Genomic DNA, 57,671 nt, shown 5'->3' with positions numbered 1-57,671 from the left:
GACGACCAGGTGAAGCAGTTCACGCTGCGCTGAGGCCGCTCACACCCGGCTGGGCCGGCGGTCGCGGCCGCGGTCGCGGTGGCGCTGCAGCTCCAGCGTCACCGCGTACCCGTACACCGTCAGCGCCGTGAAGACCCACAGCCACAGGCAGACCGCGACGGCTCCCCCGACCTGGGTGAAACCGCCGAAGGGGGCGCCGAGGTCGACGGGGATCGCCAGGAACAGCACGAAGCCCTGGAGGAACCCCGACACGAACGCCCCGGTGGAGTAGGCGCCCCACAACGCCGCCCACCACCCGGTCCGCACCGGCCCGAGCACCTTGTAGACGTAGACGAGGACGGGCGAGACGACGAGCCAGTCGACGTTGAGGGCCACGTAGACGGCGAGGGCGGAACTGCCGAACGTGCCGGAACCGAACAGGCGCACCAGGAACGGCGCGACCTCCAGGACGGCGAGGAAACCCACCGGCGCGAGCAGCAGCAGCGGCAGCGCCCGCGCCCGCACGACCCAGGCCCCGACCCGTCCGCGCACGGCCGGGGGCGCGGGTTCGGGGTGCCGGACGCTGATGCGCGCGAAACCCCGGCGCAACCCCTCCCCGTACACGGTGGCGGGGACCAGCGCGACGACGACCGCGAGCCACCCGACGTCGACCGCGGTCGCGGCCAGCTCGCGCACGACGTCACCGGCCCCCTGCGCGCTCGGCAGCGCGCTGCCGACGGCGTCGGCCAGCCGCAGCACCTGCTCGGGACCGATCACCGCGGCCAGCAGCCGCACGACGACGACGAGCGAGGGCACCAGCGCGATCGCGGCGTAGAACGTCACCCCCGCCGAGACGAGGAACAGGTCGTGGCCCTGCAGGCGGGTGTGGACGTCGGCGAACAGGCGGCGCAGGAACCTCATGCGCCGGCCGGCAGCAGCCGCACCGCAGCCGGTGACCGCGCCCCCCGGTAGGTCCGCCGGTAGGCGGTGGGCGTCGTCCCCACGAGCCGCAGGAAGTGCTGGCGCAGCGTGGCGGCCGAGCCGAAACCGCAGCGGCGGGCCACGTCGTCGACGCTCTGGTCGCCCTCCTCCAGCAGCAACCGGGCCGCCGCGACGCGGCGCTCCAGCAGCCAGCGGTGCGGGGTGACGCCCGTCTCGGCGCGGAACCGGCGGGCGAACGTGCGCGGGGACATCGCCGCCGCCCGTGCCCACGCCGCGACGTCGATCTCGGTGTGCAGGTGCCCCGCGGCCCAGTCCAGCGCCGCGGACAGCGACTCGTCCGCGCAGGGACGCACGGGCGCCTCGACGTACTGGGCCTGCCCGCCGTCGCGGTGCGGGGGCACGACCATGCGCCGTGCGATGGCCGTGGCGACGGCGCTCCCGTGGTGCTCGCGGACCAGGTGCAGGGACAGGTCGATGCCCGCGGACGTGCCCGCGCTGGAGGCGACCGGCCCGTCCTCGACGTAGAGCACGTCGGGGACGACCTCGACGAGGGGGAAGCGGCGCGCCAGCTCGGCGGCGTAGAGGTAGTGCGTCGTGGCGCGGCGGCCGTCGAGCAGACCGGCGTGGGCCAGGGTGAAGGACCCGCTGCAGAAGCTGGCGACCGTCGCGCCCCGCTCGACGGCCGCGTGCAGCCGCTCGACGAGTTCGGGCGCGGGCGGGCCGAAACCCCGCTTGGTGGGGGTGACGACGACGAGGTCGGCCTCGTCCAGCCGGTCGAGCCGGTGGTCGGCGGTCAGGCTGAAACCCTGCCGCGAGGCGACCGGGCCCGCCTCCTGCGTGCACACCGCGAACCGGAAGGGGGGCACGCCGTCCTCGGTGCGGTCGATGCCGAACACCTCGCAGGCGACGGAGAACTCGAACGCCGAGAACCCCTCGTCGACGACCACCGCCACGTCGTGCAGGTCACCGCGGGTCGCCATGCCGAGCAGTGTGCCAGCGCCCGGCGACCTTGGCAGGATCTGGCCGAACATCGGCAGAGCTGCCACTCGTCCGGCCGGTGCCGCCGGACGAGGCTGGGCGCGTGCCCAGTGACCTCACCGCCCTCGTGGTGCTGATCGTGCTCGTGGTGCTGGCCCTGGCCGCACCCCGCTTCGGTGCCGACACCCGGACCTCGCGCGAGTGGTCGCAGGACGGCCCCGTCCCCCGGCCCCACCCGTGACCGGTCCCGTCGTCGCGCCCGGGGCGCACCGCGACGCCCTCGTCGCGCAGCAGGCGGCGTTCCTCGCCCTGACCCGGACGGCCCCGCCGGACGCGGGCGTCCCCGGGTGCCCGGGCTGGACGGTCCGCGACGTCGTCGCCCACCTCACCGGCGTGCACCGGTGGGCGGCCGCGCTCAGCCGCACCGCACCGGGTGCCCCGGTCCCCCCGGACGAGGACCCCTCCCCGGCCGACGACCCGGCCGCGGCCTACGCGGCCGCTGCCCGCGCGCTGCTCGCCGCGCTCGACGAGGACCCCGACCGGCCGTGCACCACCCTCGCCGGGGCCGGGCGCGCCGGTGACTGGTACCGGCGGCAGGCCCACGAGACGCTCGTGCACACGTGGGACCTGGCCGACGCCGCGGGTGCGCCGCGCACCGGCCCGGCCGACCGCGTCGCCGACGCCGTCGAGGAGGTGCTCGACACGCTGCTGCCCCGCCAGGTCCGGCTGGGCCGGACCGCGGCGGTCGAGGTCGGCGTGGAACTCCTGGGGTCGCGCCGGTGGCGGCTGGGCACGGGCCCCGTCGTCGCGACCGTGGCCGGCCCCGACACCGAGCTCCTGCGGCTGCTGTGGGGCCGCACGACGAGCACGGGCACCGCCCTGGTCGTCGCGGGCGACCGCGGGCGCGCGGCGCAGGTCCTGGCGGCCGCGCTCACGCCGTGAGCGGTGCCCGGCCCCTCACCTCACCTCACCTCGCCCCGTCTCAGGCGAGGATCCCCAGCCGCCGCAGCTCGACCGCGAGGTCGTGCGGGCTCGACGCGGCGCCCTGGGCGTCCTCCAGGGTCACGACGCCGTCGCGGACCAGCGCGACGAGGTGCTGGTCGAACGTCTGCATCGCGTAGTACTGGCCCTCCTTGACGAGGTCGGTGATGAGGTGGGTCTTGTCCGGGTCCGAGATGGCGTCGGCGACGCGCCCGGTGTTGACGCAGATCTCCATGACGACGCAGCGGCCGGCGCCGTCCGCGCGCGGGACGAGCCGCTGGCACACGATGCCGCGCAGCGACCCGGCGAGGGCGAGCCGGACCTGCTTCTGCTCGTGCGGGGGGAAGAAGTCGATGATGCGCGAGATCGTCTCGGCCGCGTCGATGGTGTGCAGGGTGGACATGACGAAGTGGCCGGTCTCGGCCGCCGACAGGGCCGCCTTGACCGTCTCCTGGTCGCGCATCTCCCCGACGAGGATGACGTCGGGGTCCTGACGCATCGCCGCGCGCAGCGCTGTGGTGAAGTCGGCGGTGTCCAGCCGCACCTCGCGCTGGCTGATCATGGACCGGTTGTCGGTGTGCAGGACCTCGATGGGGTCCTCGATGGTCACGATGTGGCTCTCGCGGACCGTGTTGATGTGGTCGATCATCCCGGCCAGGGTCGTCGTCTTGCCCGATCCCGTCGGCCCCGTGACGAGCAGCAGCCCGCGGTGCTCCAGGGCGAGCTGCTCGATGACGGGCGGGACGCCGAGACCGGACAGCGGGACGGCCTGGGCGGCGACGCGGCGCAGCACCAGGCCGACGGACCCGCGCTGGCGGAAGGCGTTGACGCGGAAGCGACCGGCGCCGTGCGGGAGGCTGTGGGCGAAGTCGGCCTCGTTCGTGCGGGCGAACTCCTCGACGAGGTCGGGGCGCAGGATCTGCTCGAGCATCCGCTCGGTGACGTCGGCGGTGAGCGGGGGCGCCTGCAGGGAACGCAGCCGCCCGTCGATCCGGATGCGGGGCGGGGAGCCCGCCTTGCAGTGCAGGTCCGACCCGCGCAGGTCCACCAGCGCGCGCAGGTACGGCGTGATGAGCGGTTCGACGGGCGCGGCGGCGTGCGCGGCGCCCCGTGGCTCCTCGGTCCCCTGCGTGATCGTCACCGTTGCGGCATCGGGACGCACCGGCCCGACCTTGAGCACTCCTCACCCCGTGGGACCATGGACGGCGGAGCAGGACTGCACCACTTCCGGAAGAGCGCACGACGAGGAGGACCGCCATGAGCAAGCGAGGCCGCAAGCGCCGCTCGCGCAAGGGCAACGCCGCGAACCACGGCAAGCGCCCCAACGCCTGAGCGCGCGCACCAGACGACGAGGGCCCCGGATCCAGGCGGATCCGGGGCCCTCGTGCGTGCGGTTCAGCGCGGGGTCGTGCTCGTGACCGCGCTCACCTCGGTGATCGAGACGATGATGCGCGCCCGCAGGGTCTGCGGGGCCTCCTCGCAGGGGCACCCGTCCCGGATGACCTGCTTGAGCTTCTCGTCCTCGGCCAGCTGCGCCAGGCAGCTCGCGCACTCCTCGAGGTGGGCGCGCAGCTTCTCGCAGTCCAGGTCCGGCATCTCGCCGTCGAGGTACTCGAACGCGCGGTCGAGGACCTCGTGGCAGTGCGACAACCGGACGGCGTCCGCGCCGGGGTTCGACGGCGTGCTCCCCGCGGTGCTCACGACGTCCCCCCCTGCGTGGCCACGGCCCCCGAGACGCCCCGGTCGACGGCGTAGTCGCGCAGCAGCTCGCGCAGCTGACGACGGCCCCGGTGCAGCCGGGACATCACCGTCCCGATCGGCGTGCCCATGATGTCGGCGATCTCCTTGTACGCGAACCCCTCCACGTCGGCGAGGTAGACCGCGAGGCGGAAGTCCTCCGGCACCTGCTGCAGGGCCCGCTTCACGTCCGAGTCCGGCAGGTGGTCCAGCGCCTCGGTCTCGGCCGAGCGCAGACCCCGGGAGGAGTGCGACTCCGCCCGCGCCAGCTGCCAGTCCTCGATCTCGTCCGAGTGCGACTGCTGCGGTTCGCGCTGCTTCTTGCGGTACGTGTTGATGTACGTGTTCGTCAGGATCCGGTACAGCCACGCCTTGAGGTTCGTCCCCGGGGTGAACTGGTGGAACGCGCCGTACGCCTTGGCGAAGGCGTCCTGGACGAGGTCCTCGGCGTCGGCCGGGTTGCGGGTCATGCGCAGGGCCGCGGAGTACAGCTGGTCCAGGAACGGCAGGGCGTCGCGCTCGAAGCGCGCAGCGCGCTCGTCGGCCGTCTCCTGCGCCAGGAGCTGGGCCGGGTCCTCGGGGGCGACCTGTGCGGTCTGTTCGGTCATCGTGCTCGAGCCTAGGCCCTGCGCGCGGGCCCCGCCCCCGCGCGGGCCCCGTCGGGCGGGGCCCCGGCCGGGCCCCCGGCCGGGCGGGCCGAGCGAACCCTTCGAGGGGGTGCGCGGCTCGACCCGGCGCGCGGACTCGCGGGCTGGTTCGAGGGCTGGGGCGAACGGCATGTCCTGCGCAACGCCGCGACCGGTACCCCCATTCCGGGCGCGGCGACCGTCCCGGCCCCGGTCAGACCCCGGTCACGTCACGGCCTCGTCGCCGTCAGGCCCCCAGGAGCTCGCCCGTGCGCAGGTCCACGACCCCCTCGAGCTCCTCGAGCGGGACGGGGTCGAGGAGGTCCTCACCGGTGTTGCGCACGTTCCCCACCGCGCGCGAGACCGGGTGCGCCTGCAGCGTCCCGCCGAGGAAGAGGTCGCGCGGGACGGCCCCCAGCAGCGACCGCACGTCGTCGCCGTCGTCGAGGGAGGGGTCCAGCCAGGCGTCGCGCAGGTCGCGCGGGACGACGAGGGGCATCCGCTCGTGCAGGCGGTCCAGGCCCGCCTCGGCGGCCGTGGTGACGACGGCGAAGGAGACGAGCCAGCGCGAGGGGTCGTCGTCGGCCTTGGCCGGGTCCTTCCAGAACTCGTAGACCCCGGCCAGCGACAGCACCGAGGAGTCGGCCGCCGCGACCGCGAAGGGCTGCTTGCGGGGCTTGCCGCCCTCGGTCGCCGTCCCGCTCGTCTGCCACTCGTACCAGGCGTCGACCGGCACGAGGCAGCGCCGCGCGAGCGCGGCCCTGGCGAACGCCGGCTTGTCCAGCAGCGTCTCGGCGCGCGCGTTGACCATCCGCGCCGCGCCCGAGGCGTCCTTGGACCAGCTGGGTACCAGCCCCCAGCGCAGCGCCCGCAGCGAGCGCACCGGCGGGGCCTCGGGGTCGTCCTTGCGGAACCGCTCCAGGACGACCGGCGGGGTCGTCGTGGGGGCGACGTTCGTGGACCTCGTCACGCCCGCGCCGGACCCCTCGAGCGCGTCCTCGTCGACCTCGAACTCCTCGAGGAGGTCGTGGACGTCTCTCCGGAGGGCGTAGCGACCGCACATGGGAGCACTGTGGCACCCACCTCCGACACCGGTCCGGGCACGCGCCCGCGTTCGCGGTGATCACGGCTTTGCGGTAGGCAACTCCCATGACTGTGGTGCGACGACTGGCCCGCCCGATGCTCGCGGCGATCTTCATCAAGAACGGCATCGACCAGCTCCGGCACGCCGGTGACCTCGCCCCCTCGGCCGAACCGCTCGTGCACCGCGCGGCCGGCCCGTTGCGGCTGCCCGACGACCCGGTCCTGCTCGTCCGCCTCAACGGCGCCGCGATGGCCGGGGCGGGCGTGCTGTTCGCCCTCGGCAAGGCGCCGCGGATGGCGGCCACCGTGCTCGCGGTGACGGCGGCGCCCACCCCCTACGTCAACCACCCGTTCTGGTCCGAGAAGGACCCCGGCGTGCGCAAGGAGGTGCTGCACGACTTCCTCGTCGACGTCGGCCTCCTCGGCGCCGCGCTGCTGGCCGCGGCCGACACCGCGGGCAGGCCCGGCGCCCTGTGGCGCGGCAAGCGCGCCGGGCGGGACGCGCAGCGCATGGCCCGCCTGGCCGCGCGCGAGGCCGTCCACGCCGCGGAGCTGGGCAAGAAGGACGTCCAGCTCGCGGCGGCCAAGATCGGCTGAGGTCACCACCGCGGCCGGCCGCGCCCCGGTGGGCCCGGGTCCCCGGCGCGCGGCTCGCCGCGTGTCGGGGGCGGCTGCGAGGATGCCCCCGTGACATCGAACGATCCGTCCAGCAGACCCTCGAGCCCGGCCACCGGGGACGACCAGCTGTGGGCGGCCCCCACGGCGGCCGGTCCCCTCGACGCCGTCGTCCCGGTGCCGGGCTCGAAGTCGCTGACGAACCGCTACCTCGTCGTCGCCGCCCTGGCCGACCGCCCCTCGATCCTGCGCGACCCGCTCGTCTCGCGGGACACCACCCTCATGGCCGAGGGGCTGCGCGGGCTGGGGGCCGACGTCTGCGAGAGCGGCTCGCGCGGTGACCGCGTGGGCGAGCACGACTGGGTCGTGCGCCCCGGTCCGGTGACCGGCGGCACCCGCGTCGAGTGCGGCCTGGCGGGCACCGTCATGCGGTTCCTGCCGCCGGTGGCGGCCCTGGCCCCCTCCCCCGTGGAGTTCGACGGCGACGAGCGGGCCCGCGAGCGCCCGATGGGGGCCGTCGTCGACGCCGTCCGCCAGCTCGGCGCGCAGGTCGAGGACGGCGGCCGGGGGCTGCTGCCCTTCACCGTCCACGGGCCGCGGGAGGGGTTGCGCGGCGGCACCGTCCGCATCGACGCCTCCGCGTCCAGCCAGTTCGTCTCGGCCCTGCTGCTCGTCGGCGCCCGCACGCGCGAGGGGCTGGAGGTCGTCCACGACGGTCCGCCGATCCCGAGCCTGCCGCACATCCGGATGACGGTGGAGGTGCTGCGCGACGCCGGTGTCGTCGTGGACGACGACACCCCGGGTCGCTGGTCCGTCGAGGCCGGCGAGATCGGCGCCCTCGACGTCCAGGTCGAACCGGACCTGTCCAACGCCGGCCCCTTCCTGGCCGCGGCCGCCGCGGCCGGTGGCCGCGTGCGCGTCCCGGGGTGGCCGCAGGCGACGACGCAGGCCGGTGACGTGCTGCGCGACGTCCTGGACCAGATGGGTGCCGAGGTCACCCTCGACCGGGACGGGCTGCTCGTGGAGGGCACGGGCGAGCTGTACGGGGTCGACCTGGACCTGCACGAGGCCGGGGAGCTGACCCCCGTCATCACCGCGCTGGCGGCCCTGGCCAGCTCCCCGACCCGGCTGCGCGGGATCGCCCACCTGCGCGGGCACGAGACCGACCGGCTCGCGGCGCTGGTCACCGAGGTCAACGCGCTCGGCGGGCGCGCCGAGGAGACCGCCGACGGTCTGCTGGTGCACCCGGCGACGCTGCACGGCGGGGTGTTCCGCAGCTACGCCGACCACCGGATGGCCACGGCCGGGGCCGTGCTCGGCCTGGCCGTGGAGGGCGTCCTCGTCGAGGACATCGGCACGACCGGCAAGACGCTGCCCGACTTCCCCGGGATGTGGGCCGCGATGCTCGCGGGGGTCGGCGCCTGAGCCCGCGCCAGCGCGGCCCCGTGGGCCGGTTCGACGAGGACGACGTCCGGATCCGGCCCAACCGCCGCGGGTCCCGGCCCCGCACGAAGGACCGCCCGGCGCACGCCGACGCGGTCCCCGGGTTCGTCGTGGCCGTCGACCGGGGCCGGTCCACGGTCCTGGTCGGCGAGGGCGGCGCGCACGCGCGGCCCGTCACGGCCATGCGCGCCCGCGAGCTGGGCCGCCAGGGCGTCGTCGTGGGTGACCGCGTCGGGCTCGTCGGGGACGTCACGGGCGCCACCGACACCCTGGCGCGCATCGTCCGCATCGACGAGCGCCGGACCTCGCTGCGCCGCTCGGCCGACGACACCGACCCGATCGAGCGCGTCGTCGTCGCGAACGCCGACCAGCTCGTCGTCGTGACGGCCGTGGCCGACCCCGCACCGCGCTCGCGCCTGGTCGACCGGTGCCTCGTCGCGGCCTACGACGCCGGGATGACGCCGTTGCTGTGCCTGACCAAGGGGGACCTGCGCCCGGCCTCGGAGGTGCTGGACACGTGGGCCCCGCTGGGGCTGGAGGCGGTCGTCACCTCCCGCGGCGCGGACGGCCTGGCCGGGCTGGAGGCCGTGCGCGAGCGCCTGGCCGGCCGCGTCAGCGTCCTCGTCGGGCACTCGGGGGTGGGCAAGTCGACCCTCGTCAACGCGCTGGTGCCGGACGCCGCGCGCGCGACGGGGCACGTCAACGCCGTGACCGGCCGCGGTCGGCACACGTCGACGTCGATGGCGGCCCTGGCCCTGCCCGGCGGCGGCTGGGTGGTCGACACCCCCGGCGTCCGTTCCTTCGGCCTGGCCCACGTCGCGCCGGAATCGGTCCTGCGGGCCTTCCCCGACCTGCTGCCCGGTGAGGACGGGTGCCCCCGCGGGTGCACGCACGACGAACCGGACTGCGCCCTGGACGCCTGGGTGGAGCAGGGGCGGGCCGGTGCGGCGGGCCCGGCCCGGTTGCAGTCCTTCCGGCGGCTGCTGGCCGCTCGGCGCAGCACGCGGGACGACCCCCTGACAGCGTGATCCACCGTGCACTGGCCGTCCACAGGTGATGCCCTAGGGTGACCATCGACCGGTCGGCGACGGGGGAACGGCTCTTCATGGGGGATGTGAGCTCCACCTGGCCCCGCGGTCGCGGGTCGACGGTGCCGGGTCCCCCCGCCGCCCCACCGGCCGTGCCCGGCCCGACGACGCCGCCCTCCCCCGCCGCGCTCCAGGCCCCGGAACCGCCGTGGACCGTCCTGCGCGAGCTGGGCCGGGGAGCGGGGTCGGTGGTCCACCTCGCCGTCCGCGGTGACCGGGAGTACGCGGTCAAGCGGCAACGACCGGGGACCGGCCCGGGCCGGGTCCGCGGGGACCAGGGCGGCGACGCCGACCGCACCCTGCGCCGCGAGGCGGCCCTCCTGGCCAGCGTCCACCACCCCGGCCTGACCCGGGTGCACGCGGTGACCGAGGTCGGTGGCCGCCTGGCCATGGTCATGGACGCCCACGACGGCACGTCGCTGGCGGACCTGCTGCACTCACCGCCCCTGACCGCCGCCGGGACCGGCGGCGACCCGGCCGACCTGCCCTCGGGCCTGCTGTCGGTGCCGACGACCCTGCGCCTGCTCGTCGACGTGTGCGACGCGCTGCACGCCCTGCACGCGGCGGGGCTGGTCCACCGGGACGTGAAACCGGCCAACGTCCTGGTGACCCGCACCGGCCGGGCCGTCCTCGTCGACCTCGGCGTCGCCCACCTGGACACCGGCGGGTCCCCCGCACCCCCGACCGCCCGCCCCGACGGTCCCGAACGCCGCCACGACCCCCGCGCCGACGGTGCCACCGGCACCGCCGACGGCTCCGACGCCGGGGCCGGGGCCCTGCTGTACCGCTCCCCGGAGCAGGCCGGCGTGGTGCGCAGCCCCGTCGACCACCGCTCGGACCTGTACTCGGTGGGGGCGGTGCTGCTGGAGTGCCTCACCGGCCGCACCCCCGTCGAGGGGTCGGACGCGGTGCAGGTGCGCCGGCGCCTCGCGCGGCTGCGACCCCTGGACCTGGACCGCCTGGGCCCCGACGTCCCGCGGCCGCTGGGGACGCTGCTGCGCCGGCTGCTCGCCCGGGACCCGCAGGACCGGCCCGACGACGCCGCCGCGGTCGCCGACGAGCTGGCCCGGATCGCGGCCGCCACCACGCCCGACGTCGCCCTGGGCCGGCGCGGCTGGACCAGCCCGATCGACGGGCCGCTGCTCGAACGCGGCCGGCAGAGCGGGCTGCTGGAGGCCGCCTGGGACAACGCCCGGGCCGGTTCCGGCGGCCTCGTCCTCGTGCGCGGGGCCGCCGGCTCCGGTCGCTCGGTCCTGGTCGACCGCCTGCGCCGCCGGGCGCTCACCCAGGGCGGTGCGGCCGTCGTGCTCGACACCACCACCTCGCCCAGCTCCCCGCTCAGCGCGCTGCGCCGGGCGATGGCGGTCGCCGGCCTCTCGAGCGCGGACGTGGGCCCCGAGGCCACCGAGGACGAGCCCCGGCCGCAGGCCCTGGCCGAGGAGCTGCTGCAGCACGCCGCGCGCACCGGCCCGCTCCTGGTCGTCCTCGACGACACCGAGCACGCCGACGCCTCGACGCTGGCGGTGCTGCGCTGGGTGGCCGGTGAGTGCTCCGACCTGCCGCTGCTGGTGGTCCTCGTCGACCGGGTGCGCTCCGGGGACGACGACCTCGAGGGGATCCCCGGTTTCGACACCGCCCGCGCCCTGGTGCTGGACGTGCCCCCGCTGTCGGACGCCGCGGCCCGCGCGGTGGTGCGCCGGCGGTTGCCGGGCGCGGTCGTCACCGACTCCGTCGCCAGCGCGCTGGTCTCCCGGGCGGCCGGCAACCCCGGGGCCCTCCTGGCCCTGCTGACGACGCTGCTCGACGAGGGCGGCCTCCTGCCGGACTGGGGCCACTGGCGCCTGGAGCACGCCGCCCTGGAGGCGGTACCGGTCGCCCCGCGGCTGCTCAGCGCGCTGCTGCGGCGCGTCGACGAGCTGCCGCCGGGGCACCGGCACGTGCTGCGGCTGGCGGCGGCCTGCGGACGGTCGGTCCCCGACGACCTCGTCCTGCGGGCGGCGGCGCCGCGGCTGGACGCCGACGGCGTGCACGCCGGGCTGGCCGCGGGGGTGGCGGCCCGGTTGCTGCGCCCGCTGCCGCACGGGCGGCACGAGTTCTGGCACCAGCAGGTCGTGGACGCGGTCCTGGAGGGCGTCGAGGAGGTCGAGCGGCGGGCCCTGCACGCGCGCCTGGCGCGGGTCCTGCGCGCCGACACCGGCGCCGGGGCGGGTCCGGGGACGGGGACCGGCTCAGGGGTCGCGACGGCGGCGGGGTCGGTCGAGCGGGACGCCCTCTTCGCCTGCGCCCAGCAGCACCTGCGCGCCGGGGACGCCGTGGCCCCCGCGGACGTGGTGGCCGCCTGCGCGGCCGCCGGTGTCGAGGCGGCGCGGCGCTCGGCCCCCGAGACGGCGGTCGCCCTGCTCACCCGGGCCGTGCAGGCGGCCACGAGCGCGGGTCTGGACCTGGACCCCCGCCTGCGGCGCCTGCTGGCGTCCTGCCTGGCCCGCCAGGGCCGCCACCTCGAGGCCCGGGCGCACCTGGAGGAGCTGCGGGCCGGCGCGACCGACCCGCTGGACCGGGCCGTCGTCCTCGGCGAGGTCGCCACCGTCCACCGGCACGAACGCGCCGCGGCCGGCCCCGCTCGCGCGGCCGCGGCGGCCGCCGAGGGGCTGGCCGCGCTCGGCGCCCCGCGCCCGGTCGGCCCGGCGGCGCGGCTCGCGTTCGCCCTGACCTCGCTGGTGGTGCTGCTGGCCACCGTGCTGCGCCGCGCCCACCGGCACGACAGCCGCCACCGGTTGGACTCGGTCCGCGAGGTCGAGCAGGCCACGCTCGAGGGCGCCCGCGCGGTGCTGCTGCGCGAGGCCGCCGCCGCGGACCTGCAGCGGGGCCGGCCGCTGGCCGCCGCACCGACGGCGGTGGCGTCCTGGGGGCACGCGCTGCGGGCGCGCCGGGTCGATCTGGCCCGCGACGCCCGCTGGACGCTGCGGGCCGCGCTGCTGCAGGTCGCGACGGGCCGGCTGACGCTGCTGCCGGTCCGGCTGCCCGGCACCGACAGCCTCCTCGGGCGCCCGCTGACCCCGGCCGTCCCGCGCGGGCGCACCGAGACCGACCCGGTCGTCCTCGCCTCGCTGCGCCTGGCCGACGGTCTGCAGCGGTTGCGCCGGCGCGGCACGTGGCGGGCGGTGGCCGACGTCCTGGAGGAGGACGGTCAGTGGCTGGACCTGCCGGCCCACGTCGCGGGCGCGCTCGCCGTGGCCGTGGAGCGCCTGGCCGCCGGGCACCTCGGCGCGGCGACCGCCTGGCACGAGCGGGCCGTGCGCCGCGTCCGGGAGGACGCCGAGGTGCCCGCCGAGCTGGAGCTGCTGCGCGCCGCCCTCCTGAGCGCCAAGGGCCGTCCCGGCGAGGCCGGGGACGTGCTGGACTCGGTGCGTCGCCGGGAGGTCGAGGACCGGTCCGGCGCCGCGGCGGGCTCGGGACCCGGCGAGCGGGCCCTGCTGCACGAGTGGCACCTCCTGCTGGCCACGACCGACTGGCTCGTGCAGCAGGCCGACCTGTCCGAGCGCTTCGACGCCGTCGCGCGCCAGGTCCTGCGCGCCGCCCGCCGCACCCCCCTGCGCGGGGCGGGCGAGGTCCGCTGGACGCTGCTGCTCCTCACCCGGGGGCGGCTGGCGCAGCTGCGCGCCGCGGTCGACGCCGGCGACACCACCCGGGCGCAGGAACGCGAACGCGACCTGCGGGACGCGCTGCGGGCGCTGGGGCGCGCGAGGTGTCGCACGGCCCGCCGCGGCAGCGCCGTGCAGGCCGCGCACGTCGACGTCGTCCGCTCCGCGGCCCTGCACCGCCTCGGGTCACCGCGGCGGGCCCGTGCGCTGCTGCGGCGGGCGGAGGTGCGGGCCACCCGCCTGGACGCCCCGCTCGTCGACCACCACGTCCTGGTGCTGCGCGCCGAGGCGCTGGAGGAGACGGGAGCGCAGCCCGACGCCGAGCGGTTGCGGTGGATGGCGACGGCCCTGGCCGAGAAGCACGGCTGGGTCCGGCTCGTCCAGCGCGGCCGCGCCGACCGCGCCCCCACCCAGCCGTCGGGGCCGGGGGCCGGCGCCGGTGGTCCCTGGACCCCCGCCCCGGGGCGCCGGCGCCGGCTGCTGTCGGCCATGCGCGACGTGGGTCACGCGGCGCAGGTCCTGGACCCCCAGGACGTCGTGCGCCTGGCCCTGGACCAGGCGTGCGAGGTGCTCGGGGCGGACCGGGCGGTGCTGGCCGTCTTGGACCCCGAGGACGAGCTCGTCGTCTTCGCCGGCCGCACGCGCGCCGGCACCGACCTGCCCGGGCGGGGCGCGGTCGACCCCGCCGCGGCCCGCGCGGCCCGCACCGGGCGGCCCGTCGTGCGGGGGGCGCTGGAGACGGCGGCGAGCGCCGCGACCCGCGGCGCGCACAGCGCCGACGAGGTGGCGCGCAGCGTCGTGGCGGTCCCCCTGCTGGTCCGGGGCCGGCGCACGGGTGTCCTGTCGGCCGTCAGCACCGTGGCCCAGGGGGCCTTCGGGCGCGGGGACGTCGAGCTGCTGCAGCTCATCGCCGGGCAGGTCGCGGCCTCGCTGGAGACGGCGCGCGCCGCGCGGCTGGAGATCGAGGTGCACGGCGCCCAGCGCGAACGCGACCTGGCCGAAGCGGTCCGCCGCGTCACCGAGGAGGTCTCCGGGAGCCTGGAGCTGCCCACGGTGCGGCGCCGGCTGGTGCGCTCGGCGCTCACCGAGCTCGGGGGGCACCGGGCCGCGCTCGTGCCGGTGGCCGTGCGCCCCGGCCCCGACGCCGACCCGCCGGCGCTCGTCACCGACGCCGCGTCCCCCGCCGTCCGCGAGGTCGCCTGGAGCCGGGACTGGCAGGGCGAGCCGGAGTGCGCACGGCTGCTGGAGAGCGCGCACGCGGTGAGCGGGGACGGGACCGGGGAGCAGACCCTGCCGTCGCGGCTGGCCGGGCTGATCGACCTGGCGACCGCACCGCCCGCCCACCGGCCCGAGCCCGGGGGGCAGCCGCCCGCGCCGTGGCTCGTCGTGCCGTTGAAGGACCGCACGGGACTGGTCGCCGAGGCCCTCGTCCTCACCGGCGGGCCCGAGGGCCCGGCCGCCCGTTCCCACGTCGCCGAGGCGCTGGCCGCCCCCGCGGCCATCGGGCTGGAGAACGCGCGGTTGTTCGCCCAGGTCGAGCACCTGGCCCGCACCGACTCCCTGACGGGGGTCGCCACCCGCGGGCACCTGCTGCGCCTGGGTGAGCAGCGGGTCCGGCGCACCGCTGCGGGCCGGGCCGTCGCGGTGGTCATGGTGGACGTCGACCACTTCAAGGCCGTCAACGACACGTACGGCCACGCCGCGGGCGACGAGGTGCTGACGACCGTGGCGCGCCGGCTGCAGCACGAGACGCGGGAGACGGACGTGCTGGGTCGCTACGGCGGTGAGGAGTTCGCCCTCGTCGTCACGAGCCCGGCCGAGGGGGACCACGGGACGCTGGACGCCCGCGACGTCGCCGAGCGGTTGCGCCTGGGCGTGCGCCGGACCCCCGTCGAGGTGCGCGGGGAGCAGCTCGACGTCACCGTCAGCGTCGGGGTCGCCGTGCTGCGCGAGGGTGAGCAGCTGTCCGACGTCCTGGCCCGGGCCGACTCCGCGCTCTACCGGGCGAAGGCGTCCGGTCGCGACGTCGTCGTCCTCGCACCCTGACCGTGCCGTGACGCCGGGAGCGGTGGTGAGTCGCGGCCCCGTGCCGGTGGGCTCAGGGAGGTGACCGAGCAGCCCGCGCTTGACCGCTGAACCCTCACACCTGAACATCTTCACATGAACGAAGGTTTGAAGAGGTGCTCCCTCGGGGTGGACAGCCAGTACGTCGACGTGGCCGCCGAGGTGTTCTCGCTGCTGTCGGACCCGACGCGCATCCGCATCGTCCTCGCCCTGCGAGCCGGGGAGACGTCGGTGACCCAGCTGGCCGACCTGGTCGGGAAGTCCCCCACCACCGTGTCCCAGCACCTCAGCAAGCTGCGCTGGGGGCGCGTGGTGACCACCCGGCAGGACGGCAACCGCGTCTTCTACCGGCTGGTCGACGACCACGCCCGCACCCTGGTGGCCGCGGCCGTCTCGCACGCCGAGCAGGCGCTCGAACCGCGCACCGCGCACCAGCGCGCCGGTGTGCCCCCGGGCGCGGCGGCCCGCTCGACGGCGGCGGCCACCGAGGACGACGGGACGCGCCCGGCCCCCGGCGCCGCGCGGTGACAACCCCGCCCGCGCACCGACCCGCGAGCACGCCGGCCCCCCGTCCGGACCCGACCCCCTCCGGGCCCGACGGGGGTCGCGACGGGGGGCGCGTGCTGCCCCGCCCACCGTCGATCTGGCGCACCGCCCCCGACCTGCCCGAGGTCCGCTGGGCCGCTCTCGCGCTGGTCCTGTTCCTGCTCGGCGGTGCGCTGCAGCTGGCCGGGGCCCCGACCTGGGCCGCCTGGACGGCCCTCCTGGCCTGCTGCGCCGCCGGCGGGTGGGAACCGGCCCGGGCCGGAGTGCTCGCCCTGCGGGAGAAGACGTTCGACGTCGACCTGCTCATGGTCCTGGCCGCCGTGGCGGCCGTCGCCGTCGGCCAGGTCCTCGACGGCGCCCTGCTCATCGTCATCTTCGCCACCTCCGGCGCGATCGAGGCCGTCATCACCCAGCGCACCGCCGACTCCGTCACCTCCCTGCTGGACCTGGCCCCCGAACGCGCCACCCGCCTGCACCCCGGCGAGGGACCCGCGGACGGCGTCGTGGAACGGTCCGTCGACGTCGCCGACCTCCTCGTCGGCGACCTCGTCCTGGTCCGCCCCGGCGAACGCGTCGGCGCCGACGGCACCGTCGTCGCCGGCACCTCCGAGGTCGACCAGCAGGCCATCACCGGCGAGTCGGTCCCCGTACCCCGCGGGCCCGGCCAGGAGGTGCTGTCCGGCACCGTCAACGGCACCGGCGCACTGCGGGTGCGGGTCGACCGGGAGGCGAGCGGGTCCGTCATCGCCCGCGTCGTGGCGATGGTCGAGCAGGCCAGCGCGACCAAGGCCCGCACGCAGCTGTTCGTCGAACGCGTCGAGCAGCGCTACTCCCTCGGCGTCGTCGTGGCGACGCTGCTCGTGCTGGCGGTCCCGACGGTCGTCCTCGGCACGTCCTTCGAGGACGCGCTGCTGCGGGCGATCACCTTCATGATCGTCGCCTCGCCCTGCGCGGTGGTGCTGGCCACCATGCCCCCCCTGCTGTCGGCGATGGCCAACGCCGGGCGCCACGGGGTCCTGGTGAAGTCGGCGACCGTCGTGGAGGCGGTCGCGCGGACCAGCCTCGTCGCCTTCGACAAGACCGGCACCCTCACCGAGGGCGCCCCCGAGGTCACCCGGGTCGCCACCGCGGGCCCGTGGGACCGGGACCAGGTGCTGCGCGCGGCCGCGGCCGCCGAGCAGGCCAGCGAACACCCCCTGGGCCGGGCGGTCCTGCGGGCCGCCCGCGACCGGGGCCTGGACGTCCCCGCCGCCCAGCACTTCCGGTCCCTGCCCGGGCGAGGGGTCCTCGCCGTGGTCGACGGGCACGCCGTCCGCGTCGAACGCGCCGCGCCCCCGGCCCGCGACCGGCGCGAGGACGGGGGGCGCGAGGACGTGGGGACCGTGGTGGCCGTGCACCTCGACGACACCCTCGCGGGGACCATCACCCTGGTGGACCGGCTGCGCCCGGCCTCCCCCGCCGCCGTCGCGGCCGCCGCCGCCCTCACCCGCGCGCCCGTCCACCTGCTCACCGGCGACGACGAGGCCGCCGCCCGCCACGTGGCCGCCCGGACCGGGATCAGCGCCGTCCACGCCCGGCTGCTGCCGCAGGACAAGGCCCGCGTCGTCACCGAGCTGCAGGACGCCGGGGAACGGGTCCTGCTCGTCGGAGACGGGGTGAACGACGCCCCGGCCCTGGCGACCGCCGCGACCGGCGTGGCGATGGGCCGGCACGGCTCGGACCTGGCCCTGGACACGGCCGACGCGGTCGTCGTGCGCGACGAGATCGACGCCGTCCCCCGGCTGGTGGCCCTGTCCCGGCGGGCCCACCGGGTCGTCGTGGCCAACCTCGTCGTCGCCGCCACCTCCATCGTGGTCCTCGTCACGTGGGACCTGGTCGGGCACCTGCCGCTGCCCCTGGCGGTCGCCGGGCACGAGGGGTCCACCGTCGTCGTCGCCCTCAACGGGTTGCGGCTGCTGCGCCGCACCGCCTGGGAGCAGCGCCCCCGGCGTGCGTGACGGCCCGGTCGCGTGCGGGACGTGCGCCGCCGCAGGACGATCCGGCTCACCGGGACGGGGGTCCTCACCAGGGTGGAGAGTGTGCTCCAATAAGGGTCGCCTACCCTACTCTGAGGAGAGATCGTGCACACCCGACGGATGTTCCTGACCACCTCCACCGCCGCCGCCCTGTTCGGTCTGTCGTCCTGCTCCTCCGAGGAGACCACCACCCCGGCCGGCTCCGACGGCACGTCGGGCACCTCCGGCGCGGCCTTCCCCGTCACCATCACCCACGCGTTCGGCGAGACGACGATCGAGGCGAAGCCCGAACGCGTCGCCACCGTGCAGTGGGCCAACCACGAGGTCCCCCTGGCCCTGGGGATCGTCCCGGTGGGCATGGCCAAGGCGACCTTCGGGGACGACGACGGCGACGGGATCCTGCCGTGGGTCAAGGACAAGCTCGACGAGCTCGGGGGCCAGACCCCCGTCCTGTTCGACGAGACCGACGCCATCGACTTCGAGGGCGTCTCGGACACCACCCCCGACGTCATCCTGGCCGCCTACTCCGGCCTCACGCAGGAGGACTACGACAAGCTCAGCCAGATCGCGCCGACCGTGGCCTTCCCCGAGGTGGCCTGGGGCACGTCCCTGCCGGACATGACGACGATGAACAGCGAGGCCCTCGGCATGGCCTCGCAGGGCGACGCGCTGCTCGAGGACATCGACGGGCAGGTCGAGGCGGCCCTGGCGGCCCGGCCCGCCCTCGCCGGCAAGAACGTGATGTTCGGCTACTTCGACCCCACGGACCTCAGCTCCATCGGCTTCTACACCACCACCGACCCCCGGGCGGGCTGGCTGGAGAGCATCGGGTTCGCCACCCCCTCGGCCGTGGCCGAGGCGACCGCCGCCAGCGAGGAGTTCTACGCGACCGTGTCCTCGGAGCAGGCGGACTCCTTCGCCGACGTCGACATCGTCGTGACCTACGGCGACGAGACCCTCCTGACCGCGCTGCAGGCCGACCCGCTGCTCTCGCAGATCCCCGCCGTGGCCCGCGGGTCCTTCGCGCTGCTCGGGGCCACCTCCCCGCTGGCCGCGGCGGCCAACCCCTCGCCGCTGGCGACGCCCTGGGCGCTGGAGCAGTACATGGACCTGCTCGCCGGCGCCGTCGCGAAGATCGCCTGACCTCGTGCTGCACACCGTCCCGCACCCCCGCCCGGCACCGGAGGCCCCCTCGCGGCGGCCGGTGCCGGTGCGGCTCCTCTGGTTGCTCGCCCTGCTCCTGGCCCTGGCGTTCGTCGGTGCCGCGAGCGTGGCCTTCGGGGTGCGGGCGGTGTCCCTCGGGGACGTCGTCTCCGGTGTCACCGGCTCGACCGGGACGATCGAGCAGGCGGCGGTGAACCGCCGGGTGCCGCGGACGTTCCTGGCGATGACCGTCGGGGGCGCCCTGGGGCTGGCCGGGGCGGTCATGCAGGGCGTGACCCGCAACCCGCTGGCCGACCCCGGCATCCTCGGCGTCACGACCGGCGCCTCGCTCGCCGTCGTCACCGGGATCGCCTTCCTCGGGCTGTCCTCCCCCGCCGGCTACGTGTGGCTGGCCCTGGCCGGGGCCGCGCTGGCCGCCGCCCTGGTCTACGCGATCGGGTCCGCGGGCCGGGGGGGCGCGACCCCGCTGAAGCTCGCACTGGCCGGGGCGGCCACCTCCGCCGCGTTCAGCTCGCTCATCAGCGCCGTGCTGCTGCCCCGCGTGCAGGTCATGGACTCCTTCCGGCACTGGCAGATCGGTGGGGTCGGCGGGGCGGACGCCGGGCGCATCGGACAGGTGGCCCCCTTCCTCCTCGTCGGGGTGCTGCTGTGCTTCGCCACCGCCCGCGGGTTGAACGCCCTGGCGCTGGGGGACGACGTCGCGACCGGTCTCGGCGTCCGCGTCGGGACCACCCGGCTGCTCGCCGCGGCCGGGGCCATCTCGCTGTGCGCCGCGGCCACCGCGGTCGCCGGGCCCATCGGCTTCGTCGGCCTCGCCGTCCCCCACCTCGTGCGCCTGCTCGTGGGCGTCGACCACCGCTGGCTGCTGCCGTTCTCGGTGCTCGCCGGTGCGGCCCTGCTGACCGCGGCCGACGTGATCGGCCGCCTGGTGGCCCGCCCGGAGGAGGTCGACGTCGGCATCGTCACCGCCGTCGTGGGCGCCCCCGTCTTCATCTGGATCGTGCGCCGGCAGAAGGTGCGTGCCCTGTGACCGCCGTGTCCTCCCCCGCCGCCGGCGTCCAGGACGCCGAGGCCGTCGCCGCCGGACGGCGCTCGCGAGCGCGCCGGCGCCGCCGGACGACGCTGCTCCTCGGCGCCGGCGTCGTGGCGCTCGCGTTCACCGCCCTCATGGTGGGCCAGACGTTCTACGGCCCGGGCGAGGTCCTGCGGGTCGTGCTCGGGGAGCGGGTCCCCGGGGCCTCGTTCACCGTCGGGGTGCTGCGCCTGCCGCGCACCGTCCTGGGGGTGCTGGCCGGCGCGGCGTTCGGGCTGGCGGGGATCACCTTCCAGACCATGCTGCGCAACCCGCTGGCCGCCCCCGACGTCATCGGCATCAGCTCCGGGGCCAGCGCGGCGGCGGTCGTCGGCCTCGTCGTCCTGGGGTGGTCCCCGGCCCAGGTCTCCGTGCTGGCCGTCGCCGGCGCGCTGGTGACGGCACTGGCCGTGTACGGGCTGGCCTACCGGCACGGGGTGGCCGGCAGCCGGCTCATCCTCATCGGCATCGGCGTCGCCGCGATGCTGGACAGCGTCATCTCCTACGTGCTGGCCGGAGCGGCCTCCTACGACCTGGCCACCGCCACCCGCTGGCTCACCGGCAGCCTGAACTCGGCCGACTGGGACGCCGCCCTGCCCCTGGCCCTGGCCCTGCTGGTGGCCGCGCCGCTGCTCCTGGGCCAGGCCCGCGGTCTGGACCTGCTGCAGCACGGGGACGACTCCGCGGCCGCGCTGGGCGTCCGGGTCGAACGCACCCGCGTGGTCGCGGTCGTGGTGGCGGTCGTGCTCGTGGCCTTCGCCACCGCCGCCACCGGGCCCATCGCCTTCGTCGCCTTCCTGTCCGGTCCGATCGCGGCCCGGGTCGTCGGCCCCGGCGGGTCGCTGCTGGTCCCCTCGATGCTCACCGGAGCCCTGCTCACCCTCGCCGCGGACCTGGCGGGGCAGTTCCTCTTCGGCACCCGCTACCCGGTGGGCGTCATCACCGGCGCGCTCGGGGCGCCGTTCCTCATCTACCTGCTCGTCCGCACCAACCGCGCCGGAGGTTCGCTGTGACCAAGGACCACACCCTCCTCGTCGAGGGCGTCACCCTCGGCTACGGGGACCGGACGGTCGTGCAGGACCTCGACCTGGCGCTGCCCCCCGGGCGGATCACCTGCATCGTGGGGGCCAACGCCTGCGGCAAGTCGACCCTGCTGCGCGCGATGGCGCGCCTGCTCCCGGCCCGGTCGGGCCGCATCGTGCTGGACGGCAGGAGCGTGCACTCCACCCCCACCCGGGAGATCGCCCGCACCCTGGGACTGCTGCCCCAGTCACCCGTGGCCCCCGAGGGCATCGCCGTCGCCGACCTGGTCGCCCGCGGGCGCAACCCGCACCAGAAGGTGTTCGCCCGCTCCTCGCCCCGCGACGACGCCGCCGTCGCCGAGGCGCTGCGGGTCACCGACACCCTGCCGCTGGCCGACCGCTCCGTCGACGAGCTGTCCGGGGGTCAGCGCCAGCGGGTGTGGATCGCCATGGCCCTGGCCCAGCAGACCGACGTGCTGCTGCTGGACGAACCCACGACCTACCTCGACGTGTGCCACCAGGTCGAGGTGCTGGACCTGCTCACCGACCTCAACCGCGACCGCGGCACGACGATCGCCATGGTCCTGCACGACCTGAACCTCGCCGCGCGCTACGCCGACCACCTCGTCGCGGTCCGCTCCGGACGGTTGCACGCCGCCGGGGACCCGGCCGACGTCCTCACCGCCCAGACGGTGCGGGAGGTGTTCGGGATGGCCAGCCAGGTCGTGCCGGACCCCGTCTCGGGCCGCCCGATGGTGCTGCCCGTGGGGCGCCACCACTGCGCGCCGAGGACTCCCTCGCGGTCGACGACGTCGAGCCCGTGAGGGGCGCGGGACGGCGCCGGTCGATCGGCGGGCACGGTCCTCAGCCCTCCAGGGCACTGACCACCTGCTGGGCCACCCGGTCGGCCCCGGCGTGGTCGTCGGCCGTGATCGTCACCACGGCGTCGTCCAGGAACACCAGCAGCTGCCCGTGGGCACCGTGCAGGCGCCACGCCCGTCCCGGTCCGCCCCACCCGGCGAGGGCGTACCGGGTGTAGCCGGGGGCGCCCTCCCGCTCGAACCAGTCCGAGTGCAGCGCGTCGACCCACCGCGAGGACACCAGGCTCCTGCCCCGCCACACCCCGCCGTCGCGGATCAACTGCCCGATCCGGGCGAGCTCGCCCGAGCGCAGGTGCAGTCCCCCGCCCGCCGCGATCCACCCGCCGGGGCAGCGGTCCCACACCGGGGCGGGGATGCCCAGCGGGTCGAACAACCGCGGCTGCAACCACGCCGGGACGTCCCCGACGACGGAGGCCAGGGCACGCATAGCCGTGTACGAACTGGCGTTGGAGTACTGGAAGACCCGTCCACGGGAGGGGCGGCTCAGGAACTCCCGGGCGAGGTCCGGCCAGTCGGTCAGCGACGTCGGTGCCCACGGCAGGTCGATGCCGCTGCGCATCCCCAGCAGGTGCCGCGTGGTCACGGCCTGGACCCCCTCCCCGAGGGGGAGGTCCGGGAGGTGCTGCGCCACCGGGGCGTCGAGGTCGAAGACCCCTTCGTCCGCGGCGATGCCGGCGGCGAGCACGCACACCCCCTTCGCCACCGAGTGGACGTCGCGCGCCACGTCCGGGCTCCAGCGGAACTGCGCGGCGTCGTCGCCGACCCGGACGTGCGCGGCGTGCGCGCCGAAGCCGTCCCGCTCGACGGCGGTGACGATGCGGCGCAGGACGGTCAGGGCGCGGGTCACGAGCCCATCGTGCCGTTCCGCGGTGCCCGCCGGGTGACGACCCCGCGCCGCGGGCCGGGTCACCCGCACCCGGCCGGTGGGCTCAGAGCAGCGTGCTCCAGTAGCTCCAGAACTTCGTGGCCACCATGACCAGGACGGCCGCGAAGCTGAGCACGACGATCAGGGCGCGGTAGTCGACGACCACCCGGGCGGCCCCGCGCGCGGCGGCCGGGACGGGCAGCAGTCCCCGGTCGAGGGCGTCGGCCACGTGGGTCCAGAACGTCGGGACGACGACGGCCCACACGACCATGCAGTACGGGCACAGGGCGTGGATGGAGTACAGGCTCTGGCTGATGAGCCACCCGACGAAGACCGTCCCCAGGGTGATGCCCAGCAGGTAGCCGCGCTCGACCCAGCGGGGCAGCGCGACGCGGGAGAGCACGAGGACCCCGAGGAACGTCGAGATCGCGAAGGCGGCGATCCCGATGAGCGGGTTGGGGAAGCCGAACAGCCTGGCCTGCTCGGTCTGCATGACGCTGCCGCAGGAGATGATCGGGTTGAGGCTGCAGCTCGGCACGTAGGACGGGTCCTGGAGGAGCCTGATCCGCTCGATCGTCAGGGTGAACGCCGCGACGAAGCCGAGGACCCCGCCGATGGTGAGCAGCAGCCCGCGGGTGCGGGGGGAGACGGGCAGCGCGGACAGGTGCCCCTCGGGCGCGCCGCCGCCGGCCCCGCCCGTGGACCCCTCGTCGAAGCCGTCGTCGGGCAGCTCCTCGACCCGGTCGGTCGTGCCGGCCATGCGCCGTCCTCTCCTCGCGTCCTGATCGCGTGCGCGGGGCGCGTCCACCCCGCCCCCAGGATCCTCGACAGCCCTGGACGTCACCTGAACGGGTGCGCCCGCCCGGGTCCGGCCGGGTTCCACGGCCCCGGCGGCCGCGGGCGGTAGGTTCGCGGCGTGCCGCTGCCCACGTCCTCGACCCCGGGGTCCCCGCCCCCTCCACGCTACGACGACGACCTGCGCCTGGCGCACGTCATCGCCGACCAGGTGGACGGCCTGACGACCGACCGCTTCAAGGCCCAGGACCTGCGGGTGGAGACGAAGCCGGACCTGACGCCGGTCAGCGACGCCGACCGCACGGCCGAGGAGCTGATCCGCTCCCAGCTCAAGCGCACCCGCCCGCGGGACGCGGTCCTCGGCGAGGAGTTCGGCCTCGTGGGCCACGGGGCGCGGCAGTGGGTCGTGGACCCGATCGACGGCACGAAGAACTTCGTCCGCGGGGTGCCGGTGTGGGCCACCCTCATCGCCCTGCTCGACGACGGCGTGCCCGTCGTCGGCCTCGTGTCCGCCCCGGCGCTGGGGCGGCGGTGGTGGGCGGCGGTCGGGTCGGGTGCGTGGACGGGGCGCAGCCTGTCCTCGGCCACGCGCATCGCGGTGAGCTCGGTGTCCTCCCTGGCCGACGCGTCGCTGGCCTACTCCTCGCTGTCCGGCTGGGAGGCGGGCGGCTCCCTCGACCGCTTCCTGGGCCTGACGCGCGCGGTGTGGCGCACGCGCGGCTACGGCGACTTCTGGTCCTACATGCTGCTCGCCGAGGGGGCGGTGGACATCGCCGCCGAGCCGGAGCTGGCGCTGCACGACATGGCCGCGCTCGTGCCGATCGTCACCGAGGCCGGGGGCCGGTTCACCTCCCGCGCCGGGGTCGACGGTCCCCACGGCGGCGACGCCGTCGCCTCCAACGGGCTGCTGCACGCGGTGGCCCTGGAGCACCTGGGCCGGTCGTGAACCTCGCCCCCGCCGCGGGGCCGCGCCCAGGCGTCGTCACCGACGCCCGGGCGCGACGGCTGCTGGTCTGGGAGGTCGTCGCGGTCTTCGCGGTCTCCCTGGGGATGAGCGGGGTGCGGGCGCTCGTCCGGTTCCTCGGCATCCTCACGGCGCCGGTGGCGATCAACGCGCAGACCTCCACGGTCCTGGGCAGCTACGCCCCGGACCGGCCGTGGCTGGACCTGGCGCTGCAGCTCGTCTCGATCGCCTCCGGCCTGGCGCCGGTCCTGCTCGTCGGCTACCTGCTGGCCCGGGACGGGCGGTCGCTGCGCACGCTGGGCTTCGACGGCCACCGCCTCGGCCGGAACGTGCTGGCCGGGCTGGGCCTGGCGGCCGTCATCGGCGGCTGCGGCCTGCTGCTCTACCTGGGTGCCCGCGCGTCGGGGCTCAACACGAACGTCGCGGCCTCGACGCTGCCCGACACGTGGTGGGCGGTGCCGGTCTCGGTGCTGGCGGCGGCGCAGAACGGGATCCTCGAGGAGGTCCTCGTCGCCGGGTACCTGCTGCACCGGCTGTCCCAGCTGGGGTTCCGGTGGTGGCCGGCGCTGCTGGTCAGCGCCCTGCTGCGCGGCTCCTACCACCTGTACCAGGGCGTCGGCGGGTTCGTCGGCAACGTCGCCATGGGCCTGGTGTTCGGGTGGGTGTACCAGCGGTGGGGGCGGACGACCCCCCTGGTGGTGGCGCACACCGCGATCGACGTCGTGGCGTTCGTGGGGTACGCGGCCCTCGTCGGGAAGGTGAGCTGGCTGCCGGGCTGAACCTGCCCTACCGTGGGGCGGGTCCGCAGGACGTCGATGTCCACTCTCGACCGACCCGCAGGAGCCCGTCATCCCGTTCTCGCTCCCGTTCGCGATCCCCTTCGAGATCACCACGTCCGTCTGGCTGACGATCGGCGTGGCCCTCGTGGCCGCCGCCGTGGCCGCGACCGTCGGCGAGCTCGCCGCCCTCGGCGTGCGCCGGCTGGGCCGCAAGCACGAGATCCTCGCCACGCTGGCCCAGCGGGGCCGCCGGCCGCTGGCCGGACTCCTCGGAACCCTGGCCGCGATCTCCTCGCTGCAGATCTACACCTCCGCCGCGGCCTGGCGACAGCCCACGCTGACGGTCCTGGGGCTGGTGGCCGTCGCCTTCGGCGCGGGTCTGGCGATCGTGGCGGCCAACGTCGTCCAGGACGTCCTGCTGCTGCGGTACCGCGTCGACGTCGCCGACAACCGGCGCCAGCGGCAGCGCCGCACGCAGGTCTCCCTCGTCAAGCGCCTCGTCGTGGCCCTCATCGTCGTCGTGGCCGTCGCCGCGATGCTGCTGACGATCCCCGGCGCCCGCGGCATGGGGGCCAGCGTCCTGGCCTCGGCCGGGCTGCTCTCCGTCGTCGCCGGTCTGGCCGCCCAGACGTCGCTCGCCAACGTGTTCGCGGGCCTGCAGATCGCCTTCACCGACGCCGTCCGCGTCGACGACGTCGTCGTCGTGGAGGACGAGTGGGGGAACATCGAGGACATCACGCTGACCTACGTCGTCGTGCGGCTGTGGGACCAGCGCCGGCTCATCCTGCCCTCCACGTACTTCACGACGACGCCGTTCGCGAACTGGACGCGCAACTCCGCCGACATCATCGGCGCCGTGGAGCTGCAGCTGGACTGGACCGTCCCGGTCGAGGAACTGCGTTCCCGCGCGGAGCGCTTCGTGCGCGCGCACGAGCTGTTCAACGGCCAGACGTTCTCGGTGGCCGTGACCGAGACGTCCGAGCGGGCGGTCACGGTGCGGGTGCTTGTCAGCGCCGACTCCGGCGGGAGGCTGTTCGACCTGCGCTGCGCCGTCCGCGAGGAGCTCGTGGCGTTCCTGCAGCGCGAGCACCCGGGGGCGCTGCCCAAGGTGCGGTTCGCCTCGCCCCCGGCCGCGGACCAGGCGGCGGACCAGACCACGGACCAGACCGCGGACCGGGCCACCGGTGCCGCCCGGATCCCCGCCCAGGGCCACCGGACGTTCTCGGACCGGTCCTGAACGCTGCGTCACCGGTGTGAGGCGGCTCTCACCCCGGTGGCGCAGCCACCGGCTCAAGCCGGGACCGGGCACCGCCCGATGCAGAGGCACGTGCCTGCTCCCACCCTGGTCCCGGTCCTCGGGCTGCTCGCCGCCGGTCTCGGCGTGTTCACCGGTGTCCCCCAGGTCCTGCGCCTGCTGCGGACCCCCGACGCCACCGGCCTGTCGTACTCCTCGGCGGTGCTGGGGGTCCTGTCCTCGGGCACCTGGTTGAGCTACGGCCTCGCGCTGCTCGACCCGGCCCAGCTCCTCGCGAACGTGCCGGGTCTGGCGTGCGCCGTCCTCACCGTGGTCCTCGCCGGCCGCCGCCTCGCCGTCCCGCTGCGGCACGCGGCGATCGCCGTCACGGCGTGGGTCCCGCTGGTCGCGACCGCCTTCGCCCTCGGCGGGGTCCTCGTCGTGGGGGCCCTGGCCACCGCCGTCTCGCTGGTCCGGATGGTCCCGCAGATCGTCACGGTCCTGCGGCGCGCGCCGCTGCGGGGGCTCGCCCCGTCGACGTTCGTCCTGACCCAGGCGTCGGCGGCCCTGTGGACCGGCTACGGCCTGGCCACGGCGCAGGGGTCGGTCGTCGTCTGCTCGGCCGTCTCCTTCACCCTGGCCGGGGTCGTGCTCTCCCGCCGCTGCCCGCCCACGGACCTCGCGCGCGCCCTGCACGCGGGCCGCCTCGGGCGGCCGGGCCGGCTGCTGGTGCGTCCGATCGTGCTGGCCCGCCGGGCCGGTCTCGCGCTGGCGGCCTGAGGTCCCCGGGAGGCGTCAGGCCGTCACTGCTCCTGCGCGGGGAGGTTCGCGACGACGGGGTGGTCGCTGTCGACGAGGCCGGTGCGCGAAGCTCCCCCGGGCGAACCGAGGGCGTCGAAGAACTCGACGTTGGCCGCCGTGAAGGCCGACCACTGCTCCGGGACGTCGTCCTCGTAGTAGATGGCCTCCACGGGGCACACGGGCTCGCACGCACCGCAGTCGACGCACTCGTCCGGGTGGATGTACAGCGACCGCCTGCCCTCGTAGATGCAGTCGACGGGGCACTCCTCGATGCAGGCCTTGTCCTTCAGGTCGACGCAGGGCTGGGCGATGACGTAGGTCACTGGGGGGTCCTTCCGCTGTCCTCGTGGTCGGGTGACGTGGCGGTGCCACGCAGCGTCCGGAACGTCGAACCGTGCCAGACGAGAGGGTCGACGTCGGCGGCGTGGCCGAGGTCGTGCACCCGCAGCACCACGACGTCGTGGTCGCCCGCGGCCGTCTCGGAGTGCACGCTGCACTCCATCCAGGCGGCCGCCCCCGACAGGTAGTGCGCACCCGTCGCCGCGACCTCGGTCTCGAGGCCGTCGAACCTGGCGGAGAGGTCCTTGCGGGTCAACGTCGGGACGGAGGGCCGGTGGGCCGAGGCCAGGACCGAGACGCCGATGCGGGGAGCCGTGCGCAGCTGCGACCAGCTGAACGAGCCGTGCTGCACGGCGAACAGCACCAGCGGCGGGGTCAGCGAGATGCCGACCTGGAACGAGGACGCGAGGACGACGACCGGCGCCTCGTGCACGAGCGCCGACAGGGCGGCCACGCCGGAGGGGAACCGCGCGAAGGTGGAACGCACGGCGGCGGGGTCGGTGCGGGCGGGGTCGGTGCGGGTGGGCACGGGGTCTTCTCCCATCGGTGGGTGGCTCACGGCGTCGGCTGCGTGCCGGGCCGGTCGGACGTGATCGGGCCGGCCGGGTCCGGGTCCTCGCGCCCGGCGCGCGCGACGTCCAGCAGGCCCCGGCGGGTGGCGATCTTGACGCGGTCCCGGCGCCGCGCCACCCCCGCGGCCAGCTCGGCGGCGTGGATGCGCGACCAGCCGCCCAGGTCGACGACGTCGGCGGACGGCGCGTGGAACAGGCCGCGGGTCCCGCCCGCGGCGGGCACGCCGCCCGAGCGCCCGGGTCCGGCCCCGCGGGCGAGGAGGTCCTCGACGAGGTGGGTGACCGTCTCCCGGGCGTCGGACTTGGTGGACCCGATCAGACCCACCGGGCCCCGCTTGGCCCAGCCGGTGACGTAGAGGCCGGGCACGACCCCGCCGTCGTCGTCGAGCACCCGACCGGCCCGGTTCGGGATCAGCCGCCGTCGCCGGTCGAACGGCGCACCGGGGACGGGGGAGCTGGCGTAACCGACGGCCCGGTACACCGCCTGCACCGGCGTCGTGGTCAGGCGCCCGGTCCCCCGCACGTGCCCGACCTCGTCGTGCTCGGTCCGCTCGGTGCGGAGGAACTCCACCGAACCGGTGCCACCGATGAGCACCGGGGCCTGGAAGAAGTGCAGGTGCACCCGCCGGGGTGCCGTCAACGAGGCGGGGTCCCGGTGGGCCCACCCGGTGAGGGTCTCCAGGACCTGACGCTTCGGCGAGAACTGCTCGACCATGCGCCGGGTGTGGTCGTCGACGACCACGTCGCCCGGGTCGACGACCACGTCGAAACCCGGTTGCTCCCCCAGCTCCCGCAGTTCCAGGGGTGAGAAGCGAGTACCCACCGGACCGCGGCGGACGAACACGTGCACCTCGCGCAACTCGCTGCGGCGCAGAGCTTCGTGCACGTCGTCGGACACGTCGGTGGACAACAGCCGGTCCGCCTGCTGGGCCAGGACCCGCGTGACGTCCAGGGCGACGTTCCCGCCGCCGACGACGGCGGCGGCGCGTGCCCGCAGTGACCACCGCGGATCGGCGTCGGGGTGGCTGTTGTACCAGGCCACGAAGGCGGCCGCCCCGTGCGACCCCGGCAGGTCGTGGCCGGGGACGTCCAGGGGCGCGTCCTGCTCGGCGCCGGTGGCGAGGACCACCGCGTCGTAGTGCTCGGACAACTCCTGGACGCTGACGTCGCGGCCGACCTCGACGTTGCACAGCAGACGGACACCGGCCGACTCCAGGACGTCCTGGAGCGGTTCCTGGATGCGTTTGATGGCCGGGTGGTCCGGCGCGACGCCGTAGCGGACCAGCCCGAAGGGCGCGGGGAGCTTGTCGAACAGGTCGACGGACACCCCGGGCAGCTGCTTGAGCAGCATCTGCGCGCTGTAGATGCCGGCCGGGCCCGTCCCGACCACGGCGACGGTCCCGGCGGGCGGCACCTCCACCCCCGGGCGCGAGGCCGGGGACGCACCTCGCGACGGGCGGCCGGGGTCCACGGAGGACTGCGGGGGAGGCATTCCCGGAACGTACAACCTCCAGTGGGCTTGAGCTCCAATCGGCGTGGGACCGGATCGGCGGGCGCCCCGGGACGACGACGACCCCGCCTCGAACACGCCGGACGTACCCGCCCGGACCCGCCCGGACCCGCCCGGCGGCGGTCCACCGCCGGGTCCGGCGGGCACCGGGTCGCTAGAGTCCTGCCGGGCCACGCCGGTGCGAGCGCGCCGGCCGCGACTCCCGGCCCGCCCGCCACAGAACAAGGTGCCCCCGCAGTGAAGCGTCTGCTCGTCCCCTCCGCCGCCCTGCTCTGGGGTCTGCAGTTCGCCCTCCTGAACCCGGTGCTGGCGCTGCTGCTGGTGGCGCTGTTCGACGCCACGGCCGGACAGGTCGGCCTGGCGCTGGCCGCGTACAACCTGGCCGGGTTCGCGGCCTCGCTGCTGGTGCCCGCCTACGCCGACCGGCGCGCCGACTACCTGCGCCCCATGCTCGTCTGCGCCGCCCTCACGGTGGCCCTGGCCCCGGTGCTCGCCTTCAGCACGTCCCTGCCGGTCGCCGTCGCGGCCCTGGTCGTGCTCGGCGGGCCCGCCGGGGTCGGCAACTCCCTGCTGTTCGCGCACCTGAAGCACTCGGGCGCCAGCACCTCGTCGGTGATCAACACCCGCGCCGTGTCCTCCGTCGCCTGGGTCGCCGGTCCCCCGCTGGCCACGGTCCTCATCACCGGCTTCGGCAACGGGGCGGTGCTGACCCTGCTGGCCGTCGTCGCGGCCCTGACCGTCGTGACCGCCGCGGCCATGATCAGGACCTCCCGCGGCGCGGCCCGGGCGGGCGCGGCCACGGCGGCGACGGCCACCGGCCGGGACGAGCCCATGTCGAGGCCGGGGGTGGTCGCGGTGGTGGGGGCGTTCGTCCTGCTGCAGGCGACCAACAGCGCGGTCGTCGCGGTGATGAGCCTCTACGTGACCCGCGACCTGGGGTTGCCGGTGGCCTGGGCCGGGATCGCCCTCGGGGTCGCGGCGGGGCTGGAGATCCCCGCTCTGCTGCTGGCCGGGCGCCTGACCGGACGGTTCTCCAACCTCACCCTGCTGACGTCGGGGTGCGTCTGCGGCATCGCGTACTACGTCGTCATGACGCTGGTGAGCGGGCCCGTCGCCCTGCTGGCCGCGCAGGTCCTCAACGCCTGGTTCTTCGCCGTCGTCGCCGGGGTGGGGCTCACCCTCTTCCAGGAGGTGATCCCCCGCGCCGGGCTGGCCTCGGGCCTGTACACCAACACCCGCCGCGTCGGTGCGGTCCTGTCCGGCCCGCTCGTCGGCCTGGGGGCGGCGACGTCGCTGGGGTACGGCGCGGTGTTCGCCGCCAGCGCCGCGCTGACCCTGGTCAGCCTGGTGATCGTCGTGGTCCTGCAGCGCTCGGCCTCCAGGCGCGCCGCGGGGCACCCGGCGCGCGAGCCCGGGACCGTCGACACCGCCGCGGGGTGATCGCCCGGCGGTGACGTCGGCCCCCTCGGCGCGGGCCCCGCCACCGACCGCGGCGGCCCGGCCACCCGCGGTAGCGCGAGTGGGAACCGGTACCGCTGTCCGGCCGTTGGTCCCTCGACGGTGGTTCGACGACCGCGCCCGGGTGCCGCCCGCCACCGGCGGGTGCTCGGCCCGCCGCGGTGTCGCCGTGCGGGGCCGGTCAGGACGCGAGCGCTCGGCCCGGGCGGGCGTCGGCGCGCGGGGCGTCCAGCCCCCGCGCACCGACCACCGTCACCGGGTTCCGCGGCCGCGGTTCCCGCCCCGTGAGGGAGGACGACCGAAACGATGAGGCACCGCAGCACCGTCCCCGCCGCCATCCTCCTGGGATCGGCCCTGGGTCTGGCCGCCTGCTCCGGCGGGACGGACGCCGAGACCCCGGACCGGCTGCCCCCCGCCCCCGACGCGATCTCGGAGACCACCTCGACACCGCCGGGGCCCTCGCTGGAGCTGTCGCCCTCGGCCGAGCGCACCACCACCACGGGCGCGGCGGAGAACTTCACCGGGACCGTCCGCGTCACGCCGCTGTTCGACCCGACCGACGCCTCGACGGCCGGGGCGGGCCTGGTCACCTTCGAACCCGGTGCCCGGACGGCGTGGCACACCCACCCGGCGGGCCAGCGCATCGTCATCACCGCCGGGACCGGCTGGGTCCAGGAACGCGGCGGTGAGCGCCTGGAGGTCCGTGCGGGTGACGTCGTCTGGTTCGCCCCGGGCGTCGAGCACTGGCACGGCGCCACCGCGACCGACCCCATGACCCACGTCGCGGTGCAGGACACCGTGGACGGGTCGAACGCGACCTGGGAGGACCTGGTGACCGATGAGGAGTACACCGGCGGCTGACCGCCGCCCCGCCGACCCCGACGCCGCCGGGACCCGCCCCCGTCCCGGCACCACCACCCCTCGAACGGAGCCCTCGTGAAACGTCGCACGACCGCCCTCCTGGCCACCGCCGCCGCCGTGGCCACCGTGGGAGCAGCGACCGCCGTCGTCCAGACGAGCGGGGACGGGGACGCCGCGTCGGCGGCCTCCGCCTCCGCCTCCGCCACCACCACGACCAGCCCCGCGACCAGTCCCTCGGCCGACGCCCTGGAGCAGGTCGCCCCGGGTCTGGCCCGGTACCAGCGGGAGGACCTGGAGGAGGGCCTGTGGGCTCGTCCCGGGCTCGCCGCCCGGGACCGGCACCTGGTCACCCTGGCGCACCTCGTCGGTTCGGGCCAGACCCAGCACCTGACGACGTACCTGGAGGACGCCCTCGACGCGGGCCTGACCCCCGCTGAGGTGTCCGAGACCGTCACGCACCTGGCCTTCTACAGCGGGTGGGAGAACGCCGCGTCCGCGGTGGGTCCGCTCCAGGAGGTCTTCGCGGCGCGGGGGGTGAGCGCGCAGGACCTGCCGGCGGCCTCGCCGGACCTGCTGCCGCTGGACCAGGCGGCCGAGGCGGCCCGGGCCGAGCAGGTGCAGTCCACCTACGGCGAGGTGTCCCAGGGCGTCGTGGACAGCACCGGGGAGGTGCTCTTCCGCGACCTGTGGCTCCGGCCGGACCTCGCGCCCCGCGACCGCAGCCTCGTCACCGTCACGGCCCTGGTGAGCAGCGGGCAGGTGCAGCAGATCCCCTTCCACCTCGGCCGGGCCATGGACAACGGCCTCACCGAGGCCGAGGTCGGGGAGACCATGCACCAGCTGGCCTTCTACGCCGGGTGGCCGAAGGTCTTCTCCGCGATGCCGACCGTCGGCGAGGTGCTCGCGGCCCGGAGGTGACGCGGGCGCTCCCGGCCGGGGGCGCCCCGCCCCGCCGCGGTCGAGGGCAGCACCGTCCTCGGCCGCGGCGGCCGGCCGCACCGTCAGCGCAGGAACCAGCGCCCCGGCGCGGCGAGGTCGTCGACCGCGGCCGGCCCCCAGGTGCCGGGGGCGTACGGCTGCACCGCCGGCCGGTCCTGGGAGAACCGCTCGACGCAGGTCCAGGCGGCCCGCAGCCCCTGGACGCCGGTGAACAGCGACCGGTCGCCGGTGAGCACGTGCTCGATGAGGTGGACGTACGGCAACGCGGGGCCGGCCCCCTCGAAGGAGTCCAGCGGAAGGGTCGCGGTGCCCTGCGCGAGCCCCCCGGCCACTCCCGGACGGCGGACGGTCACGGCGACGTCGAAGGCGCCGCCCTCGAGCAGCGAGAAGCTGATCGTGGACGGTTCGACGTCCTGACCGGCGTAGGGGCCGTCGGCGGGTTCGCGCAGGACGAGCGTCACGCGCTGCTCGTCGGCGGCCATCTTCTTGCCCGACCGCAGCAGGAACGGCACCCCGCGCCAGCGGTCGTTGTCCACCCAGACCCGCGCGGCGGCCAGGGTGTCGGTCGTGGAGTCGTCCGGGACCCCGTCGATGCCGGTGTACCCCTCGAACTGCCCCAGGACGACCTCGGACGGGTCGAGTTCGCGGAAGTCCTGCAGCGCAGCGTCCCTGGCCGCCTGCAACGCACCGGGTCCGAGGTCGGCGGGCGGTTCCATGGCGACCGTCGCGGCCATCTGGAACAGGTGGGTGACGATCATGTCCAGGAACGCGCCGGTGGCGTCGTAGAAGCTCGCGCGCTGGGCGACGTCGAGCGTCTCGGCGATGTCGACCTGGACCTGCGCGACGTGCTCGGCGTTCCAGATGCCGGCCAGCCACGGGTTGGCGAACCGGGCGTGGATGACGTCCTGCTGCGCCTCGAACGCGAGGAAGTGGTCGATGCGGAAGACCTGCTCCTCGTCGAAGACGCGCTGCACCTCGGCGTCCAGTTCCTCGAACGTCTCCAGCGAGGTGCCGTAGGGCTTCTCGTAGACGACGCGGGCACCCTCGACGAGACCGTGGGCCTCGACGGCCCTCGTCGTCCGCAGGAACGCCCCCGGCGGGATCGCCAGGTAGTGCACGACCTGCACGTCGTCGCCCGTCCCGTCGTCCAGGTCGGACCGCGCCTGGCCGACGACGTCCAGCAGCTGGCCCGGGTCGTCGGCGGTGAACCCACCGCCGGCGAAGAGCAGGTTCTGGGAGAACTCCTCCCACGGGCCGTCGGCCGGTTGCGGGCCGAACTCCTCCAGCGCCTCGCGCAGGAACTCGCGGAACTCCTCGTGTGACTTCTCCCCGCGGCCGCTGCCGACCAGGCGCCAGCGCTGCGGGAGCCGGCCGAGCCGGGCCAGCTCGAAGAAGGCCGGGGAGACCAGCCGGCGGGACAGGTCCCCGGTGGCCCCGTAGACCACGAAGATCGTCGGACGGTCGGTGGTGGGCTGCTGTCCGGGCTGCGCTGCGCTCTGGCTCACACCCGGCACGGTAGTGACCGGTCGGGGACCGCGCGCACCGGGTCGGGCGCCGCGGCGGGCCTCGCGCCCGCCGGGACGGGGACCGGTCTCAGCCCCCGGAGGTGCGCGACCGGCCGAAGCTGAGGCCGAGCACGGCGACACCGGAGACGAGGAGCACCGCGATGACGTCCTGCCGCCCCGACACCGCTTCGGAGCAGGCGGTCGCGATCTCGATCGAGGGGTCGAGGTCGTCGCGGCCGCCGAAGGCGGAACGGCACCCGAAGTTCGCCAGGGGCAGGGGGGCGATGCCCAGCAGGAACCCCCCGACGAGCAGCGCGCCCGCGGCCAGGCGCAGCGGTAAGGCCCGCACGGCGATCACCTCCGAGGAATCCGGCACCGATGTTACCGGCACGACGTCCCGAATGCCCGTCGCCCCGGCCGCACCACCCGTACCGCTAGGGTGTCCCCCGTGACCATCACCGCTCCCCACCGGGGAACCGCCCGCGCGCTGCGCAGCGGTGCGTGGTGGTGGGTGTCGGCGGTCGCCTGACGCTCCCCCGTCCCGGTGGCCGCCCTCGTCGAGAGGCCGGGCACCGGACGACCCCTCGACGGACGGCTCCCCCCAGCCCCTCGAGGAGAACCCGATGACACCCGCGCGGACCGCTGACACGCTGGTCGCCGACCTGCTGGCCCCCGGGGCCGGCCCGTTCGCCTTGTTGCGCCGCCTGGACCCGCGCACCGGCCTGCCGGGGCCGGTGGAACTCCTGCGCGGCCCGGTCGAGGTCGTCGAGCACCTCGCCGACGTCCCGCTGCGCCCGGCGGTCGAGCACGTCGGCCGCGACGCCCTCGCCCTCGTCCCGTTCCGCCAGCTGCGCGAACGGGGTTTCGAGGTCCACGACGACGGCACCCCGCTGCAGGTGCTGCGCGTCGAGTCCGCCGTCGACCTCGCCCTCGAGGACGCCCTGCGCGCGCTGCCCGACGACGAGGTGGCCCTGCGCGACGTCGCCCCGGACCTGTCCGACGAGGACTACGCCGACGTGGTGCGCCGCATCATCGACGCCGAGATCGCCGAGGGGAACGGCGCGAACTTCGTCATCCGCCGCGACGTCGACGGGGTCGTCGACGGGTTCTCCGCCCGCACCGCGCTCAGCCTGTTCCGCCGCCTGCTCGTCGCCGAGCAGGGCGCGTACTGGACGTTCGTCGTCCACGTCCCCGCGGCCGACGGGTCCTCCCGCACGCTCGTGGGGGCCTCCCCCGAGGTGCACGTGCGGATGGCCCGCGGCGAGGTCGTCATGAACCCGATCTCGGGCACGTACCGCTACCCCGCCGCGGGCCCGGACCCCGACGGGCTCGTGGAGTTCCTCACCGACCCCAAGGAGGTGGAGGAACTGTTCATGGTGGTCGACGAGGAGCTGAAGATGATGTGCTCGGTCGGCGACCTGGGCGGCGTCGTGCACGGCCCGTACCTGCGCGAGATGGCCAACCTCGCCCACACCGAGTTCGAACTGCGCGGTCAGTCGACGCTGGACGCCCGGGAGGTGCTGCGCCAGACCATGTTCGCGGCCACCGTGACGGGCAGCCCGGTGCAGAGCGCGTGCCGCGTCATCCGCCGCTTCGAACCCTCGGGCCGGGCGTACTACGCCGGGGCGCTCGCGCTGCTCGGCCACGACGGCGAGGGCGCGCAGACCCTGGACTCCCCCATCCTCATCCGTACCGCGGACGTCCGCGCGCAGGGACCGGACGCGAGGGTCCGCGTCTCCGTCGGGGCGACGCTCGTGCGGGGTTCCACCCCCGAGGGCGAGGTCGCCGAGACCCACGCCAAGGCCGCCGGCGTCCTGCGGGCCCTGGGGGCGCTGCCGCCGCTGCCGCCGCGCACGGGGACCGACGGCGCGCCCGTGCGCCGGGTCCCGCTGGCCTCGGACCCGCGGATCGCGACGCTGCTGGCCTCCCGGCGCGACCGGCTCGCGACGTTCTGGCTCGAACCGCAGGCCGCGCCCACCGGCCCGGTCCTCGGCGAGGCCCTCGTGGTCGACGCCGAGGACACGTTCACGGCGATGCTCGTGCACCTGCTCGCCGCGGCCGGGTTGCGCGCCCGCGTCCTGCGCTACGACGACAGCGCGCTCGACGGGGCGCTGGCCGCCCACGACGGGCTCGTCCTGCTCGGTCCCGGCCCCGGCGACCCCGAGGACGCCTCCGACCCGCGCATCGCCCGGCTGCGGGGACTGGCCCGGGACCTGTCGGCCGCCGCGCGCTCGGGCGGGAACCCGCTGCTCGGCGTCTGCCTGGGCCACCAGCTGCTGTCCGGGACGCTGGGTCTGCCGCTGCGCCGCAAGGACGCCCCGCACCAGGGCACGCAGCTGGAGGTGGACCTGTTCGGGACCCCCGTGACCGTCGGGTTCTACAACTCGTTCACCGCCCGCGTCGACGAGGCCGCCGCGGCACGGCTGGCGGCCGAGGGCGTCGAGGTCGCGACGGGCCCGGCGGAGGAGGTCGTCGCCGTCCGCGGCGGGGGTTTCGCCGGCATCCAGTTCCACCCCGAGTCGGTGCTGACCCTCGGCGGGGCGGCGGTCCTGCGCGGGCTCGTCGAACCCCTGCTCACGGACCGGGGCTGAGCGGGCCGACCCGTGGCCGGGCACGACGGCCCGGGGGCGCCGGACCGCCCCGGCACCCCCGGACCGCGGTCACAACCGCGGGTCGACGGGTTCGGACTCCAGCGCCAGCACGCCGACGACGCACTCGTGCACCCGCCACAGCGGTTCGCCCCGCACCGCGCGGTCGAGCCCTTCCAGGCCCAGGGCGTGCTCGCGCAGCGCGAGGGACCGCTTGCGGCCCAGGTTCCGCTGCCGCAACCGCTCCAGGTGCTCCGGGCTCGCGTAGTCGGGACCGTAGACCAGGCGCAGGTACTCCCGGCCCCGGACCTTCAGCGCGGGCTGGAGGAGGCCCTTGGCGGTCCGCACCCGGTTCGCCAGGGGTTTGACGACCATCCCCTCCCCGCCCGCGGCGGTCAGCTCCTCCCACCACGCCGCACCCTGCGCGCACGAGGCGGGGTCGGTGACGTCCACCCGCAGGCGTCGGGTCGGGGTGAACCGGCCGGAGGCGGCGACGAGGCGGTCGGCGAGACCGAGGTGCCAGTCGTGGGGGCGGTCGGCGAAGGTCGCGCTGCTGGCGGCGGGCACCGCGAACGGGGCGAACCGGACCCCCTCGAGGCCGTCGGTGGGCCAGCAGTAGCGCCGGTAGGCGTCGGTGAACCGTTCGACGTTCTCCACGCGGGACCTCGTGCGGGACAGCAGGTCCCCGACGTCGAGCCCGCGCCCGGCGGCGCGTTCGAGGACACCGACGGCGACGGGCAGGGCCGCCTTGCCGGCTGCGCCCACCGCGGCGAACCGGCCGCGCAGCAGCTCCCGGGCCTTGGCGTCCCACGGCAGCAGCTCACCGTCCAGCAGGACCCAGTCGCCGAGCTCGTCGAACAGCCCGGCGCTGTCCAGGGCCGCGCGGACCTCCTCGACGAGCACCGCCGTGGTGGCCGGGTCGAAGAAGCTGCGGCCGGTGCGCGTCCACACGGCGCCCAGGGCCCCGCCGGGGGCGCCGAAGCGTTCGCGGGCCACCTGCTCGTCCCGGCACACGAGCGCGAGGGCCCGGGACCCCATGTGCTTCTCCTCGCACAGCACCTCGCGCACCCCGTCGCCGGCGTAGGCCGCGAAGGCGTCCTCGGGGTGCTCGAGGAACCCCTCCCGGCGCGAGGTCGGGACGGGCGCGGTCGTCGGCGGCAGGTGCAGCAGCCAGCGCGGGTCGACGGCGAAGCGGGAGACGACCTCCAGGGCCGCGGCCGCGTTCTCCTCCCGGACGGTGACGCGGCCGTGGTCGGCGGTCTCGACGACGCGCTTGCCCAGCACGTCGGTGACGTCGAGGACGTCGGGGTCGCGCACGGCCGCCCGCGCGGGGTCCCCCTCGGGTCCCCCCCGGGGCTCCGCGGGCGGGAAGGGGCGGGCGGGTTCGTGGTGGACGCGGCGCGCGGGGACGGTGACGAGCTCGCGCTCGGGGTGGCGCAGCGCCGTCAGGTGCCCGCCGAACACGCAGCCGGTGTCGACGCAGATCGTCCCGTTGACCCACTCCGGGGTCGGGACGGGCGTGTGGCCGTAGACGACGGTCGCCGCCCCGCGGTAGTCCTGCGCCCACGGGTACCGCACGGGCAGCCCGAACTCGTCGGTCTCCCCCGTCGTCTGGCCGTAGAGGCAGAACGCCCGCACCCGGCGGGAGGCGCGGCCCTGGTAGCGCTCCAGCAGCCCGGCGTGCGCGACGACGAGGCGGCCGCCGTCGAGGACGTAGTGCGAGACCAGACCGTCGAGGAACCGCTCGACCTGCGCGCGGAACTCCTCGGGTTCGGCGGCGAGCTGGTCGAGGGACTCCGCGAGCCCGTGGCTGACCTGCACCTGCCGGCCCCGCAGCGCGCGCAGCAGCTTGTCCTCGTGGTTGCCCGGGACGACCAGGGCGTGGCCGTTGGCCCGCATGCCCATGACGAGGCGCAGGACGCCGGGGGTGTCGGGACCGCGGTCGACGAGGTCGCCGACGAACACCGCCTTCCGGCCCGGCGGCGGCACGGCGTCGACGGCCCGGCCCCGCTCGTCGTGCACGAACCCGTAACCGAGGGTGCCCAGCAGGTCGGTGAGCTCCTCGCGGCAGCCGTGGACGTCGCCGATCACGTCGAACGGCCCGGTCTCGGTGCGCAGGTCGGTGAACAACCGCGTCCGGACGATGGTCGCGGCCTGCACCTCCTCGACCCCGCGCAGCACGTGGACGACGCGGAACCCCTCGCGCTGCAGGCTCTTCAGCCCGCGCTGCAGGTCGGCGCGCTGGCGGCGCAGGACGTGCGCGCCGAACGTGCGGTCGGTGCGCTCGGCGTTGCGGGCCGCGCAGACGTCGAGGGGCACGTCCAGCACGACCGCGACCGGCAGGACGTCGTGGGACCGCGCGAGCTCGACGAGGGAACGTCGCGCGGACGGCTGCACGTTGGTCGCGTCGACGACCGTGAGCCGTCCGGCGGCCAGCCGCTTGCCGGCGATGTACCCGAGCACGTCGAACGCGTCCGCCGTCGCGGACTGGTCGTTCTCGTCGTCGGCCACCAGGCCCCGGCAGACGTCGCTGGACAGGACCTCCGTCGGGGCGAAGTGCGTGCGCGCGAACGTGGACTTGCCGGACCCGCTGGTGCCCACGAGGACGACGAGGCTCAGCTCGGGGACGGTGACCTCGCTCATGCCGCCACCTCCCCGCCGGTGCGGGAGAAGACCGCCAGCTGGGTCGGGGCCCCGGTCGCGGGATCGGTCTCGCCGACGCCGAGGAACCGGACCGCGTAGCCGTACCGCTGCCCCACGCGCCCGGCCCAGTCGGCGAACTCGGCGCGGGTCCACTCGAACCGGTGGTCGGGGTGGCGGAAACCGCCCTCCGGCAACGAGGGGTAGTGCACGTTGAACTCCGCGTTCGGGGTGGTGACGAGGACGTGGGTGGGTGCCGCCTCGCCGAACACCACGCGTTCGAGGGCGGGCAGGCGCGGCGGGTCGACGTGCTCGACGACCTCGGTGAGCACGGCCGCGTCGTGGCCCCGCAACCGGTCGTCGCGGTAGGTCAGCGAGCTCTGGAACAGCGTCACCCGCTCGTCGTGCCGCTCCTCCAGGTGCACTCGGCGGGCGGCCTGCTGCAACGCCCGCACCGAGACGTCCGTGCCGGTGAGGGCGGTGAACCGCGCGTCGGTGAGCAGGGCGGCCAGCAGCTGCCCCTGCCCGCAGCCGAGGTCGGCGACGCGCGCCGCGCCCACCTCGCGCAGCACGGCGAGCACCGCCTCGCGGCGCTGGACGGCGAGCGGGGTCGCCGGGGCCGGTGCGTCGGCCTCCTGCGGCGTCTCCGGGTCGGCGCCCTCGGACTCCCCCAGCCGGTCGAGGGCGTCGGCGACGAGCGGGCGGGAGTGCCGCAGGTACCGGCGCGTCACGAGCTCGCGGTCCGGGTGCTCGGCGAGCCAGGTCCCCCCGCGGCGCAGGAGCTTGTCGACCTCGGCCCGCCCGACCCAGTAGTGCTTGGCGTCGTCGAGGACGGGCAGCAGGACGTAGAGCTGGGCCAGCGCGTCGGCGAGGCGGAACTCCCCGCTGAGCACCAGGTCCAGGTGGGGGGCCTCACCCCACGCGGGCACGGTCTCGTCGAGGGGCAGCGCGGTGGCCTCCACCCGCCAGCCGAGCGGGGCGAAGAGCTGCCGCACCAGCTCCTGCCCGGTCCTGCCCCGGTCCCCGGCGCAGCGCACCGCGGGCAGCCGGACCGTCAGCGGCCAGCGCAGGTCGACGAGCTCGGGCCGGGCGGTGCAGCGCCCGGCGAGGGCCGTGGCGAACACGCGACCGAGGGCGACCGACAGCAGGCTCGACGCGGCGTAGGGCCGGTCGTTCACGTGGTCGCCCGCCAGGGCACCCGTCCCCGCCCGCGCCAGCGCGACCGGGTCGACGTCGAGCACGACGGCGACCTCGTGCTCCTCCGGACCGCTCAGCGGCGCCAGGACGTGCGTGGTCACGGCGCCGTGCTCGGCGACGTGGACGCGGTCGGGGTGCTTGTGCAGCAGGAACCCCAGGTCCCCCGCGGGGACCCCGGGCGCCGGCCGCCGGGCCGTCAGGGTGAGGATCACGCCTCCAGCTGACCACGATCACCAGGGGTGGCGCAGGGGGTTTGGCCGGCGACGTCGTCCGGGAACGACGAAGGCCCGGACCGTGCGGTCCGGGCCTTCACCTTCTGCGTAGCGGGGACAGGATTTGAACCTGCGACCTCTGGGTTATGAGCCCAGCGAGCTACCGAGCTGCTCCACCCCGCGTCGGTGAGATGAACACTACGCGCTGGTTCCGGTCGAGGCAAATCGGTTGCCGCACAAGCAGGTCTGCGGATCTGCGGGTGGGCAGCCCACGCGGACCCCGTGTCGCCTCCGACGACGGCGAGCAGCCGCACGACGTCGTCGGGCCCCGGCTGAGGTGCGGCCCGGGCGCCGGTGCGGGTGGTTCCACCGGCCGCGGTCCTGGACTCCGACACCGCGTCAGGGCGTGAGGAGGAACCACGTGGTCTTGCCGCCGGTCGCCCCGCCCAGACCGGCAGCGGCCAGGGGTGGTGCGGGGTAGCACCGGCCAGGGGCGACGGCGGCGGACACGCCCCAGGCGGTGGCCAGCAGGTCGACCAGGGCCAGACCCCGGCCGCCGGTGTCGTCCTCGGTGAGGGTTCGCAACCGGGGTCGGCCGGTGCCGGGGTCGGAGACGCAGACCAGCACCCCGCCAGGACAGGGAGCCTGACCGCTCCCGGTGCCCCCTGCCTGGTCGGTGCGGTGGTCGGTGCGCTCGTCGGTGCGCCGGCCCGCGCGCTCGTCGGCCGGCTGACCTGGACGCAGGTCGGGACGCACGTCGGGAGGCAGGTCGGGTCCGTCGGTGATGGAGACCAGGACGTAGCCGCCCAGGTCACCCCGGGGAGTCGACCGTGCTCCAGCCGTCGTGACCCTCGTCGTCCCTGCCGCCGTCGTCGAGGTGGTGGCCGGGGCGTGTCCGGCCCCGGCGCACTGGCCGGCGGGTGGCTGGACCGCTGGTGCGGTGGACGGGTCCAGGCCGTGGATCACGGCGTTGGCGACGACTTCGCTGGTGAGCAGCTCCAGGCGCTCGACGGTGTCCTCGCTCAGCCGGTGCCGGCGTGACCAGTCGCTGACGAAGTGCCGGGCTGCGGCGGTGACCGAGGGGTGGGGGTGCAGCAGGAGGTGGTCCACAGGCGGGCAGCTCGATCCGATCACGACAGGGCCGGTGACCGACCGCGGGGCACGCCCGGACCGCTGCGCCCCAGCAGGTGGGGCGCAGGCCGAGTGGTGGGGCGAGAGGTGGGGGTGGGGGGGCAGGTGACCGTGGTGGACGGGACCAGCGCCGACCGGTTGGACGCCTCAGACCCACGTTTCCGGAGCCTGTCCTGCAATTGATGCTCGCACAGGCTGAGTCGTCACAGGAAGTCATCGAGTGTCGTGGCGCGGGCGGCGCGGTCACGGCGCAGGCGGGCTCGCAGCGCGCGCGACCGGGAGTTCAAGGAGTCGCTGGTGCTGCGAACGACGCGCGCGGTGCGAGCCAGGGCTCGGCTGCTCTGGCGCAGGTGGTGGGTCTGCCGCAGCACCTCACGGCGCACCCCGTCGGTCAACTCACGCCCGTACCGGGTCTCGTACCGGGTCTCGTGCTCGTCATCGATGGCGCATCTCCTGGTGGGCGTCCGAGTCGGGAGCGGGGTGCCGGAGGGGCGGCCCGGCGCGAGGTCCGGCGTCGTGGCCCACCCCCGGCCGAGTTCGCCGGCCGGTGGAGCGAACCGTCGCCCACCACCGGACGCGGGCGCACCGCGTCAGGTGCCCGCGCCCCCCCCCTACCCGCCACCGCGTGTCCTCAACCCCCGGAGCGGGAACCAGGCGTGGAGGCACCGGGTCGGGTCGCCACGCCCCCGCGCGAGCGCACGCTCATCGCGATCCGTGCAGCGCAGGCTCCTCCCCGCGGTGCGCACGTCGACGCCTCCGCCACCGGACAGGACGTCAGCACGTCCTCCCCACCCGCAGATCCGACGACCCGCACGGCCCACGGGCACAGCAGCTCGGGCACGGGAACGACGAAGGCCCGGACCGTGCGGTCCGGGCCTTCACCTTCTGCGTAGCGGGGACAGGATTTGAACCTGCGACCTCTGGGTTATGAGCCCAGCGAGCTACCGAACTGCTCCACCCCGCGTCGTGTGCACCACCTTACGCGCAGGTGGACGGGAGGCCAAATCGCGTCCTCCCGCCCACCTGCCGTCAGGGGGTCGGCGTCCCCGTGGGGTCGTCACCACCGGTGGGCGGGGCGCTGCCGGCCGACGGGTCCGACGTCGCGGCGGGCGCCTGGGCGTCCTCGAGGCGGGCCTCGGCGCTGGTCGCGGCGTCGACGGCCTGGCGCAGCCGGTCCTGGGCCTCGCCGTAGGCGGTGAAGTCCCCGCGCGACAACGCCGACGAGGAGTCGTTGATGGCCTGCCGGGCGTCGTCCAGGGCCTGCTGCAGCTGCTGCTGGGCCGACCCGGGCACCGGCGGCGTCGCACCGTCGGTGGGCGTCTGCGGCGGCGTCTGCGTGGGCGTCCCGCCCTGCCCGCCGGTGGACCCGTCGCTGCCCTCGTCCCCGGCCCCTGCCCCGGAGTCCCCGCCGAAGACGTCATCGAGCGCCTCGTCGAGGGTGTTCGCGATCGCGATGTTGTCGCCGAACACGGCCACGACGCGGCTGAGGCGGGGGAAGGAGTTGTCCCCCGTGCTGCGCGCGTAGATGGGCTCGACGTACAGCATCCCGCCGCCGACGGGCAGCGACAGCAGGTTCCCGTAGATGACCTCGGAACTGCCGCCGACGCTCAGCAGCCGGACCTGGTCGGCGACGGCCGTGTCGGAGCGGATGTTGTTCTGGATCTGCACCGGGCCGTTGACGGTCGTGGACTGCGGCAGTTCCAGCAGCCGGATCTTGCCGTAGTCCTCGCGCTTCTCCCCCGACGCCGACCCGGCGTCGGAGTCCACGGCGGCGAACCCGCGCAGCACCTGGGTGCCGGAGTTGTTCTGGTTCGAGGCCGGCACGTACGTCGTGGTGAGGCTGAACCGGGCCGCGTCCTGACCGGGCATCCGCAGGGTGAGGTAGTACGGCGGCTGCGCGGCGCGCGCGTCCGTCGGCCCCTCCGGGACGGTGGGGTCGGCCGGCACGTTCCAGAAGTCCTGCCCGGTGAGGAAGGACGCCGGGTCGGTGACGTGGTAGCTGGACAGGACCTCGCGCTGCACCTTGAACATGTCCTGCGGGTAGCGCAGGTGCGCCATGAGCGAGGCGTCGATGTCGGCCATCGGCTGCACGGCCCCCGGGAACGCCTTCATCCACGCCTTGAGCACGGGGTCGGACTGGTCCCACTCGTAGAGGGTGACCTCGCCGGAGTAGGCGTCGACGGTGGCCTTGACGGAGTTGCGGACGTAGTTGACGGTGCGGTCCTGCAGCGCCTGGACGCTGCTGCCCTGCGCCTGGGTCAGCCGGTCCGTCGTGGCCTCCCCGAGCTCGGTCTGCGCCGCGTAGGGGAAGGACGCCGACGTCGTGTAGGCATCGAGGATCCACACCACCCGGCCGTCGACCACCGAGGGGTAGGAGTCGCCGTCCAGGGTCAGCCACGGCGCGACCTTCTCCACGCGCTCGCGCGGCGTCCGGTCGTAGAGGATCTTGGAGTCGGGGTTCACCGAGCTGGACAGCAGGATGTTCTGGTCGCCGAACTTCAGCGCGTAGACGAGCTTCTGCAGCAGGTTCCCCACGCCGACCCCACCGGACCCGTCGTACTGGGTCGTGGCGAAACCGCCCGGGGAACCGTCGGGGTAGTCGATCTCGTTGTCCCGGCCGCCGACGATGGAGTAGTCGGTCGTCCCCTCGCCGAAGTAGATGCGCGGCTGCTCGATCGGGATGGACCCCGACGTGGGGACGTTGGACTCCAGGTAGCTGGGGCTGCCGTCGGGGGCGCGGTCGTTGCCGCGGGCGACGACGACGCCGTACCCGTGCGTGTAGAGGGTGTGCTCGTTGACCCACGTCCGCTGGTTCGGGGCCAGCCCGGAGAGGTTCAGCTCGCGGGCGGCCACGACGGTGTCCTGCGGTGCCCCGTCCGGACCCGTCGGGTACCGGTCCACGTCGAGGATGTCGGGGAACCGGTAGTACCCGCGCTGGCCCTGCGTCTGCTGGAACGCCGGCCCGACGACCGAGGGGTCCAGCAACCGGACGCTGGGGATGGTCTGGGCGTCCTGGCTGAGCTGCCCGGACTCGGCCGTGGTGTCGGCCTCGTAGGACTGCACGTCCACGTCGGACAGGTCGTACGCGTCCCGCGTCGAGTCGATGTTCTTGCCGACGTAGGGGGCTTCCAGCGCCTGCCGGTTCGGGGTCACCTGGAAGCGCTGCACGGCCCACGGGTAGATCCCGCCGATGGCCACCGCGCTGACGACGAGCAGACCGGTGCCGATCGCGGGCAGCCGCCAGGACAGGCCGGCGGCCGCGGCGATGAACAGCAGCGCCACGACGACGGCGATGATCGCGAGGATCGCCTTCGAGGGCAGGACGGCGTGGTCGACGGTGTACGTCGGGCCCACGACGCCGGTCACGTGGCCCGAGGGGCTCACGAGCGTCTCGTAGCGGTCCAGCCAGTACCCCACGGCCCGCAGCAGCAGGAACGCGGCGGCCAGGGAGGCCAGGTGGATGCGCGCGGCGCGCGTCGTGCGCTGCCCGCTGCCGGACAACCGCAACCCGCCGTAGAGGTAGTGCGCCGCCAGCGCGGCGATGCCCCCCAGCACCACCGCGGCGGTGAAGAAGCTCACGAGGAAACCCAGCCACGGCAGCGTGAAGACGTAGAAGCCCTGGTCGATGCCGAACTGCTGGTCGTCCACGCCGAAGTCGGTGCGGTTGACCCACAGCAGCAGGGTCTCCCAGTTGCTCATCGCCACCGACCCGCCGAACAGCCCGGTCGCCGCCGACAGCGCGATGACGACGACGCGCCGCAGCGGCTCCAGGGACTCCCGGTAGCGGTCCAGCCCCGCCTGCTCGGTCGACATCGGCGCGTAGACCGGGCGGCTGCGGTACCCGATGGTCAGCGACACCCCGACCGCCGCGGCGAGCAGACCACCGCCGACGACGAAGAGAGCGAGCTGGAGCCAGAGCTTGGTCGTGAAGGTCGACAGGAAGCCCAGCTGGCCGAACCACCACACGTCGGCCGTGAGGCGGGTCCCCACCACCACCGCGACGAGCAGGGCGACGAGGACGACGACGGTGGGCAGGGCTGCGCCCCGGCGACGACGCCGGAGCACCGGCCGCGATGGACGGCGTGGGGGAAAGCTCACGACGAGGCAACTTACAAGCCCCCGTCCGGGTGCCCCACGTCGAGCGGTCCGCGGCGATCGTGACCTGATCGTCACCTGCGGCACGGGCACCCGGTGACCCTCCCCCGCGCGACGGCCCCCACCGGAGGGGTCGTGGGACCATCGGGGCCGTGAGTCCCGACGCCGACCCCCGCTCCGCCCCCACGTCCCCCCGCCCCTCCGGGCTGTGGCGGACGGTCGCCGAGATCGAGCGCCACGTGGCGACGGACGGCTGGGGAGCGCCGCTGCGCCTGTTCGCGCTGGTGCGCACGGCCGACGCCCTCGACCGCGACCCGGGCCTGGCCCGGCGGCTGCCCCCGAACGTCCTGGACGAGGCCCGCGCCGACCCCGACCACCTGACCTCGGTGGAGCAGGAGGGCGTCCCGGCCGTGGCGGACCTCGACGAGCTGCTCGGCCAGCTGGCCTGGCCGGACGGCGTCGACGGCGCCGCGCTGGTGGTGGAGAGGATCCTCGTCCCGCCGGACGCCGAGACCGAGGTGCGCGCCGTCACCGCCGGTGACGACGAGGCGGGCCGTGCCCGCGCGCTGGCCGCCCACCCGCTCGCCGAGGACGTCCGCATCGCCGTCGGCGTGCTGCGCGACGGCCGCCACGAGTGCGCCGTGCGCTCGCGCTCCAAGGACTCCGACGGGGAGGTCGCGACCGGGGCCGACCTCGTCCCCGGTCTCGTGGGGGCCCTGGCGGCCACGCTGCAGGACTGAGAGGACCGCCGGCCGGGTCGGTCGGGGGCCCGTCAGGGACCGGTCAGGGCGCCTCGCACGTCGCGAGCGTGGCCCCCCGGCCCTGCCCGATGGCCTCGACGGCGAGCCGTGCCTCGTGCAGGGTCGAGACCGGCACGACGGTGGTGCCCGACGGCGTCGCGCCCGCGACCTGGTCGCACTCGGCGCGCGGGGCGAGGAACCAGCGCGCCCCGGCGTCGTGGGCGCCGATCACCTTCTGGCGCAGGCCGCCGATCTGCAGGACCGTGCCGTCGGCCGCGATGGCCCCCGTCCCGGCGATGTGCTGACCCCCCGTCATGTCCCCCGGCGTCAGCTCGTCGACGATCGCGAGGGCGAACATCGTCCCGGCGCTGGGGCCGCCGACGTCGTCGATGGCGATGTCGATGCTGAAGGGGAACCGGTAGTCGACGTGCGGGGTGATGCCCAGCAGCGTCGTCCCGTTCGCCGAGACCGTGCGCGTCGTCACGGTCCGCGCCTCGCCGCCGCGGGTGATGCCGAGGCGGACCTGCGCGTCGGCGGGCAGGGCCCGCACCGCCGCCTGCAGCTCCGGGAAGCCGGCGACGTCACGGCCGTCGACGCTCGTGATGACGTCCCCGGGGCGCAGCACGTCCGCGGCGGGGACGTCGGCGCCGACCTCCTCGACCCGGGTCGTCGTCGTGCTCGGCACGTCGATGCCGAGCTCGGTCAGGGCCGCCACCTTGGCGTTCGTCTGGGACCCCGTCATCTCGGCGGCCGACTGCTCGTCGGCCTCCCGCCGGGACTGGTCGGGGGGGAAGTACAGCTCGCGCGGCACGACGTTCACCGCGGGGTCGAGCCAGTCCAGGAGCGTCTCGCCCAGGCTCATCCCCAGACCGGGGCCGCCGCGCAGGGACACCGTCGTGAGGTCGAGCCGCCCCTCGGTCGGGTAGGTCTGCCGGCCGGAGATCTCCACGAGCCCGTCACCTCCCGACGAGCTGCCCAGGACGTCCGTCACGGGCCCGGGGCTCAAGGCCACGTAGGGGACGTGGACGACCCCGAAGACCGCGGCGAGCGCGACGGCGGCGAAGGCCGACAGGGACAGCAGGGTGCTGCCGGCCCCCAGGGTCCCGGCGCGCGCCGCCCCGGCGCTCCCCACCCCGGCCGGGTCGAGGCCGGTGGGCGGCGCGCCGGGGGGCGTCCCCCCGCTCTCGGGGACCGGGTCGCTGGACACCCCGGCACTCTACGGTCGCCCCCTGGCAGCGGGCTGCGGGTCCGCGCCCGGGGCCGCCGGGCCGCGTTCGCCCTCGGCGCAACGACCACCGGCGGCGGAACGGGCACCACCCGCCGCTCGTCGGGCCAGGGGCGGGAGGCCATGATGGACCCGCAGGTCGACGAGCGGAGGACACGGTGGGCCAGCGAGACGACGTGACACCGGGCGAGGAGCCGGAGGAGGGGCGCGACCGCTCCGGGGACGGCCAGGAGGGTTCCGGCGAGCAGGAGGAGCGCGGCGGTCAGCCCGGGTTCCGCCCGTCCGGGACGCCCGGGAGGAAGCCGGAACCGCGCAGCGGGGACTCCGGCGGTCCGGCCAACCCCCTCGAGGAGCTCCTCGGCCCCCTGTTCGGCGGGCAGTTCCCCGGCGGCGGTGCCGGCGGGTTCCCCGGTGGCTTCCCCGGCGGTCTGCCGCAGGGCCTGCCCGGTTTCGGGGACGCGGGGTTCGACCCGGCGATGATGGGGCAGATCCTGTCCCAGCTGCAGAAGTTCCTGTCCAACCCCTCCGACGCCCCCGTGAACTGGGACGTCGCGCACGACCTCGCCCGGCAGGCCGCCGCCGCGAAGGGCGACCCGACGCCGCACGCGGTCGACCGCCGCGAGGTCGACGACGCCCTGCGGGTGGCCGACCTGTGGCTGGACGGCGTCACCGACCTCGCGCAGGCCGCGACGTCGCTGGAGGCGTGGAGCCGGGCGGAGTGGGTCGAGAAGACGATGCCGGTGTGGCGCCAGCTCGTGGAGCCCGTCGCCGCGAACGTGGCCTCGGCCATGGGGGACGCGATGGCCTCGCAGGCCCCGCCGGAGATGGCCGCGATGCTCGGCTCGGCCGGGGCGATGCTGCGCCAGGTCGGCGGCGGCGTGTTCGGCATGCAGGTGGGGCAGGCCATCGGCCAGCTCGCCGGTGAGGTGCTGTCGACGACCGACGTCGGGCTCCCGCTGTCCCCCACCGGCCGGACCGCGCTGCTGCCGGAGAACGTGCGCGCGTTCGCCGACGGCCTCGAGGTCCCGATCGACGAGGTGCGGCGCTACCTGGCGCTGCGCGAGACGGCGCACCAGCGCCTCTTCGCGCACGTGCCGTGGCTGCGCTCGCACCTGCTGGGCTCGGTGGAGTCGTTCGCGCGCGGCATCTCCGTGGACACCGACCGGATCGCCGAGGCCGCCCGCCAGGTCGACCCGTCGAACCCGGAGTCGCTGCAGGAGGCCCTGCAGTCGGGCATCTTCGAGCCGGAGAGCAGCCCGGAGCAGAAGGCCGCCCTGGCCCGGCTGGAGACGGCGCTCGCGCTCGTCGAGGGCTGGGTCGACCACGTCACCGACGAGGCGGCGAAGAACGTCCTCCCGCACGCGAACGCGCTGCGCGAGACGATGCGCCGGCGCCGCGCGACGGGTGGACCGGCCGAGCACGCGTTCGCCGTCCTCGTCGGTCTGGAGCTGCGCCCGCGCCGGGCGCGCGAGGCGAGCGCCCTGTGGGAGCAGCTGCTCACCCGCGGGGGCCGCAGCGTCCGGGACGCGGTCTGGGACCACCCGGACCTGCTGCCCGTGGCCGAGGACCTGGACGACGCCGACGCGGCGACGCGGTTCGTCGACCGCCGCGTCGACGGCGCCGGCCCCCGGGCCGGGGACCAGGGCGAGGACGACATGGACGCCGCGCTGCGCGAACTGCTCGACGGCGGCAGCGGTGAGGACGGCCGGGGGAAGGACCCGCAGGGCTGAGTCCCGGACCGGGCCCGGTCCCCCGCCGGACGGGGTCCGGCCCGGCCCCGCGGTCCCCGGCCCGGTCGGCACGACCGGGCGGTCGACCCGCGTCCCGCCCGCCCCGGCGCGACGGTGTTCGTCCCCTCGCCGTGGTCGGCAGCCTCCGGGCGGCTGCTCGGCCGGGGCGTCGCGCGCGAGGTCAGCCGGGCCCGTCCACCGGACCCGACAGGGAGGTCCACGACGCGTAGCCGGCCAACCACAGGACCGCGACGGTCATCGCGCTGAACTCCAGCAACGCACCCACGTCGGTGGCGACGCCGAAGACCGACAGCAGCCCACCGGCCGCAGCGACCGACGCCACGGCCAGCGCAGCGGCCCCCGAGGCCAGCCGCACCCCGCGCGGCACGGCGCTGCAGCAGACCTGCAGCATGGCCCAGGCAGCGGCTCCGAAGCCCACGACCGCCACGACCACGTGGATCAGGTCCTGCAGGCCGGCCCCCGGGGTCAGGGGGACCGGGCACCCGGCGGTGCAGGTCACCTGGGAGGCGACGGCGAACGCCGCACTGGCCGTGGTCAACGTGGTCGTGACCGACCAGGCCCCCAGCAGCGCCACCCGGTTCCGGTGGTCCCGGCAGCCACGAGCCACCAGCAGCCCGCCGGCCGCCAGCAGCAACAGGGCGCCGTTGAAGGCGGGGGCGGTGCCCTGGCCCTCCGCACCCAGCTGACTGACGTAGACGTCGGCACCCGTCGACGAGCGCAGACCCCAGATGACGGCCAGGGCCGACAGGGCCGCCGCGGCGCCGATCGAGGGCCCGACCGGTCGACGCCGCCCGCAGGGGCGTCCCGGGGTCACCCCCGGCCTCCACCGGGCCGGTCGAGCGGTCGGCGGCGGCAGCCCGCGGGACCCGGCCCGCCCGGTCCTCACCGGGTCCCGGACCGTGTCGGCCGCCGCCGGGCGCGGGGGTCGGACGGCGGCCGATCCGCCCGGGCCGGAACGGTTGTCGCCGTCGAGGTCGTCGTCTGTCAGCACGACCACCACGCTGGTTCGCCGGCCCCGGTCGCAGCGTCGCCCGCCGGGTGCGTCCGCCCCGGTCCGACCGCCACGCCCCCCCGGGCCACCCGGACCGGGGGGCGGTCCGACCGGACCACCTCGCCGGCCCTCCAGGTCTCGCGCCGCCCGGTCCGGTCTCCTACCGTCGGGGTGTGCCACCACGCCTGAGCGGCAGCGACGGGTCGACGTCGAGAGGTCCTCGCCGGTGAGCGGGGGGCGTGCCGACGACCGGCGCTCCGACGACCGGGGGTCCCGGCTCCTCCCCCGGCCCACCGGGTCGGCGGGTCCACCGGCGGCACGCGACGCGGACCCCGACGGCGTCCGGGACGAGACCGGCGGGCGGGTCCGGTCGGGACGCAGCAGGGGGCCTGGGACGTCCTCGACGTCCTTCGCGGTGCTGCGCGCGTTGCGCGAGGCCTTCGTCCTGGTGGCGTCCGGGGCGACCGTGCTGGTGTCCGCGGCCGACCTCCTGGGTGGAGCGGCCGGGGCCGGGGAACTGGTCGCCGCGGCGGTGCTGAGCACGGCCGTGGTGGTCCTGCTGGTGCTCCGCCGGCGGTGGCCCTTGGCGGTGTCGGTCGCGACCACCGGGCTGTACGCCGTGGACGGCGACGTGGTCATCGCCGCGCTGGTGGCCCTCGGGGCCCTGGCGGTGCGCAGCTCGTGGCGACGTGCGTGCCTGGGGGCCGTCGTGGCGCTGGGCGTGCTCGTCCTGAGGCAGACCGGCTACGGCAGCGACGTGCAGGACCTCTGGCTCGAGCCGGGCGGCGTCGCCATCGGCGTCCTGGGCATCGCCCTCGTCACGTGCGCCGGCCTGTACGTGAAGGCGCGTCGTGATCTGCTGGCGGCGGCCGTCGAGCGGGCCCGACGAGTCGAGGCGGAGCAGGAGCTGCGCGAGGAGCGGGCCCGGCACCGTGAGCGGACCCGCATCGCCCGGGAGATGCACGACGTCCTGGCCCACCGGTTGTCCATGCTGTCGCTGCACGCCGGAGCGCTGGAGTACCGCGAGGACATCGCCGGTTCACAGGTCGCCGAGGCTGCGGCCGTCATCCGCGAGAACGCCCACGAGGCGCTGCAGGACCTGCGCGACGTGCTGGGGGTGCTGCGGGCGCGGACGTCGGTCGGGACCTCGGGGGCAGGTTCTCCGGACGACGGGGACGAGGACGCCGACGGGAGCGGTGGGACCCCGGCCGGGTTGCGACCCCCACCCACGATCGCGCACCTGCCGGCGCTCGTCCGCGAGGCGACTGCCCTGGGCTCGGACGTCTCCTTGAACGTCACCGGTCCCGTCCAGGCCCCCTCCGGCGCCGCGGGACGTGCGGCCTACCGGATCGTGCAGGAAGGGCTGACCAACGCCCGCAAGCACGCCCCCGGCGCGCACACCGACGTCGACGTCGACGTCGACGCCGCGCAGATCCACCTGCGCGTCGTCAACTCCGCCCCGCGGGAGGGGCCTTCGGCGGCTCACGACCTGAGGGCACGAGGCTCCGGGAACGGCCTGACGGGCGTGGCCGAGCGGGTGGAACTCCTCGGCGGCAGCGCGTCTCACGGCCCCACCGCCGACGGCGGCTTCCGGCTCGACGTCGTCCTGCCGCACCGTCCCCCGGGCCGACGGAGTCGGCGGTGAAGCCCCGAACCGCACCCGCGGCGCGGCCACCACGGCACGCGCGCACCGTTCCCGTCCTCCCGACACCACCGTCCCGGACCGTCACCGCCGTCCACGGTGACGATCGCCCCGTTCACGAAAGGTCGGTGCCCCGTGCCCGTCTCGGTCCTGGTCGTCGATGACGACTCCCTCGTCCGTTCGGCCCTGCGCCTGGTCCTCGACGGCGCCGAGGACGTGCAGGTCGTCGGGGCGGCCGACAACGGCGCGCAGGCGGTTCGCCTGGTGCGTGAGCTGCAGCCGGACGTCGTCCTCATGGACCTGCGCATGCCGGAGATGGACGGGCTCGAGGCGACCGAGGTGCTGTTGGGCCCCGCGGGCACGGCGCGCGGTGGACCCGACGCGACCCCGGAGGGGGGTCGGTCCCCGGCACGACCGCCGGCGATCGTGGTGCTGACGACGTTCGACACCGACGAGCACCTGCTGCGGGCTCTGCGGGCCGGGGCGACCGGGTTCCTGCTCAAGGACACGCCCCCGTCCGACATCGTCGCCGCCGTCCGCGCCGCCGCCCAGGGGTCTCCGGTGCTCTCACCGGCCGTGACGCAGCTGCTCATCGAACGAGTCACCAACCGTCCCGGTGACGCCGCGGCGAGCACGCTCGTGCAGCAGCTGAACGAACGAGAACGTTCCATCGTGGTGGCTGTGGGCCGGGGGTTATCCAACGCTCAGATCGCCCGCGAGCTGGAGGTGACCCCCGCCTCGGTCAAGGCGCAGGTCTCCCGCCTGCTGTCGCGGTTGGACATGAGCAGCCGGGTGCAGCTGGGCGTCTTGGCCCGCGACGGTGACCTCCTCTGACGGGGGCGTGGAACGACCGCGCCGGGCAGCGGCGCTCCTGTCGGGCCGGGGTTGCCGAGCTCGCGCAGGCGCGGCCCGCGCCAGGACCGAGCACCGTCGTGCCCTGGACCGACCGGTGCGGGCGGCGGGACGACCGTGCCCAGCACGCGCCGCGGGATGACCGTGGGATCGCCGGTGCGCCGCACAGGAACGTGCCGCACCGCGGAAGTGGTGCGTTGCGACCCGTCCACCGCGAAGGAGCGGGGTGGAACGTGCCGCTCCAGCGGCGCGTCGCGACGTGGTCTCCCGGCGGTGGGGAGGGCGGTCAGCCGGTCGTCGGCAGCACGTCGGGGGCGCCACCGTCGAACTCGTGCTCGTCGACCTCGTCGTCGCGGTCGTGGTGCCCCGGCCCCTCGTGGCCGGTGGCGTGGTCGATCCCCGCGAGGAAACCGCGAGCCCGCTCGGTGCGGGGGTAGGACTCCAGCAGCCCCCAGAACTGCCGCGAGTGCGTGGGCACGAGCAGGTGGGCCAGCTCGTGCAGGAGGACGTAGTCGAGGACCCAGCCGGGCATCCCCTGCAGCCGGCTCGACAACCGGATGCTCGCGTCGGCCGGGGTGCACGACCCCCAGCGGTGGTGCTGGTTGTCGACCCACGTCACCGACTGCGGTCGGGCGAGGCCGTCGAGGTGACGGCGGGACAGCTCGCGCGCCCGGTCCAGCAGGTCCCCGTCGAGGGGGTTGCGGCGCCGGTCGGCGGCCTCCAGCCGCGTCACCATGCGCTGGACCCACTCGCGCTCCTCGAGGGAGCTGAACCGGGCCGGGATGAGGACGACCGTGCGGTCGCCGTCGCGGTAGGCCGAGACCGTGCGGGTGCGGCGCCGGCTGCGGCGCACGTCGACGTCGCGCAGGTCCACGACGGACTCGTCCGGCAGCTCGCGCTCCAGGGCAGCGCGCGAGGCCTCGAGCCCGGACCCGTCCACGTCGGTGGACGCCGGACCGAGGACCGCTGCACCCTCCTGGTGAGCCCTCACCCCCGGCAGGCTACCCTCTGCACCCCCGCGACGGGCCGTCTCGTGATCACCGGTGCACGCGTCGTGTCGGGACGCGGCACCCGGGCGTGCCGCCGCGCCCCACGGTGACGGACGGGGCACCATGCCGACAGCAGCCGACGGCAGCACGGCCCACCACCGTGGACCGGCCGTCCCCGGACCGCACCGGCTCGGGACCGACACAGAGGAGTGGACATGGCCGACACCTGGAGCGGCGAGTTCTACTGCGTGAAGTGCAAGGAGAAGCGCGAGGCCGAGGGGCAGGTCGTGGAGACCAACGGCCGCCGCATGGCCAAGGGCACCTGCCCCGTCTGCGGGACCAACCTCAACCGCATCCTCGGCAAGGCGAGCTGACCGGCGCCCGCGGCCGTGACCCCCGGGTCTGGCCGCGGGCCCCCGCCGGGGGTGCGCCCCCTGTGGACGACGACCGGGGCCGGTGCGCCCGCTGCGGCACAGTGGCCGCGTGCCCGACCACCCCGCCCCGCCGGTCCTGACCGTCCCGCCCCGGGCCCCCGTGGTCCGGCGCCCCGACGGCCTGGTGCAGGTCGGCGCCTCCCCCCGGTCGGCGGTCCTCGCCCCCGCCGACCGGTTGGCCCCGGCGCCCGCACCGCGCGCGGAACCCGCGGACGAGGTGCTGGCCTGGGCCGCCTACGACCCGTCGGGACCGGCTCCCGCGGCCCGGGCCCTCCGGCGGCGACGGGCCTGCGTGGCGCTCGCGGGGTCGGCGGCGACCGTCGACTCGCTCGTGCCGCTCCTGTCCGCGGCGGGCGTGGGGCAGCTGCTGTGCGACCGGCCGGTGCCGGGGACGACGACCTCGCGCGCACCGGCGGACCTGCTCGTGCTCGTCGCCGAGCACGCGGCCGACCCGGTGGCGGCCGACGGGGTGCAGGCCGACGGCGTGCCCCACCTGTCGGTGGTGCTGCGCGACACCGACGCCCTGGTGGGTCCGCTCGTGCTGCCCGGGCGGTCGGCGTGCCTGCGCTGCCTGGACCGGTGGCGCACCGACGGCGACCCGCTGTGGCCCGCGGTGCGCACCGGCCTGGCCCTCGCTCCCCCGCGGCCGGTGGACGCGGCCACCGTCTCGGTGCTGGCCGGGCTCGTCGCGCTGCAGGTGCTCGCGCACCTCGACGGCGGCCGGGCCGCCGCGGTCGGGGCGACGCTGGAGCTGCTGCTGCCCGAGGGCCGGGTGCGGTACCGCTGGTGGCGGCCGCACCCGGCCTGCGGGTGCGTGGACCTGCCGGTCCCGTGACGGCGAGGACCTCCCTCAGACGGCGAGGAGCCCCCGGTCCGGGGCGACGAGGTCCTCGGCGAGCTCGGCCGCGCGGTCGGCGCGGACCGCGAGGACGAGGGCCCGGCGGGCGGCGACCTCGGCCCGCCGGCGGGCCCGCAGCACGCGGGCGGCCCGGATCCGGGCGGCGTCGCGGTGGGCGGTGGCCAACCGTTCCCGGAGCAGTTGTTCTTCGACGTACGACATGGCGACTCCTGGTGGTCTCACGTGGGGTGCCCGTCCGCTCAGGCGGCGACGGGGTGCTTGCGGGGACGGCCGCGCGGGCGCTTGCGGGGGACGACGACCCCGGCGAGCACGAGCTGGCCGCCCCAGACGCCCCAGGGCTCTGCGCGCTCCAGAGCGCCTGCGAGGCAGGCGTTCACGAGCGGGCACTCCTGGCACAGCGACTTGGCGAGCTCGACGTCGTCGGGCTTCTCGGCAAACCAGAGCTCGGAGTCGAAGCGGCGGCAGGGCAGCGGGTCCGGCGTGTGGCGGCGGGTCACGCCGCTCACCTCCCTCTCTCGTCCGGTGTTTCCGGTGGTGCGGTCGGTGCGGGTGCTCGGTCGGGTCCGACGGGTCGTGGGCTGGGTGTTCAACTGTTTCTCCGGCGGTGGTGGTTCGGCGTCGAAGAGCCCACGAACGCAAAATGGCCGCGGACCCGAGGTGTCGGGATCCGCGGCCAGGAGGCTGCCGGTCGAAGAACTAGACCGGTGGACTCGAGGTCGAGGGTCCCGCGGACGGGAAGAGGGAGGCGCCGTAGGCACCCATGGCGTCGCGCAGCCGACCATCGCCGACCGGCAGCAGGCGCACTCCACCCGTGGAGACGACCGGGGTGGAGGCGTGGCTGCGCTCCCACGGGGAGCAACCGACGGCCGGCGCGCAGACGCGGACGGGCACGGTGGCGACGAGGGCGGTGATCGGCGAGATCCGCGTCGTCGCGATCTGCGTGGTGTTCGTGGTGGTGCCCACGGTTCCGCCCTCCTCTCGTGCGCAGCCGCGCGGACCGGAGTGGCCGCGCTGTGGTGATCCTGACTCTAGGGGTACCCGCGCGAGGACGACAACGCCTTTTTCCGCGCGTCGTCCGACCGAGTTTCCCGACCGCGTTCAACCACCTCCTGACCCGTTGCCGCGCAACGGGTCAGGGCGGTCAACCGGCGATGACCCCGAGGACGTCGTCGCCGTACTTCTCCAGCTTGGACGGACCGACGCCCCCGATGCGCGACAGCTCGGCCGTGCTGGCGGGCACGGCCTCGGCGATGGCCATGAGGGTGGCGTCGGTGAAGACGACGTAGGCGGGGACCTCGGCGGCCCTGGCGGTGGCGCTGCGCCACTCGCGCAGCCTCTCGAACACCGCCTCGTCGTAGCTGGCGGGGCAGTCGGCGTGCCGGCGCAGCTTGCGGTCCACCGCCACGCTCAGCGCGCCGCCGCAGACGCGGCACGTCATGGGCCCGGAACTGCGCGGCTTGGACGATCCGCCACCGGCGGGGCGGCGACCGGCCGGGGCCGCTTGCGGGCGGACCGCGTCGAGGAACCGGGAGGGTTTGCGGGTCGCGCGGCCCCCGGGGGTCCGCGCCCCGGCCCACGACAGGTGGATCCCCTCGCGGGCCCGGGTGATGCCGACGTACAGCAGTCGGCGCTCCTCCTCGACGTCCTCCGGCGTCTCGGCGAAGGAGATGGGCAGCAGACCCTCGCTGACGCCCACGAGGTGGACGACGTCCCATTCCAGGCCCTTGGCCGCGTGGAAGGAGGCGAGCGTCACGCCGTCGACGGTCGGGGCGTGCTGGGCCTGGCTGCGTTCGACGAGCTCGTCGACGAGGTCGGCCACGGTCGCA

General features: G+C 75.7%; 52 protein-coding genes and 2 tRNA genes (2 of these 54 cut by a window edge). 28 read left to right on the top strand and 26 right to left on the bottom strand.

Features of this window, described 5'->3' with window-relative positions; translation table 11 throughout:
- Positions 1-33 carry the final stretch of a methyl-accepting chemotaxis protein gene (locus tag AB2L28_RS08355; RefSeq protein ID WP_370718279.1) on the top strand. 2,100 nt of this gene lie to the left of the window's left edge, so the window shows 33 of its 2,133 coding nt (coding positions 2,101-2,133); the start codon falls outside the window, past its left edge; the stop codon is at positions 31-33.
- A 6-nt stretch (positions 34-39) separates the two neighbouring features.
- On the opposite strand, the gene AB2L28_RS08350 is transcribed toward AB2L28_RS08355, so the two are convergent.
- Together AB2L28_RS08350 and AB2L28_RS08345 are read right to left on the bottom strand one after the other, a co-directional pair.
- A complete protein-coding gene (locus AB2L28_RS08350; RefSeq protein ID WP_370718278.1) occupies positions 40-900 on the bottom strand; it encodes a YhjD/YihY/BrkB family envelope integrity protein in 861 nt (286 codons plus the stop codon).
- The gene (locus AB2L28_RS08345) at positions 897-1,901 is read right to left on the bottom strand and encodes a GlxA family transcriptional regulator (RefSeq protein ID WP_370718277.1); all 1,005 of its coding nucleotides are present in this window, start codon (positions 1,899-1,901) and stop codon (positions 897-899) included. Before AB2L28_RS08345 ends, AB2L28_RS08350 begins: the two co-directional genes overlap by 4 nt.
- A gap of 101 nt (positions 1,902-2,002) precedes the next feature.
- Between AB2L28_RS08345 and AB2L28_RS08340 the strand changes: the two genes are divergently transcribed.
- Together AB2L28_RS08340 and AB2L28_RS08335 are read left to right on the top strand one after the other, a co-directional pair.
- Positions 2,003-2,140 carry a hypothetical protein gene (locus tag AB2L28_RS08340; RefSeq protein WP_370718275.1) on the top strand — a complete coding sequence of 46 codons (138 nt, stop codon included), beginning with the start codon at positions 2,003-2,005 and terminating at the stop codon, positions 2,138-2,140.
- Complete coding sequence (locus tag AB2L28_RS08335) at positions 2,137-2,841, top strand: maleylpyruvate isomerase family mycothiol-dependent enzyme (RefSeq protein ID WP_370718274.1); 705 nt, start codon at positions 2,137-2,139, stop codon at positions 2,839-2,841. Before AB2L28_RS08340 ends, AB2L28_RS08335 begins: the two co-directional genes overlap by 4 nt.
- A 40-nt stretch (positions 2,842-2,881) precedes the next feature.
- Here the strand turns inward: AB2L28_RS08335 and AB2L28_RS08330 are convergent, their stop codons facing one another.
- Positions 2,882-4,015 (bottom strand): type IV pilus twitching motility protein PilT, encoded by a 1,134-nt coding sequence (locus AB2L28_RS08330; protein WP_442490332.1) that lies wholly within the window; start codon positions 4,013-4,015, stop codon positions 2,882-2,884.
- A 122-nt stretch (positions 4,016-4,137) separates the two neighbouring features.
- On the opposite strand from AB2L28_RS08330, the gene AB2L28_RS08325 reads away from it, so the two are divergent.
- Positions 4,138-4,212 (top strand): 50S ribosomal protein bL37, encoded by a 75-nt coding sequence (locus tag AB2L28_RS08325; protein ID WP_099052597.1) that lies wholly within the window; start codon positions 4,138-4,140, stop codon positions 4,210-4,212.
- A 63-nt stretch (positions 4,213-4,275) separates the two neighbouring features.
- Here the strand turns inward: AB2L28_RS08325 and rsrA are convergent, their stop codons facing one another.
- The 3 genes from rsrA to AB2L28_RS08310 form a co-directional block, all read right to left on the bottom strand.
- Positions 4,276-4,581: a mycothiol system anti-sigma-R factor gene (rsrA, locus tag AB2L28_RS08320; protein ID WP_370718273.1), complete on the bottom strand. Its 306-nt coding sequence runs from the start codon at positions 4,579-4,581 to the stop codon at positions 4,276-4,278.
- On the bottom strand, positions 4,578-5,396 hold the full coding sequence (locus AB2L28_RS08315; RefSeq protein WP_370718272.1) for a sigma-70 family RNA polymerase sigma factor: 819 nt from the start codon (positions 5,394-5,396) through the stop codon (positions 4,578-4,580). The genes rsrA and AB2L28_RS08315 overlap by 4 nt, the downstream gene beginning before the upstream one ends.
- 94 nt (positions 5,397-5,490) lie before the next feature.
- Entirely contained in the window at positions 5,491-6,306 is an 816-nt protein-coding gene (locus AB2L28_RS08310; RefSeq protein ID WP_370718271.1) for an SOS response-associated peptidase, read from the bottom strand.
- An 86-nt stretch (positions 6,307-6,392) separates the two neighbouring features.
- Here AB2L28_RS08310 and AB2L28_RS08305 point away from each other — a divergent pair, with 86 nt between their 5' ends.
- The 10 genes from AB2L28_RS08305 to AB2L28_RS08260 all read left to right on the top strand — a co-directional run bounded on the left by AB2L28_RS08305 (position 6,393) and on the right by AB2L28_RS08260 (position 21,820).
- Complete coding sequence (locus tag AB2L28_RS08305) at positions 6,393-6,923, top strand: DoxX family membrane protein (protein ID WP_370718270.1); 531 nt, start codon at positions 6,393-6,395, stop codon at positions 6,921-6,923.
- A 90-nt stretch (positions 6,924-7,013) separates the two neighbouring features.
- Positions 7,014-8,366 (top strand): 3-phosphoshikimate 1-carboxyvinyltransferase, encoded by a 1,353-nt coding sequence (gene aroA / locus AB2L28_RS08300; RefSeq protein WP_370718269.1) that lies wholly within the window; start codon positions 7,014-7,016, stop codon positions 8,364-8,366.
- Between the two features lie 20 nt (positions 8,367-8,386).
- Complete coding sequence (gene rsgA, locus AB2L28_RS08295) at positions 8,387-9,412, top strand: ribosome small subunit-dependent GTPase A (protein ID WP_370718268.1); 1,026 nt, start codon at positions 8,387-8,389, stop codon at positions 9,410-9,412.
- 122 nt (positions 9,413-9,534) lie between these two features.
- Positions 9,535-15,159: a diguanylate cyclase gene (locus tag AB2L28_RS08290; protein ID WP_370718267.1), complete on the top strand. Its 5,625-nt coding sequence runs from the start codon at positions 9,535-9,537 to the stop codon at positions 15,157-15,159.
- 114 nt (positions 15,160-15,273) lie between these two features.
- Complete coding sequence (locus tag AB2L28_RS08285; RefSeq protein ID WP_370718266.1) at positions 15,274-15,705, top strand: ArsR/SmtB family transcription factor; 432 nt, start codon at positions 15,274-15,276, stop codon at positions 15,703-15,705.
- Between the two features lie 92 nt (positions 15,706-15,797).
- A complete protein-coding gene (locus AB2L28_RS08280; RefSeq protein WP_370718265.1) occupies positions 15,798-17,720 on the top strand; it encodes a heavy metal translocating P-type ATPase in 1,923 nt (640 codons plus the stop codon).
- Positions 17,721-17,843: 123 nt separating this feature from the next.
- Positions 17,844-18,881: an iron-siderophore ABC transporter substrate-binding protein gene (locus AB2L28_RS08275; RefSeq protein WP_370718264.1), complete on the top strand. Its 1,038-nt coding sequence runs from the start codon at positions 17,844-17,846 to the stop codon at positions 18,879-18,881.
- A gap of 7 nt (positions 18,882-18,888) precedes the next feature.
- Positions 18,889-19,932, top strand: a complete 1,044-nt coding sequence (locus tag AB2L28_RS08270) for a FecCD family ABC transporter permease (protein ID WP_370718391.1) — start codon at positions 18,889-18,891, stop codon at positions 19,930-19,932.
- A gap of 5 nt (positions 19,933-19,937) precedes the next feature.
- A complete protein-coding gene (locus tag AB2L28_RS08265; RefSeq protein WP_370718390.1) occupies positions 19,938-20,987 on the top strand; it encodes a FecCD family ABC transporter permease in 1,050 nt (349 codons plus the stop codon).
- A complete protein-coding gene (locus AB2L28_RS08260) occupies positions 20,984-21,820 on the top strand; it encodes an ABC transporter ATP-binding protein (protein ID WP_370718263.1) in 837 nt (278 codons plus the stop codon). The genes AB2L28_RS08265 and AB2L28_RS08260 overlap by 4 nt, the downstream gene beginning before the upstream one ends.
- Before the next feature lie 40 nt (positions 21,821-21,860).
- Here the strand turns inward: AB2L28_RS08260 and AB2L28_RS08255 are convergent, their stop codons facing one another.
- Complete coding sequence (locus AB2L28_RS08255) at positions 21,861-22,724, bottom strand: serine hydrolase domain-containing protein (protein ID WP_370718262.1); 864 nt, start codon at positions 22,722-22,724, stop codon at positions 21,861-21,863.
- A gap of 82 nt (positions 22,725-22,806) precedes the next feature.
- Positions 22,807-23,502, bottom strand: a complete 696-nt coding sequence (locus tag AB2L28_RS08250; protein ID WP_370718261.1) for a vitamin K epoxide reductase family protein — start codon at positions 23,500-23,502, stop codon at positions 22,807-22,809.
- A 162-nt stretch (positions 23,503-23,664) separates the two neighbouring features.
- Here AB2L28_RS08250 and hisN point away from each other — a divergent pair, with 162 nt between their 5' ends.
- The 4 genes from hisN to AB2L28_RS08230 all read left to right on the top strand — a co-directional run bounded on the left by hisN (position 23,665) and on the right by AB2L28_RS08230 (position 27,294).
- Positions 23,665-24,483 carry a histidinol-phosphatase gene (gene hisN, locus AB2L28_RS08245; RefSeq protein ID WP_370718389.1) on the top strand — a complete coding sequence of 273 codons (819 nt, stop codon included), beginning with the start codon at positions 23,665-23,667 and terminating at the stop codon, positions 24,481-24,483.
- Complete coding sequence (locus AB2L28_RS08240; RefSeq protein WP_370718260.1) at positions 24,480-25,280, top strand: CPBP family intramembrane glutamic endopeptidase; 801 nt, start codon at positions 24,480-24,482, stop codon at positions 25,278-25,280. The genes hisN and AB2L28_RS08240 overlap by 4 nt, the downstream gene beginning before the upstream one ends.
- A gap of 136 nt (positions 25,281-25,416) precedes the next feature.
- Positions 25,417-26,517 (top strand): mechanosensitive ion channel family protein, encoded by a 1,101-nt coding sequence (locus AB2L28_RS08235; RefSeq protein WP_370718259.1) that lies wholly within the window; start codon positions 25,417-25,419, stop codon positions 26,515-26,517.
- Between the two features lie 90 nt (positions 26,518-26,607).
- Positions 26,608-27,294 (top strand): SemiSWEET family transporter, encoded by a 687-nt coding sequence (locus tag AB2L28_RS08230; protein ID WP_370718258.1) that lies wholly within the window; start codon positions 26,608-26,610, stop codon positions 27,292-27,294.
- Between the two features lie 23 nt (positions 27,295-27,317).
- Here AB2L28_RS08230 and fdxA read toward each other — a convergent pair whose 3' ends face one another.
- From fdxA to AB2L28_RS08215, 3 genes are read right to left on the bottom strand one after another with little or no spacing between them, the layout of a single operon-like run.
- Positions 27,318-27,638, bottom strand: coding sequence for a ferredoxin (fdxA, locus tag AB2L28_RS08225; protein WP_370718257.1), 321 nt, complete (start codon positions 27,636-27,638; stop codon positions 27,318-27,320).
- Positions 27,635-28,183, bottom strand: coding sequence for a flavin reductase family protein (locus AB2L28_RS08220; protein WP_370718256.1), 549 nt, complete (start codon positions 28,181-28,183; stop codon positions 27,635-27,637). Before AB2L28_RS08220 ends, fdxA begins: the two co-directional genes overlap by 4 nt.
- 26 nt (positions 28,184-28,209) lie before the next feature.
- Entirely contained in the window at positions 28,210-29,718 is a 1,509-nt protein-coding gene (locus AB2L28_RS08215; protein ID WP_370718255.1) for an FAD-dependent oxidoreductase, read from the bottom strand.
- A gap of 255 nt (positions 29,719-29,973) precedes the next feature.
- On the opposite strand from AB2L28_RS08215, the gene AB2L28_RS08210 reads away from it, so the two are divergent.
- The 3 genes from AB2L28_RS08210 (at position 29,974) to AB2L28_RS08200 (ending at position 32,973) form a co-directional block, all read left to right on the top strand.
- Positions 29,974-31,176, top strand: coding sequence for an MFS transporter (locus tag AB2L28_RS08210; RefSeq protein WP_370718254.1), 1,203 nt, complete (start codon positions 29,974-29,976; stop codon positions 31,174-31,176).
- A gap of 324 nt (positions 31,177-31,500) precedes the next feature.
- Positions 31,501-32,055 carry a (R)-mandelonitrile lyase gene (locus tag AB2L28_RS08205; RefSeq protein WP_370718253.1) on the top strand — a complete coding sequence of 185 codons (555 nt, stop codon included), beginning with the start codon at positions 31,501-31,503 and terminating at the stop codon, positions 32,053-32,055.
- Between the two features lie 117 nt (positions 32,056-32,172).
- Positions 32,173-32,973, top strand: coding sequence for a carboxymuconolactone decarboxylase family protein (locus AB2L28_RS08200; protein WP_370718388.1), 801 nt, complete (start codon positions 32,173-32,175; stop codon positions 32,971-32,973).
- 83 nt (positions 32,974-33,056) lie between these two features.
- Here the strand turns inward: AB2L28_RS08200 and AB2L28_RS08195 are convergent, their stop codons facing one another.
- Positions 33,057-34,499: a glucose-6-phosphate dehydrogenase gene (locus AB2L28_RS08195; protein WP_370718252.1), complete on the bottom strand. Its 1,443-nt coding sequence runs from the start codon at positions 34,497-34,499 to the stop codon at positions 33,057-33,059.
- Positions 34,500-34,587: 88 nt separating this feature from the next.
- Positions 34,588-34,875: a hypothetical protein gene (locus AB2L28_RS08190; RefSeq protein WP_370718251.1), complete on the bottom strand. Its 288-nt coding sequence runs from the start codon at positions 34,873-34,875 to the stop codon at positions 34,588-34,590.
- Positions 34,876-35,122: 247 nt separating this feature from the next.
- Here AB2L28_RS08190 and AB2L28_RS08185 point away from each other — a divergent pair, with 247 nt between their 5' ends.
- Positions 35,123-37,090 carry an anthranilate synthase family protein gene (locus tag AB2L28_RS08185; RefSeq protein WP_370718250.1) on the top strand — a complete coding sequence of 656 codons (1,968 nt, stop codon included), beginning with the start codon at positions 35,123-35,125 and terminating at the stop codon, positions 37,088-37,090.
- Positions 37,091-37,159: 69 nt separating this feature from the next.
- Here the strand turns inward: AB2L28_RS08185 and AB2L28_RS08180 are convergent, their stop codons facing one another.
- From AB2L28_RS08180 to AB2L28_RS08155, 6 genes are all read right to left on the bottom strand, one after another.
- Positions 37,160-39,730, bottom strand: coding sequence for a polynucleotide kinase-phosphatase (locus tag AB2L28_RS08180; protein WP_370718249.1), 2,571 nt, complete (start codon positions 39,728-39,730; stop codon positions 37,160-37,162).
- Positions 39,727-41,136, bottom strand: coding sequence for a 3' terminal RNA ribose 2'-O-methyltransferase Hen1 (locus tag AB2L28_RS08175; protein ID WP_370718248.1), 1,410 nt, complete (start codon positions 41,134-41,136; stop codon positions 39,727-39,729). Before AB2L28_RS08175 ends, AB2L28_RS08180 begins: the two co-directional genes overlap by 4 nt.
- Positions 41,137-41,245: 109 nt before the next feature.
- A tRNA-Met gene (locus AB2L28_RS08170) sits at positions 41,246-41,319 on the bottom strand.
- Positions 41,320-41,535: 216 nt separating this feature from the next.
- Positions 41,536-42,246: an ATP-binding protein gene (locus AB2L28_RS08165; protein ID WP_370718247.1), complete on the bottom strand. Its 711-nt coding sequence runs from the start codon at positions 42,244-42,246 to the stop codon at positions 41,536-41,538.
- 911 nt (positions 42,247-43,157) lie between these two features.
- Positions 43,158-43,231: transfer RNA gene (locus AB2L28_RS08160), tRNA-Met, on the bottom strand.
- A gap of 65 nt (positions 43,232-43,296) precedes the next feature.
- Positions 43,297-46,365 (bottom strand): UPF0182 family membrane protein, encoded by a 3,069-nt coding sequence (locus AB2L28_RS08155; protein ID WP_370718246.1) that lies wholly within the window; start codon positions 46,363-46,365, stop codon positions 43,297-43,299.
- 149 nt (positions 46,366-46,514) lie between these two features.
- Between AB2L28_RS08155 and AB2L28_RS08150 the strand changes: the two genes are divergently transcribed.
- Entirely contained in the window at positions 46,515-47,102 is a 588-nt protein-coding gene (locus AB2L28_RS08150) for a PPA1309 family protein (RefSeq protein WP_370718245.1), read from the top strand.
- Positions 47,103-47,145: 43 nt separating this feature from the next.
- On the opposite strand, the gene AB2L28_RS08145 is transcribed toward AB2L28_RS08150, so the two are convergent.
- Positions 47,146-48,309, bottom strand: coding sequence for a YlbL family protein (locus AB2L28_RS08145; protein WP_370718244.1), 1,164 nt, complete (start codon positions 48,307-48,309; stop codon positions 47,146-47,148).
- Between the two features lie 176 nt (positions 48,310-48,485).
- On the opposite strand from AB2L28_RS08145, the gene AB2L28_RS08140 reads away from it, so the two are divergent.
- Positions 48,486-50,057, top strand: coding sequence for a zinc-dependent metalloprotease (locus tag AB2L28_RS08140; RefSeq protein ID WP_370718243.1), 1,572 nt, complete (start codon positions 48,486-48,488; stop codon positions 50,055-50,057).
- 181 nt (positions 50,058-50,238) lie between these two features.
- On the opposite strand, the gene AB2L28_RS08135 is transcribed toward AB2L28_RS08140, so the two are convergent.
- On the bottom strand, positions 50,239-50,892 hold the full coding sequence (locus tag AB2L28_RS08135; protein ID WP_370718242.1) for a DUF998 domain-containing protein: 654 nt from the start codon (positions 50,890-50,892) through the stop codon (positions 50,239-50,241).
- A 592-nt stretch (positions 50,893-51,484) separates the two neighbouring features.
- Here AB2L28_RS08135 and AB2L28_RS08130 point away from each other — a divergent pair.
- Together AB2L28_RS08130 and AB2L28_RS08125 are read left to right on the top strand one after the other, a co-directional pair.
- Positions 51,485-52,714 carry a sensor histidine kinase gene (locus AB2L28_RS08130; protein WP_370718241.1) on the top strand — a complete coding sequence of 410 codons (1,230 nt, stop codon included), beginning with the start codon at positions 51,485-51,487 and terminating at the stop codon, positions 52,712-52,714.
- Between the two features lie 132 nt (positions 52,715-52,846).
- Positions 52,847-53,545 (top strand): response regulator, encoded by a 699-nt coding sequence (locus AB2L28_RS08125; protein WP_370718240.1) that lies wholly within the window; start codon positions 52,847-52,849, stop codon positions 53,543-53,545.
- 304 nt (positions 53,546-53,849) lie between these two features.
- Here the strand turns inward: AB2L28_RS08125 and AB2L28_RS08120 are convergent, their stop codons facing one another.
- Positions 53,850-54,467 carry a M48 metallopeptidase family protein gene (locus AB2L28_RS08120; RefSeq protein WP_370718387.1) on the bottom strand — a complete coding sequence of 206 codons (618 nt, stop codon included), beginning with the start codon at positions 54,465-54,467 and terminating at the stop codon, positions 53,850-53,852.
- 300 nt (positions 54,468-54,767) lie between these two features.
- Between AB2L28_RS08120 and AB2L28_RS08115 the strand changes: the two genes are divergently transcribed.
- Entirely contained in the window at positions 54,768-54,926 is a 159-nt protein-coding gene (locus AB2L28_RS08115) for a DUF5679 domain-containing protein (protein WP_179754175.1), read from the top strand.
- Positions 54,927-55,035: 109 nt separating this feature from the next.
- Positions 55,036-55,821, top strand: coding sequence for a hypothetical protein (locus AB2L28_RS08110; RefSeq protein WP_370718239.1), 786 nt, complete (start codon positions 55,036-55,038; stop codon positions 55,819-55,821).
- Positions 55,822-55,836: 15 nt separating this feature from the next.
- Here AB2L28_RS08110 and AB2L28_RS08105 read toward each other — a convergent pair whose 3' ends face one another.
- From AB2L28_RS08105 to AB2L28_RS08090, 4 genes are all read right to left on the bottom strand, one after another.
- Entirely contained in the window at positions 55,837-56,046 is a 210-nt protein-coding gene (locus AB2L28_RS08105) for a hypothetical protein (RefSeq protein ID WP_370718238.1), read from the bottom strand.
- 38 nt (positions 56,047-56,084) lie between these two features.
- Positions 56,085-56,351 (bottom strand): WhiB family transcriptional regulator, encoded by a 267-nt coding sequence (locus AB2L28_RS08100; RefSeq protein ID WP_366169432.1) that lies wholly within the window; start codon positions 56,349-56,351, stop codon positions 56,085-56,087.
- A 190-nt stretch (positions 56,352-56,541) separates the two neighbouring features.
- A complete protein-coding gene (locus AB2L28_RS08095; RefSeq protein WP_370718237.1) occupies positions 56,542-56,808 on the bottom strand; it encodes a hypothetical protein in 267 nt (88 codons plus the stop codon).
- 178 nt (positions 56,809-56,986) lie between these two features.
- Positions 56,987-57,671 carry the 3' end of an ATP-dependent helicase gene (locus AB2L28_RS08090; protein WP_370718236.1) on the bottom strand. It continues 1,427 nt past the right edge of the window, so 685 of the gene's 2,112 nt are visible here — the last part of the coding sequence; its start codon lies off the right edge, out of view; it ends in the stop codon at positions 56,987-56,989.

The sequence above is a fragment of the Kineococcus mangrovi genome (assembly GCF_041320705.1).
Lineage (GTDB): Bacteria > Actinomycetota > Actinomycetes > Actinomycetales > Kineococcaceae > Kineococcus > Kineococcus mangrovi.
Note: the sequence above shows the minus strand (reverse complement) of the source record. Positions and strands in the feature narration are given on the sequence as shown.

Coding starts and splice junctions, on each gene's coding strand:
- AB2L28_RS08185 (WP_370718250.1), top strand. CDS start 35,123: ATGACACCCGCGCGGACCGCTGACACGCTGGTCGCCGACCTGCTGGCC.
- AB2L28_RS08105 (WP_370718238.1), bottom strand. CDS start 56,046: ATGTCGTACGTCGAAGAACAACTGCTCCGGGAACGGTTGGCCACCGCC.
- AB2L28_RS08215 (WP_370718255.1), bottom strand. CDS start 29,718: ATGCCTCCCCCGCAGTCCTCCGTGGACCCCGGCCGCCCGTCGCGAGGT.
- AB2L28_RS08310 (WP_370718271.1), bottom strand. CDS start 6,306: ATGTGCGGTCGCTACGCCCTCCGGAGAGACGTCCACGACCTCCTCGAG.
- AB2L28_RS08115 (WP_179754175.1), top strand. CDS start 54,768: ATGGCCGACACCTGGAGCGGCGAGTTCTACTGCGTGAAGTGCAAGGAG.
- AB2L28_RS08205 (WP_370718253.1), top strand. CDS start 31,501: ATGAGGCACCGCAGCACCGTCCCCGCCGCCATCCTCCTGGGATCGGCC.
- AB2L28_RS08285 (WP_370718266.1), top strand. CDS start 15,274: ATGAACGAAGGTTTGAAGAGGTGCTCCCTCGGGGTGGACAGCCAGTAC.
- AB2L28_RS08305 (WP_370718270.1), top strand. CDS start 6,393: ATGACTGTGGTGCGACGACTGGCCCGCCCGATGCTCGCGGCGATCTTC.
- AB2L28_RS08345 (WP_370718277.1), bottom strand. CDS start 1,901: ATGGCGACCCGCGGTGACCTGCACGACGTGGCGGTGGTCGTCGACGAG.
- AB2L28_RS08315 (WP_370718272.1), bottom strand. CDS start 5,396: ATGCCGTTCGCCCCAGCCCTCGAACCAGCCCGCGAGTCCGCGCGCCGG.
- AB2L28_RS08350 (WP_370718278.1), bottom strand. CDS start 900: ATGAGGTTCCTGCGCCGCCTGTTCGCCGACGTCCACACCCGCCTGCAG.
- AB2L28_RS08180 (WP_370718249.1), bottom strand. CDS start 39,730: ATGAGCGAGGTCACCGTCCCCGAGCTGAGCCTCGTCGTCCTCGTGGGC.
- AB2L28_RS08250 (WP_370718261.1), bottom strand. CDS start 23,502: ATGGCCGGCACGACCGACCGGGTCGAGGAGCTGCCCGACGACGGCTTC.